This is a genomic window from Streptomyces sp. NPDC051907 (assembly GCF_040681075.1).
Lineage (GTDB): Bacteria > Actinomycetota > Actinomycetes > Streptomycetales > Streptomycetaceae > Streptomyces.
Genome location: NZ_JBFAYB010000002.1, coordinates 224,490 through 281,273 on the forward strand (window position 1 = coordinate 224,490; position 56,784 = coordinate 281,273).

Genomic DNA, 56,784 nt, shown 5'->3' on the forward strand with positions numbered 1-56,784 from the left:
GCTTGCCGAAGCGCGCGCTGAGCGCGGCCTTCATCCGGTCCGCGCCCTGGGCGATCTGGGCGGGGTCGACGGCCCCGGCGAGAGCGCCGACGCCGGGCACCATGCCCAGCCCGATCAGCCCGGCCTGAGCGGCGGCCATACCCCCCGCGGAGGGCGCCTGCGGCTGCCCGTCCGGCGCGGCGGCCAGCGCCTCGGCCTCATGCCTGCGCTGCCGGTAGACGGCCAGCAGCCGGTCCAGGGCCTTGAGCGGGTGCCCCTGCTGCGCGAACTGCGCGCTGAGCGCCTCCATAGCGTCGGGCACGCAGTTCACGGACTCGTCGACGACGGCGGTGAGGGCCCCTCGCTCGCTCGCGGTCTGCGTGAACTCGCGCACGAGCGAGGACTTGCCGACGCCGGCGTTCCCGTGGACGTGGAAGACGAAGGAGTGCCGCGGGTCTTCGGGCGGCAGGTCGAAGTTGTCCCGGAACAGCGCGAGTTCGGCGCGCCGCCCGACGAATCCGGCGCGCCGGCGGCGCTGGATCAGCTCCTGCATCGACAGTCTGGAGGCGCTCACCCGCCCAGTCTGTCAGGCGGGAGGGGGGCTGTACGGGGAGCTTGCGCGGGCGCGCAGGCTGTCCGATGCCCGTTGCCCGTACGGGCAACGGGTACCGTCCGCCCGGGTCGGTTCAGTCGGTGACCAGCGGCAGCAGCTCCGGCAGGCGCCCGTCCGACTCCGTCGCCGACCGCTGACGCTCCTGCGGGACCTCGCCGTACAGCGTCGTACGCGGCTTCGCCGGACGGCCCGCAGTCTCCGCGATGGCCGTCAGATCCTTGATCGAGCGGTACGAGCCGTAACTGGAGCCCGCCATACGGGAGATGGTCTCCTCCATCAGTGTGCCGCCGAGGTCGTTCGCGCCCGAGCGGAGCATCTCGGCCGCGCCCTCCTGGCCCAGCTTCACCCAGCTCGTCTGGATGTTGGGGATGTAGGGGTGCAGGAGCAGGCGCGCCATAGCCGTCACCGCGCGGTTGTCGCGGGCCGTGGGGCCGGGGCGGGCGATGCCGGCGAGGTAGACGGGTGCGTTCGTATGGATGAAGGGGAGCGTCACGAACTCCGTGAACCCTCCCGTCTCCTGCTGGATCCCGGCCAGCGTGCGGAGGTGGCCGAGCCAGTGGCGGGGCTGGTCCACATGGCCGTACATCATCGTCGAGCTGGAGCGGATGCCCAGTTCGTGGGCCGTCTTGACGACCTCGATCCAGGTCGCCGTCGGCAGCTTGCCCTTGGTGAGGATCCAGCGGACCTCGTCGTCCAGGATCTCCGCTGCCGTCCCCGGGATCGAGTCGAGGCCGGCCTCCTTGGCGGCGGTCAGCCACTCCCGGATCGACATCCCGGTGCGGGTGGCGCCGTTGACGACCTCCATAGGGGAGAAGGCGTGCACATGCATGCCCGGGACGCGCTCCTTCACCGCGCGCGCGATGTCGAAGTACGCGGTGCCCGGCAGGTCCGGGTGGATGCCGCCCTGCATGCACACCTCGACCGCGCCCACCCCCCACGCCTGCTCGGCCCGGTCGGCGACCTGCGAGAGGGACAGGGTGTAGGCGTCCGCGTCGGTGCGGCGCTGCGCGAAGGCGCAGAAACGGCAGCCGGTGTAGCAGACGTTGGTGAAGTTGATGTTGCGCGTGACGATGTACGTGACGTCGTCGCCGACCGCCGCCTTGCGGACGTCGTCCGCGATACGGGTGAGCGCGTCCAGCGCCGGGCCGTCCGCGTGCAGCAGGGCGAGCGCCTCGTCGTCGGTGAGCCGGGTCGGGTCGTCGGCGGCCGTCGCCAGCGCCTGCCGTACGTCCGCGTCGATCCGGGACGGGACCATGCCGGGCGCCGCGGCCTCGCGCAGCGCCTCCCAGTCGCCGTACACCTCGTCGTAGTCCTCGCGCCGGTCGGAGGTGCGGCCGGTCGTGTCGATGGTGCGGTGCAGGTCGGTGCGGCCCGACGCGGTGAAGCCCTCGTCGGGCTCCTGCCAGGGACGGCCCTCCACCACGGCGTCCGGGCGGGCCAGGCCCGTCTGCGGGTCGGCCAGCGCCCGCAGGTGCGGCAGCAGCCGCGGGTCCAGCCACGGCTCGCCGCGCTGGACGAACTCCGGGTACACGCAGAGCCTCTCGCGCAGCTCGAAGCCGGCGGCCGCGGACTGCTCGGCCAGCTCGTCGATCTGCGGCCACGGCCGCTCCGGGTTGACGTGGTCGATGGTGACCGGGGAGACGCCGCCCCAGTCGTCGATCCCGGCGCCGATCAGCCGCGCGTACTCGCCGGCGACGAGATTCGGCGGGGCCTGCAGATTTCCGGCCGGGCCCATGATGTGCCGGGCGACGGCGACGGTGGCGACGAGGTCGTCCAGCTCGGCGTCCGGCATGCCGCGCATCGCCGTGTCCGGCTTGGCGCGGAAGTTCTGGATGATGAGCTCCTGGACGCCGTGGTAGGCGCGGGCGATCCGGCGCAGCGCGAACAGCGAGTCCGCGCGCTCCTCATAGTTCTCGCCGATGCCGATCAGCAGCCCGCTGGTGAAGGGGACGGAGGACCGCCCGGCGTCCTCCAGCACGCGCAGCCGCACCGCCGGCTCCTTGTCCGGGGAGCCATAGTGCGGGCCGCCCGGCTCGCTCCATAGGCGTGTCGCCGTGGTCTCCAGCATCATGCCCATGGACGGCGCGACGGGCTTGAGCCGCTGGAAGTCGGTCCACGTCATGACGCCGGGGTTGAGGTGGGGCAGCAGCCCGGTCTCCTCCAGGATGCGGATCGCCATAGCGCGCACGTACGCGATGGTGTCGTCGTACCCCTCGGCCTCCAGCCACTCCCGCGCCTCGGGCCAGCGGTCCTCGGGCTTGTCGCCGAGGGTGATGAGGGCTTCCTTGCAGCCCATCTCGGCCCCGCGGCGGGCGATGTCGAGGACCTCGTCGGGCGACATGTACATCCCGTGCCCGGCGCGGCGGAGCTTGCCGGGGACGGTGGCGAAGGTGCAGTAGTGGCACTTGTCGCGGCAGAGCTTGGTGAGCGGGATGAAGACGCTCTTGGAGTACGTGATGACCCCGGCCCGCCCGACGGCCTCGAGCCCGGCGTCCCGCACGCGCGCGGCGGACGCGGTGAGATCCTCCAGGTCCTCCCCGCGGGCCTGCAACAACACGGCGGCCTCGCCGACGTCCAGCGCGACCCCGTCCCTGGCTCGCTTGAGGGCGCGGCGCATGGCATTGGCGGTGGGGGGCGGCCCGGGCTGGTGCCGCGCGGGCTGGTGATCCGTCATGAATCGAGCATACGAGCGCGTGCCGACAGCCGTGGGTCCCACCTGGCGACGCCCTGGCCGGGGGCCGACGAGATCCGGCCGATCCAAGGAGGCGTGCTCAGGTGCGGTGCGGGGGCGCCGCCTAGGCTTGCGTCCGCAATTCGATCTGGGCGACGGGGGAACGCGGGTGGCGCGACGGCAGGTTGACGACGACGACGGGCTGTCCGAAATACCCCGACACTCCTCTTCTAATCCGTTGCTTTCGAAAAATGACCACGTCAACATTCCGTGCATGACCAGTGACGGGGACGGTATGTCGAGGCCTGCCCGGCCTCCGCGCCTGACCGATCTCATCCCTTCCGAGGCGGATTGTTCTACTGCCGAGGCATCCGAGGATGAGCGAGCCGCTGCCGCCCGGCGGCAGTTTGCCGTGTTGCTGGGGGAATTTCGGCGTACGGCGGTCCTCGTGCCGATCGATCCCTACGGCAGCCTCTGGACGGCGGACCACGGCGGTGTGCGATGGATCTGCGCGTTCTCGGACGAGGAGGCGCTGGGCCGGTTCGCGCGGGCGCAGGGCGGCGCCGGCCGGGAGTGGACGTACCAGGCGATCCTCGGCGCGCGGCTGCTGGACGTGATGGTCCCGGCGCTCAGGATGCCCGCCGGGGTGGCGCTGGACGCGGGGAGTGCCGACGGGATGCTGTTCCCGCCGGTCGAGGGGATCGTGCCGGACGGGGCGATTGTGGACATCGAGGGGACGGCATGAGCGGGGCGAGCGGCATAGGCGGGGCAGGCGGCGGGGCGGGCGCGGACAAGCCCGACCTGGCCGCGCCGACGGGCGCGCTGGAGCAGATCGCGCAGGGCATCGACCTCGCGCACTCCGAGCTGCAGGATCTCGGCATGCTCGGCTGGGCGGTCATGGGCCGGGGCTTCTCCGATCTGGCCTTGTCGAGCATGGAGCTGGGCCACGGCGGGCTGACCGAGGAGTTCGAGACGTTCTGCGAGCGCTGGGAGTGGGGCGTACGCGGTCTGACGCAGCGGGGCAACGGCTTCGCGAAGGCCCTGGGGCTGTCGGCCGGCGCGTACGCCCAGGAAGAGAAGTACCGCGAGAACACCCTCAAGATCGGCCTCAACTCCCTCAACGGCAACCCGCGCTTGACGGAGGAAGAGGTCAAGGCGAAGAAGTGGGACGACGTGAAGTCCCAGTCGCCCTGGGACGGCGCCGACTACAGCGCGGAGTCCTTCGACAAGGCCAACTCCAACGCCGAGCAGGCGTGGCGGGACACCACGTACGACGCCCAGCACGAATTCATGGACACAGCGGAGAGGGTCGGTGCGATCGACCCGAAGGTGCGCGAGGCGACGGACGAGAAGCTGCGCGAGATGATCGACCCGACCGACGAGGCGGTCCAGCGGGCTGAACAGCCGACCTGGGGCAACGGCTGGGGCCAGGACTGATGGGCGACTGGGGAGTAGCCGGCGATCTCGTCGGCAAGGGCTACGACAAGCTCCGTGACGGCGTCGACCAAGGCAAGGAGATGGTCGGCGAGGGCGTCGACTGGGCCACGGACAAGGTCGGCGACGGTCTTGACCACCTGGGCCACAAGGCTCTTGCGGACGTGGTCGAGGACTGGGGCGACCGCACGGCTGCCTCGCTGGGCGCGGAGGTGGGTGAGCGGCAGCTCGGCGAGAGCGAGGACGCCAATGAGCTGATCCACGGCAACACCGGCAAGATCGAGTCGGCGGTCAAGAACCTGCGGGACTTCCACAAGGCGTTCGACACGGTCGGCCAGGGGCTGAAGGGCCTGGACTCGGACCACTGGCGGGGCGAGGCGGCCGAAGCGTTCCGCGAGAAGTTCACGACGCTTCCGACCGACTGGCTGCACGCGGCGGACGCGTTCGAGGACGCGGCCCAGGCCCTGGAGACGTACGCCTCGACGGTCACCTGGGCGCAGGGCAAGGCCAAGGAAGCCATCGCCCTGTTCAAGAAGGGCGCCGAGGACTCCAAGACGGCGGTCGCCGCTCACAACAAGAAGGTCGACGCCTACAACGACGCGCGAGGCGGCGAGGACCCGCTGCCCAAGCCGGGCGAGTTCGTCGACCCCGGCACGGCACAGTGCGAGCGCGCCCAGGAAATCCTGGCCGAGGCCCGCCGCCAGCGCAACGAAGCCGCGATCACGGCGAAGGCCGCGGTCAGCGCAGCGCTGGCCCACGCTCCGAAGGAGCCCACCGGGCTGGAGCGGGCGAAGCTCGACCTGACCGACTACAACTTCGCGAAGAGCATCGACTTGTCGCATGTCGGCTCCGGAGTGGTCAAGGCCGGAGCCGGGACGCTGAACCTCGTACGGACCGTCAACCCGATCGACCCGTACAACCTCACCCATCCGGCCAAGTACTGGGAGGGACTCAACCTGACGCTGGCCGGCCTGGTCTCCTCGGCGGCTCACCCGGACCGCGCCGCCAAAAGCGCGTGGGAGGCCATGAAGGCGGACCACGGCGAGTTCCTGGGCCGTCTGATCGTCGAGGCCGGCGGCGCCAAGGGCGCGGGCGGCGCGGCCAAGTCGATCGCAGGGAGGGCGAAGGACGCGGCGGACGGGGCGAAGGGGAAGGGCCGTGCGGGCCACGACAAGGACCCTGACGGCGCCAGCCGCAAGTGCACCGACAAGACGTGCGAGAAGGACCCGGTCGACGTGGCCACCGGCCGCATGGTCCTGCCGCAGACGGACATCGCGCTGCCCGGCTCGCTGCCGCTCGTGTTCCAGCGCACCTTCGAGTCGTCCTACCGCGCGGGCGGCTGGTTCGGCCCGACCTGGGCGAGCACCGTGGACCAGCGTCTGGAGATCGACTCCGAGGGCGTGGTCTTCGTCTGCGACGACGGCAGCCTGCTGGCGTACCCGCACCCCGCACCGGGTGTCCCGGTCATGCCCACCCACGGCCGCCGCCGCTGGCCCCTCGACCGCGACTCCGACGGCGACTACACGGTCGCCGACCCCGACGCCGGCCAGGTCTGGCACTTCTCCGCGCACAGCGCCGAACTCGCCCTGCTCGCCCAGATCGACGACCGAAACGGCCGCTGGATCACCTTCGAGTACGACGAGGGCGGCGCGCCGACCTCGATCGTCCACCACGGCGGATACCACCTGAAGCTGACGACCGCCGACGGCCGGATCACGGCCCTGCACCTGGCGTCCGCCGCCGACGACGGCTCCGACCAGGAGATCCTGCGGTACGGCTACACGGACGGCCACCTCGCCGAGGTCACGGGCTCCTCCGGTCGCCCGCTGCGTTTCGGCTGCGACGAGCACGGCCGCATCACGTCCTGGACCGACACCAACGGCAGCCGCTTCGACTACGTCTACGACGACCGCGACCGCTGCATCGCCCAGTCGGGCGGGAACGGCCACCTCGCGTCACGCTTCGCCTGGGACGACGTCGACCCGGAGAGCGGCCTGCGCATCGCCTCGATCACCGACGGGCTCGGCCACACCAACCGCTACCTCGTCGACGAACGAGCCCAGGTCGTCGCAGAGATCGACGCAACGGGCGCGGCCACCCGATTCGAGCGCGACCGCCGAGGCCGCCTGCTGTCCGTGACCGATCCGCTGGGCCAGGTGAGCCAGTCCGTCTACGACGAGCACGGGCGCCCGACCACCGTGGTGCGCCCGGACGGTCGGGAGCTGTCCGCGGAGTACAACGAGCTCGGGCTGCCGGTACGCGTGACGGGCGCGGACATGACGGTGACGCGCCAGACGTACGACGAGCGGGGCAATCGCACCTCGGTGACGGACGCCTCAGGGGCGACGACCCGGTTCTCGTACGACGAGGCGGGACACCTGACGTCGGTGACGGACGCCCTCGGCCATACGAGCGTCGTGCGCTGCGACAGGGCGGGCCTGCCGCTTGAGATCACCGACCCGCTGGGCGCGACGACCCGGTACGAACGGGACGCTTTCGGCCGCCCGGTCGCCGTCGTCGACGCGCTCGGCGCGGTGACCCGACTCGAGTGGACGGTCGAGGGCAAGCTCGCCCGGCGTATCGAGGCGGACGGCAGCGAGGAGTCCTGGGTCTACGACGGCGAGGGCAACCGTCTCTCCCACACTGACGCGATCGGCGGAGTCTCCACCTTCGAGTACACGGACTTCGACCTGCTGGCGGCCCGGACCGGGCCGGACGGCGTGCGCTACGAGTTCCGTCACGACAGCAACCTCCGGCTGACCCAGGTCGTCAACCCGCAGGGGCTGACCTGGAACTACGCGTACGACCCGGCAGGCCGTCTCATATCCGAGACCGACTTCGACGACCGCACGCTCCTGTACGCGTACGACGCGGCGAGCCGCCTGTCCTCGCGGACGAACGGCCTCGGGCAGACAGTCCGGTTCCGGTACAACGCGCTCGGACAGATCCTCCGCAAGGACGCAGAGGGCTCGGTCACGACGTTCGAGTACGACATCTTCGACGAACTGGCAGGGGCTCACGGCCCGGATGCGACGCTGACCCGCCTGCGCGACCGCTATGGACGACTGCAGTCCGAGACGGTCGACGGCCGCACGCTGCGGTACGACCACGACGCTGCGGGCCGCCGAATCGGCCGGACGACGCCGAGCGGGGCTGTCAGCACATGGGCGTACGACGCGGCCGGCCGCCGCTCCGAGCTCACTACCTCCGGCCGCACCCTCGCCTTCGAGCGCGACGCGGCAGGCCAGGAGCTGGCCCGCCGCATCGGCGAGACGATCACGCTCAGGCACGCATTCGACGAGATGGGCCGTCTCACCGACCAGCACGTCGTGGGAGCGGACCGCAGCCTCCAGCGCCGCGGGTACACCTACCGAGCGGACGGCAACCTCGTCGGCATCGACGACCAGCTCTCCGGTGCCAGGAGCTTCGACCTGGACGCGGCCGGCCGGGTCACGGCGGTCCACGCGGCGAACTGGACCGAGCAGTACGCGTACGACGCGGCGGGCAACCAGACCGAGGCGTCCTGGCCAGCGTCCCACCCCGGCCAGGAGGCCACGGGTGCGCGCGCCTACGCGGGCACCCACATCACCCGCGCCGGAAACGTCCGCTACGAGCACGACGCGCAGGGCCGCATCGTCCTGCGCCAGAAGAAGCGCCTCTCACAGAAGCCCGACACGTGGCGCTACGCATGGGACGCGGAAGACCGCCTCGTCTCTGTCGTCACCCCCGACGGGACGGTGTGGCGGTACACGTACGACGCACTGGGCCGCCGCACGACCAAACAACGCCTCGCAGCCGACGGCCGGACGGTTCTGGAACAGGTCACCTTCACCTGGGACGGCACGACTCTCTGCGAACAGATCACGGAAGGCACGACCGGACCCGGCCCGATAGCCCTCACGTGGGACCACAAGGGCCTGCACCCCCTCGCCCAGACGGAGCGCATCCTCGCGCCGGACGCCTCGCAGGAGGCGATCGACGAACGCTTCTTCGCGATCGTCACGGACCTGGTCGGCACCCCGACGGAACTGATCGACGAATCGGGCGACCTGGCGTGGCACACGCGCAGCACACTGTGGGGCACGACGACATGGGCGACGACGAGCACGGCGTACACGCCACTGCGCTTTCCGGGGCAGTACTTCGACCCGGAGACGGGGCTGCACTACAACTACTTCCGGTACTACGATCCCGAATCAGCTCGCTATCTTTCCATCGATCCACTTGGCCTCGCCCCTGCATCAAACCCTGCCGCCTACGTATCGAACCCCCATTCCCACATAGACCCGTTCGGCCTGTTCAATTGCACAGAAGAACATCTATTCCGCGGAACCACTCGCGGCTACGACGCCAGCAGCGGAACGCGGGCTTCAGGGTTCACCCCCACATCAACAGATCCCGGTGTAGCCGCAACATTCGCCAGGCATGCAGAGCAGTACGGGGAAGCCGTGGTTCAACTCATTCCGCGAAGCGCTATCGACGGAGTAGCCACGGAGCGGGGCGTCATTCGAGCTGAGGCCGAGGTCGGCGTAGGGCTTCACCCATCCGAGCTCGCCAGACGGGCAAGCGCCGAAATACCCGTCAACGCCGCGAAGGAAGTCCTTGCAGAGATGGGCATCCATATACCTAAAATAAACCGGTACGAGGGAATTACGGACGCTCTGGAGTGGGATATCCAAAAGCTCACACCAGAACAGATATCACATTTCATAGCGGAGGCTTATAAGCATGTCCGAGGCTAGCCGGATCCAGATCTACTCCGTTGAAGAGTCGACCGCGCACGGGGGGATTTGCATCGCTAGATGCGTCGGCGGAGTCGCGCACGTCGGGCAAGTCTTCACAAACGAGACCGCACTAAATTCCGCGCACCCCGCCCTGACGGTCAAATTGGACAAGATCGAGCGGTACCCTGGAAAATTTGTGAGTTTCTTCGACCCTCCCCACGCTGCAAGAATTCACCTCTCGGGAGAATCTGTCGCAGCATTGGAAAGAGGCTCCATTATTGCCTCGAGGCCGCCGGAGGGTTCGTCGCCGGTCACGGTGACTCCTCGCAGGTCATAGAGGTCCAGGAGAGCGGCGAAGCAGGTGATCTCGTTCGTCTTCTAGGGGACTCTGAGCTGAGTGACGGTCATGCCGGTGTCGGTGCCGGTCGTCGCGGCCAGCAGATGGGCGGCCGGGGTGCTGCCCAGGCGCGAGCCGCGGGCACTCTTGCCGTCGATCGCGAGGGTGTCGGCGCCGGCCGGGTCGTGACCGATGAGGTCGGCCAGGCCGCCGGGGCAGGTGTCGTTGACGAGCCAGCGGATGGTCGCGCCGCTGGGCGGGATGCGCACGGCCAGGGCGGTCGCGGTACGGGCACCGAGCCGGGCCAGAACGTCCTGCGGCGCATCAGCCGCCCACTCGTCGATCGCCAAGAAGCTCCTCGCCCCGGTCACCACGGCGGAGCAGGCGATCAGCAGCACTGTCACGAAGGGGTGACGCTACCGACCTGAAGATTTCAGGGTGGAGCAGCACCTCGGTTAGACCGGTGAACATCGGCCGCTCCGACGACGGTGATCTCGAAGTATCCATCGACACCCCGGAGGGAGCGATTTCATTTCAAGCAAGCACTGCAGCTCTATCCCGATCCCGAGTTTACCTAGCCTCGCCCTCCGAGTAATAGACAAGGAAGCCTGCGCTCCTTCAATTTCGTTCTTCCCTCAACGCGAGCGCCGAGTGGAACTCGAACTCGTCGAGACCCGCCACCTTCAGCTCGAAATTCGTTTACCTCCGCTACCGCGTGACGCGTTAGCCGGCCCGTCCGCCCCCGCCGAGGCGGTCCGAGACAACTGGTGAAGATCGCGGTGCCGTAGGAGGCGTCTTGGCGATACCGGGCAGGAAATGTGGTTATCAGCTACAGGCCTTCCGGACCCAAGAATGAAAGTGGTGCCGAGGCGTGGGGCGGGTCTCCCGAGGACCCAGGTACACCGGTTACACGAGATCAGATCCTCAACGGGGGAATTTCGAACACCAAGGGCGGTACACTTCCACCTGCAACGCCTCTCCGATAAGGTTCCTCAATGCCTCTCCAGCTTTCGGACGGATTCCGAGTCGCGACGACATCCGCACCTCTACCGCATCGCTCGAGATACTCCGTATCCGGGGCTTATGTCGCCGTGTCTCCACACGTGGACCAGCCGAGCCACGAGCGTCTGCGTTCAGAAACTTTCGGCAGCATCGACTGGCTATGGTCCGGGGACGACGAATTCCGATTCGCCAAGTCGGACAGAGCGCTCGCTGGATTGGTCCTCAAAGTACCCGAGACAGAATCTGTATTGAGTTTCGACCCATGGCTGAATGCCCACGAACAGCCTGGCATCATCTATGCACTCAAACCGGAGAATTTTTCCGCCGCATCGACAGATATTCGCCAGGTAAGCGATGATGGAACTCGCCTGATTTGCGCCCATCAAGCACTTGCCACCCAAGCGGGAGAAGTGAGGCGACTACGGATCAATTCTTCACTGGCCTTCGTGTTCGTCGATCAAATCTACTCTGGCTGGATTCTGCAAGATCCTGTCGAATATCTGGTTCAGGAATGGGAGTACTCTCCCATCGATGTTGCCCCAGATTCCCTGCGCGGCCTACTGAAGGACTATCTCACTCTTATCGTAGAACCCAAGATTGACCGAATGCAGGACGGCGATCCTGAGCTTCTTACGGAACTAGAGAATCTCATCGAGCGTTGTTCAGCTCACCCCTACGATCCCAGAAGAGACGTTCTGCTGGACCAAGCTATCGATCTCCGCGAAAATTGGTATGAGGGCGTAATATAGCGGCTTCCCAATTCAACGTCCCTCGGTCCGGATGCCGCGCTGACCCGCCTGCGCGACCACTATGGACGACTGCAGTCGGAGACGGTCGACGGCCGCACGCTGCGGTACGACCACGACGCTGGGGGCCGCCGAATCGGCCGGACGACGCCGAGCGGGGCTGTCAGCACGTGGGCGTACGACCGGGCCGGCCGCCGCTCCGATCTCACAAGCGGAAATTGCCGGTGCGAATGGATTCTACTTTGGGGCGGAAATTACCAGGGAAAGCGGGCACCACAATCCGTCACCCGAAAGTCTCGCGATAGGCAGGGAAGCCTTTGAACGCGCAGGAATCTCATTCCTCTGACAAACCTCTTGGAACGGGCGGTTGGTGGCTAGATGAATCCCCAAACCGCTCGCTGGAAGAGTTGGAGCACCAGGTTGCCTCAAGTTCAGCCATATCGGTCCGCTCAGAGGAGTGGGAGCAGTTGCGTGACCTGAGCGTTGGAGAAATGCAGTCCAATAGCCACTCAGATGACATCCGGATTCGATGGGCCAACCTCGCGCTTGCGGCGATTTCAAAATATTACGATCACCTCACCGACGACCCGAAGAAAAAGGTTGCCGAATCGGCGCGAGTACGCTCGTACCTGATCCAAGAGTTCGGGGCGAGTCAGCTCGATGAGGTCCGGCAGCCTGCCGCTCTATGCGCGTATGTGGTCGAGAATATTGACATGACACGCGACGAATCCGGGCGGGATTCAGCGCAGTGGCGGACTGCCTCGCGGCCACAGGTGCTGCAATTGCGACGCATCAAGAATATGTTTACACCTTTGACGCCGATTTCCGAACAATTGAGTGCGGACGACCCAGTTCGGCAAGACATCGAAGCGTGGCTGACGTTGCTTCCCCGACTCCCTTGAACTCGGCGAGGGATATGGATGCGCTGGCGTGTCGCAGCGGTTGGTTACTGACGAACTCTGGTCGCTCGATCCGGAAGCATCCGCAGGGATTGGGGCAAGTGCACGAAAGTACAAGTCCGGGGCAGCGTCTTCCAGAGGCCTAGCGCACCGATGCGATGTGGGCCTCCCTGACGCAGTCGACTCTCGCAAACATCGCACAGTACGACGCAAAGCGATTTACTTGAGATGATCCTAAATAGCTCATTCGACCGACAGCGTTCGCTGGAAGAACTCGAGGGGCAGCAATGGCCGAAGCCGTCGCCTGATGCCACGAACCTCGTCAAGGCAGTCCACGCCCTGCGAGTCCGCCCCATCGGGGGCCTCACCATCGAGGAGCTAAGGCGGCTGATTGGACAGAACGTCGGAGTTTCCTTTCTGCTTCCACTGGCGCTGGAGATCCTCCGCGCCGGCACAAGAGGAGGGCGGATTCTATGATGACGACTTGCTGTCCGCGGTCTTGACTGTCGATCCAGCCACCTGGACTCGTTCGCCGCAGTTCGCGCAGGAGCTGAAGAGCATTATCGCGACGCTCAGAGACGTATCACCGTATATCGAATCCGGCATCCAGGCGTTCCAACGAGCACTCCCGGATGACCTGCGATAGGCCAGAGCCGAGGGAGGACGCATACCAGCGATGCGGTTACGCACCCCGAGCAGCAGCGAGGTCCGTGCCTGTGTCCAGGCCGCCCTCGCATCGCCACCATTTCATGTCCACTTCGCCGTCGAAAGAGTTGCACTCCGTGATCAATCTGGAATTCTCGGTACGGCCAGACCAAGGAGATCCCAGCGGGTTCGACCTGGGAGACATGACGATCACGGGCGACCTCGGGGCAGCGGACTCCCGAGGCCACTACCCCGACCAGGGAATGATGATCTATCTCACCGTGCCCCTGCTTCTCTACGGCTTGGGAAGAATCCTCAGAGGCGAAGAAAGGCGTTTGAGGTTCATCGGGATCGACACCTCATTCAGAGTCGACTTCCACCGGAACAAGAAAGGGGTTTCCCTCTCCGCCAATCGCAATAAAATCACCAATATCGAAGTAGCCGAACTCGCCAGCGCAGTGCTGCTAGCAGCAGAGGCGTTGGCCGATTCAAGCCTTCCAACCCTTCCCGAAAAGGACGTTGCCAAATCAGACTACTTGAACACGCTGAATGATTTCAAGGCACTGACTGCGAGCATCTCAAAGTGATTGAGCAAGCGTCGCGAATCGACAAGAACTGCACTCAGTGCGGAAACCCTTGCGAGGGGTGGGTCGTACAGTTGATAAAAAATAAGAGGCTTCGCTGGGAAAGCGAATGGGCCTGCAGCCGCTGCGGAAACTCACATGACGGCGACTGGGGTGCGGCACCGGCCATTATCCGCGATCGCCTGCTGGCGGAGCACGGCCACTACCGGCTACTGGTGACCAACGAGACCGCCTCGAACGGAAGGATCCTCAAAGCCTTTCGAGATGGATTCAACGTCTCCCTCCAAGAAGCCAAGCAGGCATCCGAGAAAGCAAGAACCGACGGGTACGAAGGGACCTATGTAGAGGTTGCCCTGGTAAAGCAGCTTCTTAGCCTCGCCGGTGTGGCCACCGATATGGAGTTCAGCGACAGAGAACTGATCTCGCGGATGCGAGAGCACGGTCTCGTGGCGCTTGAGTGCGAACTGCCCTCAACCATTCCCGCCCCGCTAGACGCGATTCTTTCCGTAACGGGCGGTTATGTAACACCAACAGTTGCCGTGCCGCACTCCGCCCCGAATCTCGCCGCCGAGATGGATCGGCACTGGCTCGAGCAGGCAACCCGATTGGGATTGGTCTCCGCCGACTGCAGGTTTCTCCTGCGGCTATCAGATCCCGGCAGTGAATCACGAGGGTGGATCTACGTTCGGGACGAAGTCATCGCGAACCTCCCCTCGCGGATTGCCGCCGCCACAGGACGCCGAGAATTCATTGCCCTATCTCAAGATGGAAGACACCTGTGTGCCGTCTCGATCGAGGACGATGAAGACTGGATCGTGACTCACGAATTCAGCTAGCATTCGAGGCCACTCAGTGAGGTTTCTCAACGAAACGATCTCGTGAGGTGACTCGGCCCAGGAGTCCCGCGAGTCGTGATGGGTCATGCGGCGGCCGGCGGTCGTACTGTCGAACCCCGTTACCGAGGAGGACTTCTGATGCGCAGCGTGACTTATGCGATGGGCGTCTCGCTTGACGGCTACATCGTCGGGCCGGACGGCAGCTTCGACTGGACGGCGCCCGACGAGGAGGTCTTTCGGTTCTGGATCGACGAGATCCGAGAGGTCGGCGTCCATCTGATGGGACGGCGGCTGTACGAGACAATGCTGTACTGGGAGACCGCCGACCAGGACCCATCGCTCGGCGCCCCCGAGCTCGAATGGACCGCGCTGTGGAATCCGCTCCCCAAGGTGGTGTTCTCCACCACGCTGTCGGCGGTGCAGGGCCATGCCCGTCTCGCCTCCGGCAGCGTGGCAGAGGAGATCGAGCAGTTGCGGGCCGAGCCGGGGGAGGGCGACATCGCGATCGGCGGCGCGACTCTCGCCGCCGAGGCGGCCGCGTCGGGTCTGATCGACGAGTACCGGGCCATGGTCCACCCGGTGCTGGTCGGCGGCGGCACTCCGTTCTTTCCCCAACACGAGCGCCGAGTGGATCTCGAACTCGTCGAGACCCGCACCTTCAGCTCGAAATTCGTCTACCTCCGCTACCGCGTGACGCGTTAGCCGGCCCTCCGCCGAGCCGTGCCGGCACGCCCGCTCTCGCCGAGGCGGTCCAAGACAACTGCTGAAGATCGCGGCGCCGTAGGAGGCGTCTCGGCGATATCGGGTGGTCCCCAGGGGTCGCCCGACGTTACCGTCCGGCGCATGACTGGATCTCCCGAGCCCGCGGTGGAGCCGCCGGACAACATGACCGACCCCCGCGCGCTGGTGCTCGCCTACCTCGACTACTACCGTGCCGTGCTGTTGCGCAAGCTCGACGGCATGTCCGAGGAGGACCTGCGCAGCAGCAGACTCCCGTCCGGATGGGCCCCGCTCGCCCTGCTCAAGCACCTCGCGTTCGTGGAACGGCGATGGCTCCGCTGGGGGTTCGCCGCCGAACAGGTGGATCCCATCTGGGGCGACGAAGACCCTGACACACGAAAATGGCAGGTCGGAGCCGAGGAGTCGACAGAAGAGATCCGAGCCCTCTTCCTGGACGAGTGCGCACGATCCCGCGAGATCGTGGCGGGCGCGGAACTGCAGCAACCGGCGCGCAGCGGTGGCGGCTTCAATCCGCCTGACCACCACCCGGCCCTGATCTGGATCCTGTTCCACATGCTGCAGGAGTACGCCCGACACGTCGGCCAGCTGGACGTGGTCCGCGAACTCGCGGACGGTGTCACCGGCGAGTAGCGCAGCACCGGCCGGAACAGACCACATTCTCCCCCTGGATGGGTCCGCATCGCCCCGAGCGCCCACGCCCCAACCCGGTGAACGTTCACGCTCTCACCCGGATTTCATCCAGTTCGCTCGCGTCGTACGAATAGGGGCCTGGCCATTTCGCGTGTCCTCTCTTTGTTGCGTGACCACTCGCGCGGAAAAATCGACCACTGACCGACGTACGCACAGGAGAATTCTTGGAGGTTGAGCGATAAATGTACCGAGAGTTTGCCGTCCCAGATGATCTGACGATCTTCGAAGCGCTCGGCGAGTGGCCCGAAGAAATCGACGAGGACATCCGTCAACTCACGCTGCGCGAAAATGAGGGCGGAAGCCTGGTGCTCTCTTACGCTCCCCTCGGCAGGTCCGTCCGAATAATCTGGAAGAATAGCGACGGCAGGACCACCCTGGATCTCTTCCGGGAAGGAGCCACCCGTTTGAATGTGACCATCGAGCCACCGGCCAGTGGGCTCACGATCGATTTCCACATGGGCGGGTGCGCAGGCGAATTGAGCATTCAAATCCTTCCGGCTCTCTGCGTGACAGAGCGTCTTCTCTTCGTCTGACACCGCAGTCGGCAACTCACCCCGATGGTCCGAGCAGGAGATGGAATCGATGGGCGACAGTCCCCTTTGGAATGAAGTCGACCTCGATCGACGACCAGCCTGGCGGCATATCTTCAACGACGATTGGCAGGATTCTGAACTCGCGGGCGCATGCCCTGTGTGCTCCGAGCATTCATTGCATCGCTGGTACCTGGTAGAGGACGAGAAATCGATATCACTGCGCGGGCAACATTTCATTGGCCACGGGAGACTGTGGGAATGGTGCAGCACATGCCGCACATTCGAATACTATCCGGACGGCTACGTACCGGACTGGTGGAGGTCGCCCTATGCCGTGGATCCCGCACTGCTGAGATACAATCCGGAGCCCATCGAAAATGCACACGTTGGCGCGTGAAATATTTGGTCCGCTCGGGGGGATTGTAGAGATGGGCGCGGTATCCGCGGCCGGCCCAGAACAGCTCAAGGACGTATCCGTCGGGGACTTCGTCGCAAACCACCGCAGCGAACTGGATCGCATCCTCCTGGCGATTCGCGAAATCGGCGATTTCCACCCCACGACCATGGCCATCGTCGATGAGCTGGGATGGCACAGGGACCACGAGGTCACAGCCCCGTCCTTGCTGCTCTGGTCGGGCTGCATCGAGACTTTTTCGCCGAATCTGGAGAACCCTGCCGCCGTGCATCGGATGGTCCGCATGGGCACGGACCTTCAGTTGACCAACCTCATGCATGCGCTGATCGGCACCGCATCGTCCATGAAGCGGCCTGTGCCTGATTCGTCAGAGCTCATCATTGAAGCCGTTGACGCGTCTGCCGCCTTGTTGGGACTCCATAGCAAGAGGGCTACGTGGGATGTTTTTCGCATGTGGCGCGTGGCGTTCCTTCCCAGCGTTCTATCGCCTTCATCGAAGTCACCAGACCTCGTCAAGGCATACTTCAGGGAATGCGCCCACACTCTTGAAAGCCTCCTCGCTGAGCGGTAGCCGCGCGAACTGCTCTTGACGCGCGATAAACGGGTCGGCCGGACGTGGAAAGACAGGACGCATGGAAAGCAAGGATTTTGTGGACTTCCTCCGAGACCTTCTGAGTCTCGACGAAGCGGTGCGTACGGAGGCGAGCAACCGCGTTCAGGACTTCGTGAACCTGCTTTCCGGCGCCCAGGCCAGAGTGGTAGGGGACCTGATCGCCATGCTGGCCCTGCACGAGGAGTCCAGGGTGGCCCTGGAGGCGCACCTGCATGCGCTGACCGATCTCGACGGATGCGGGAAGCTCGACGGTGTCGATCTCTCACCCCTGGGGGACATCCCGGAATCCGCGATCCACGTGGAACACCGCGAGTACATGGAGGAGTTCGCCCCGGGGTATCGGGGGGCGATCTCCGTTGCCGACCCGGGTGCTCAATAGAACCACTACAGCCCTCGGCAACGTCGTCTCGGCCTGCTTCCGGCACTTCTCTGTGCTGGGATCCCCCGGGGACGCCGTCGGCCCGTGCCTGGTGTCCAGGCACGGGCCGACGGCGGCTGCGCGACAGGGCGTCAGGCCAGCAGGCCCGCCATCCATGCCTCCACCGCGTCCGCCTCGCGCGGCAGCGCAGAGGAGAGGATCTCGTTGCCGTCTTCCGTGACCAGGATGTCGTCCTCGATGCGGACGCCGATGCCCCGGTACTCCTCCGGCACCGTCAGGTCGTCCGGCTGGAAGTACAGGCCCGGCTCCACCGTCAGGCACATGCCAGGCTCCAGCGTGCCCTCCACGTAGAGCTCGGTGCGGGCCGCCGCGCAGTCGTGGACGTCCATGCCGAGCATGTGGCCCGTGCCGTGCATCGTCCAGCGGCGCTGCATGCCCAGCTCCAGGACCTTCTCCACGTCCATGTCGCCCAACAGGCCCCACTCCAGGAGCCGTTCGGCGAGCACGCGCTGGGCCGCGTGGTGGAAGTCGCGGTAGTCGGCGCCCGGCTTCACCGTCGCGATGCCCGCCTCCTGGGCCTCGAGCACCGCGTTGTAGATCTTGCGCTGGAGCGGCGTGAACGTGCCGTTGATCGGCAGCGTGCGGGTCACGTCGGCCGTGTAGAGGTTGCGCGTCTCCACGCCCGCGTCGAGCAGCAGCAGCTCGCCGGAGCGGACCGCGCCGTCGTTGCGGACCCAGTGGATGGTCGTCGCGTGGGGGCCGGCCGCCGCGATCGTGCTGTAGCCGACCGAGTTGCCCTCGACGCGGGCGCGCAGGAAGAACGTTCCCTCGATGTAGCGCTCGCTGGTCGCCTCGGCCTTGTCCAGCGTTCTGACGACGTCCTCGAAGCCGCGGGCCGTCGCCTCGCAGGCGTACCGCAGCTCCGCGATCTCGAAGTCGTCCTTGATCCGGCGCATCTCGGAGAGGAAGACGCGGAACTCCTCGTCCCGCTCGGCGGTCACCTTGTCGGTCAGGGCGGCCTCGATGCCGGCGTCGTAGCCGCGCAGCACGCGGACCGGGCCGGTCGTCTCCTTGAGCGCCTCGGCCAGCTGGCGGACGTCCTTGCAGGGCAGCCCGAGGAGCTTCTCGTTCTCGGTGAGGCTGTTGCGCCGGCCGTCCCACAGCTCGCCCTGGCCGGAGAGCCAGAACTCGCCGTTGTCGCGGTCGGATCGGGGCAGCAGGTACGCGGTGGCCTCGTGGCCGCCGTTCTCCTTGGGCTCCAGGACGAGAACGCCGTTCTCGGTCTGGTCGCCGGTCAGATAGGCGTAGTCGGAGGAGGCGCGGAAGGGGTAGTCCGTGTCGTTGGCGCGGACCTTCAGGTTGCCGGCGGGGACCACCAGACGCTCGCCGGGGAAGCGGGCGGACAGATCGGCGCGGCGGCGGGCGGTGTTCGGGGCCTGCGGGATGGGCTCGAGATCATGGCGCTCGGTGTCGGCCCAGCCCTGCTTCATGTTCTCGGCGAGCTCGTCGCTCACGCCCCGCTCCAGGCCGTTCTTCCGGGGCTTTACCGTCTCGGCCTGCTCGCCCTCGGTGCTCTCCGGGGCCTGGAGTTCCTGGCTCTCGGACGTCCGCTCGGTCACACTGCCTCCTGAATCGAATCGGTGACGCCTGCCCCATGGATCGCATGCGGCCGACAGTCATCGTATGGGTGGGCGAGCCCGCGGCAGGTCTCAGCCCGTGAGATGCGCCACCAGCAGATCGACGCCCTCGTAGACGCTCCGACAGAGGCCCTAGACGCCCTCGCAGACGCCCTCGCCGCCGTGTCCGTCGCCGTTTTCGTCGCTGTGCTCGCTGCCGCGCTCGCTGCTGTGCTCCTTGAGGAGAACCGTAGGCCGCAAGAGCCGTCCGCCCGTGGGCGGGAGAGGTGGGGGTTCGGCCAATGTGCTGTGGTACTCGGCCAGTTCGGCATACGACGTGTTCGCCTTCGGGTTGTTCGCCTTCGAGTCGCGCAGGTCGGCAGAGGGTCGGACGAGGATCGGAAGAGGACGGGAGAGAGGACGCGGGGTGAGGTCGGAAGAGGTCGGGCACGTCGAGGAGGTCGGGGGGCCTGGTCGGCCCCCCGCTCCGCTCGGCCGAGCATGTACCGCGCGGCCGCCAGCACCCTAACGAACGACGGGATCCGGCGGGGGCCGGCCGTACGCGAGCTGGCTCGTTCGTGCAGGTCCCGCCGGTATCAGGAATCTCGTCGATATCGGCGATATCGACTCTGACCAGTGCTCTTCTCGCCAACGGCTGTCCAGCCGGCGGATCACCGGCGCCGGACGGCCGGCGGCGCGGCGATCGCGGCCTACGGTTCCGAACGGTGCCGCATCCGCATCCGTACCCGCATCCAATGAGGCGAATTCAAGACGCGGAAATACGTACCGCTCAAGCCGTTCAAACCGCACCGGGCAGGGGAGGATTCGACCATTGGAATTGACTGTCGGAGTCGAGTTGCAGCCGCACATTCAAGAATCCACGCAGGCCATGATCACATCACGAACACGCTGGTCAGCTGCGTGTCGGCTCGCATTCAGGGTATTGACACCGGATGGTGGCAGCCCTAGTATGGCCGCGCTGTATTGGGCAGGGGGGCCGCAGAGGATCGACACAGTCGGCGGGAAACAATTGATTGCCTGACATGTGGCGTGACGGGGTTTCCCGGCCCGAGATGATCGGGACTTTTCGGGATATCCATTTTGCGCTGACGGGGGCATTGTGTCCGAGGGTACATCGGGGTCGAATTCCGGACTCGGGTCCTATTTTCGACTACTGCGGCAGCCCGGCGCGGCGATGCTCGGCTTCTGGGGGATGGTCGGCCGATTACCGATCGCCATGCGCGCCATCAGCTGTCTGCTGCTGGTCTCCGCGTTCACCGGGTCGATGGCCCAGGCGGGGACGGTGGCCGCTGCCATGCTCGTCTCGCAGGGCGTGGCCAGCCCCGTGCTCGGACGGCTGGCCGACCGGCTCAGCCAGCGGCGGGTGCTGCTCACCGCCTGCCTCGGGCACGCGGCGGGGATGACGCTCTTACTGGTGTCGATCGGGCTCAGAGCCCCGCTGTGGGTGCTCATCGTCGCTGCCGTGGCCACCGGGTGCAGCTCGGTGTCGTTCACGTCGTTCATGCGGGCGCGCTGGGCGACGATGGTCGACAAGGGGCTTCTGCGCACGGCCTACGCCCTGGAGTCCATGCTCGACGACACCATCTTCCTCCTCGGCCCCCTGCTGGTAACGGTGTTGGCGTCGGCCGTGCACCCGGCCGCCGGGCTGGCCGTCTGCGCCCTGCTGACCACCGTCGGCTCGATCTTCGTCGCACTGCACAGCCAGTCCGAGCCGACGTCCCAACAAGCCCCCGAGCCCACGCCCGATCCGGAATCCGAGCCGGCCTCCGGGCCCGCCACGGCGCCGGCGCCGACCCGTCGCCCGGAGCGAGCGCTCGGAGTGCCCGGAGTCTGGGTGCTGATGATCGCGTACGCCGGTATGGGCTTCCAGTTCGGCGCGGTCGACGTCACGATGATCGCCTTCGCCGAGGAGCAGCACGCGTCGGGGCTCAGCGGAGTGTTCCTGTCGTTGATCGCGGTGGGCAGCCTGATCGCGGGCGTCGTCTACGGAGCGGTGAACTGGCGGCTTCCGCAAGCCCAGTTGCTCTCGATCACCACTGGTCTGCTGACCCTCGGCGTGATCCCCCTGGCCTTCGTGGAGTCCTCCCTGCTGATGGCGTTCCTCGCCGTCGTCGCGGGCATCGCGATCTCCCCCGCGCTGATCGCGGGCAGCACGCTGCTGGAGTCGCTCGCGCCGAAGGGCTCCCTGTCGGAGGCGTTCTCGTGGCTCACCAGCGCCGGGGCGCTCGGCATCGCCTCCGGCACGGCCGCGGGCGGGCAGCTGGCCGAGGCGAGCAGTTCGGCGCACGCAGCCTGGGCGGGCGTCGCCGGCGGGGTCGTCGCCCTGGCACTGAGCGTCGCAGGTCAGCCGGCCCTGCGCAGAAGCAGGCCGGCTTCGGAACCGGCCTCCAAAAAAATGGCGGTACAAAAATAATGAACGATGAGGACAGAGTTGTGAGTACAGCACACCCTGTGTCCGAGCGAGTCGCCCTCGGGGGCCTACCGGTCCCCCGCATCTCGTTCGACGAGTTCATGGCCTTCGGACGGAAGGCGCTCATCCGGGCCGACGTCCCCGTAGTGATCACCCTGCCGAAGGGCTCGCAGGGCCTCGGCAGGGACGGAGTCGCCGAGCGGCTCGGAGACCTGATGGTCACCCTGTTCACCGAGCCGAGCAACAAGCAGAACGCGGAGCGCTGGACCACCAGGGAGATCCGGCTCCGCGAGTTCTTCGAGGACGAGCGGTATCTGAAGGACCCCGGCGCCTGGAACCGCATCGTGTCGAACTTCCGCAACGCCCCCGCCGACGTCAACGCGATCCTCGGCTTCGACGCCGAGCGGCTCTTCGACTACCGCCGCCCGATGAACGCGGCCAACCTCTGGATCAGCCACCAGGGCGTCTTCACCCAGAGCCATTTCGACGAGCTCGAGAACTTCAACATCGCCCTGGAGGGGCGCAAGCGGTTCGTGCTCGCGCCTCCGGGGTTCTGGGAGTACTACCCGAGGTCGCTCAAGCAGGGCTTCGGCGACAAGTCCCGGGTCTTCGACTTCGACGACGTGGACTGGGCGCGCTACCCCAGGCTCGCGTCCAAGCTGGCCCAGCGCAGGGAGCTGATCCTGGAGCCGGGGCAGATGCTCTATCTGCCGCTCGGCTGGTGGCACCAGGCCGAGTCGCTGGACGAGATGAACATCAACGTGAACTTCTGGCTGCGCGACCCGAAGATCCTGCGCAGGCCGTACGTCCTCGGCGTGGCCCTCTACACCGCCGCCTACCGCAAGCTCAAGGGCGTCTACAACTACCAGCCCGCCGAGGGGACGTCATGACCGAGCGCGAGATCATCACTCCCACCAACCGGTTCCGCAACAACGACAAGCTGATCGGGATCGGCAACGCGTTCTGGGACATGTCCGAGCGCAGCGGGCTGGCCGGCATCGTGGCCGACTACGAGGCGGGCGAGGGCTTCCTGCGCGCCGACGCGAGTCATGAGTACATCGACGCGGGCCATGAGTTCGTCAACTTCAGCTGCTGCTCCTATCTGGACCTCGACTCCCATCCCAAGGTCGTCGAGGGCGGCATCGAGGCGCTCCGCCGGTATGGCGTGCTGGACCACTGCATCGCCCGCAGCCGTGTGCAGATTCCCGCCATGCTGGAGCTGGAGAACTCGCTGGGCGAGCTGTTCGGCGCGCACGTCGTCTGCTCCATCGCCGCCAGCACCGCGACCTTCGGACTGCTGCCGCTGATCGCCTCCGGCCATCTGGGCAACGGCGAGCGGCCGTTGATGATCTTCGACAAGAACGCCCATGTGTCGATGGCCAACGTCAAGCCGGTCTGCGCCGACGAGACCGAGGTGGTCACCTGTCGCCACCACGACCTCGACTTCATCGAGGACGCCTGCAAGAAGTACGCCCGGGTCGCCTACGTCTGCGACGGCAGCGACAGCCTCGGCGGATACGCGCCGGTCGAGGAGCTGGCCGAGCTCCAGGACAGGTACGGCCTGCTCGTCTACTACGACGACTCCCACTCGATGTCGGCGTACGGGGAGAGGGGCGTCGGCTACGTCCGTACGCACAGCCCCGTCCTCGACGAGCGCACCATCGTGGTGGTGACGCTGAACAAGGCGTTCGGCACCAGCGGCGCGGCGATCGTGCTCGACGGGTACTCCAAGGAGACGCTGCGGGTCATCGAGCGCTTCGGCGGGGCCCTGAACTACTCGCAGCTGCTGAACACCCCGGCGGTCGGGGCCGGGCTCGCGTCCGCCGAGATCCACCGGACCGATGAGCTGGTCACTCTGCAGAAACGTCTCTACAGCAATATCGCGCTCTTCGACTCGCTGGTCCACACCGAGCAGGCGGGCAGCACGTTCCCGATCCGGCTCGTGCCGATGAGCGACTCGACGGTGATCGAGGCGGGCCGACGGGTGTTCGAGGCCGGGTTCTACGTCTCGCCCGTGTTCTTCCCGATCGTGGCCCGCGGCACGGCGGGGCTCCGCGTCATGATGCGCGCCGGCCAGAGCGAGGAGCAGATCCGCGGTCTGGGCAAGATCCTCGTCGAGGTGGGCGCGGAGCAGGCCGCGCCGCTGCCAGGGGAGGCGGCTCTATGACGCGCGGGGCACGGGGAACGGCCGCCGGGCGAGGGACGGTCGCCGCACAGGGAACGGTTGCCGCACGGGGGACGGTCGCCGCACGGGCGATCCCGCGCAGCATCCTGTACACGCCCGCGCTGTCGCTGGACCGGCTGGTGAAGGCCTGGACCTACGACGCGGACGTGCACTTGATCGACCTGGAGGACTCCGTCCCGCCGCAGGAGAAGGCCGCGGCGCGGAAGGTGTGCCGGTCCGCGCTGGAGAAGGCGCCGGAGCCCGCGAACATCGCCGTACGCGTCAACGAGCTGGGCGCGATGGACGCGGTGCACGATCTGGCGATGCTCGCCGAGGCGCCGGTCAGGCCGGGCTTCGTCGTGATGACGATGGTGGACTCCGCGGTCGAGGTGACGCTGCTGCGCGACACCCTCGCCTCGGCGGGGGCGCATCCGCAGATCTACGTGACCCTGGAGACCCCGGCCGCCGTCGCCGACGTCGACGCGATAGCGGCGGCCGCCGACGGGCTGGTCCTCGGCTCGGCGGACCTGGCCGCCACCCTGGGCGTCGAGATCACCTGGGCGGGCCTGCTCGCGGCCCGGCAGGCGATGGCGATGGCCTGCGCCCGGCACGGCACGGCCTGCATCGACACGGCCAACTTCCGGCTCGCCGAGCCGGGCGTGCTGGCACAGGAGATAGAGCGCGTAAGGGAGTTGGGCTTCCACGGCAAGGCGACCGTGCACCCGGGCGAGCTCGGCGCGATCAACGGGGCCCTGCGGCCCGACCCGGACGGTCTGCGGCACGCGCGGCGGGTCGCCGAGGCCGTGCGGTCGGCGGACGGCGGGATCGCGGTCCTGGACGGGAACATGGTGGGGCCGCCGTTCGCGCGGATGGCCCGTACGACGGTGGCGCTCGGGGACGCCTGGGCCCAGCGGTTCGGCCCCAGCGGACCCAGCGGCCCCATCAGCCCCAGTGACTCCGGGGGCGCCGGCGCCTCTACCGGCCTGAGCGGACTCGGCGACGGCACCAGAGCCGGCGGCGGCGAGGAGGCCGGCCATGACCGTCGCTGAGGACGTCGCCGTACCCGAGAACGACACCCCCGAGAACGTCGGCGGCGCGGCGCCGGGCGCCGCGCCGACCGCGTCCGCCCTGTCCGTCGCCGTCATCGGCACCGGCGCCATCGGCCAGGACCTGGTCAGCAAGATCCACCGCTCCCCCGTGCTGGAGTGCGCGCTGGTGGCAGGCCGCAACCCGCAGTCCGCGGGCCTGCGGCACGCCGCCGGGCTCGGCTACCCGACCACGGCGGACGGGATCGACGCGATCCTCGCCGCCCCGCGCCCCTTCGACGTCGTCTTCGACGCCACCAACGCGATGTCGCACGCCGAGCACTGGCGGCTGCTCCAGCCGCTGGACACCCTGCTCGTCGACCTGACCCCCAGCAAGGTCGGGCAGATGGTGGTGCCGACCGTGACGGGCGCCCGGCCGCCGACCGAGCGCAACGTCAACCTGGTCAGCTGCGGCGGGCAGGCGTCGGTCCCGATCGCGCACGCGCTCGCCGGGCGGTTCGAGGTGGAGTACATCGAGGTCGTCTCCACCGTCGCCAGCAGCATCGCGGGCCGGGCGACCCGGCTCAACCTCGACGAGTACGTCGCGACGACCCAGCACGCCGTCACCGTGTTCTCCGGTGTGCGCGACACCAAGGCGATCCTCAACATCAGCCCGGCCGTGCCCCCGGCTACGTTCCGCACGGCCGTCCACGCGGTCGTCCCCGGGGCGAGCGTCGAGGCGGTGCGCGCCGTGGTCGACGAGAGCGCCGAGCGGGTACGGGCGTTCGCGCCCGGGTACGAGGTCGTCGCCTGCACGGTCGACGGCGACCGGGTCGTCGTCTCCCTGGAGGTCGCCGCGGACAGCGACGTGCTGCCCCGGTACGCCGGGAACCTGGACATCATCAACTCGGCCGCCGTCCTGGTCGCCGAGCAGCACGCGGCCCGGCTCGGCCTGGCCGCGCGGACGGGGGTGGGCCGATGAGCGCCGTGGTGATCCACGACCCGACGCTGCGCGACGGCCAGCACGCGGTGCGGCACCAACTCGGCGCGGCCGCGCTGAAGGGGTACGCCCAGGCCGCCGACGCGGCGGGGATTCCCGTGGTGGAGGTCGGGCACGGCAACGGCCTGGGCGCCTCGTCGCTCCAGGTGGGACGTGCCGCCGTCAGCGACGACGTGATGCTGTCGACCGTGCGGGAGGCCCTGCGCACCAGCCGGATGGGCGTGTTCATGCTGCCCGGCTGGGGCACCTCCGACGATCTGCGCAAGGCCGTCGCGCACGGCGCCGACCTGGTCCGTATCGGCGTGCACTGCACCGAGGCCTCGCTGGCCGAGCGCCATCTCGGGTTCCTGCGGGAGGAGGGCGCGGAGGCGCACTGCGTCCTGATGATGAGCCACATGGCGACCCCCGCCGAGCTGGCCGAGCAGGCTGTCCGCGTCGTCGGGTATGGAGCGCGGGCGGTGGGCATCATGGACTCCGCCGGGCACTTCCTGCCCGGGGACGTCGCCGCGCGGATCGGCGCGATCGCCGAGGCCGTGGGCGTGGACGTGCCGGTGATCTTCCATGGGCACAACAACCTCGGCATGGCCGTCGCGAACTCCGTGGCCGCGGCCGAGGCGGGGGCCGGGATCATCGACGGCTGCGCGCGCGGCTTCGGGGCCGGGGCGGGCAACACCCAGCTCGAGGTGCTGGTTCCGGTGCTGGAGCGCACCGGGTTCGAGACCGGGATCGACCTGTACGCGCTGCTGGACGCCGCCGAGTTCGCCGAGCGCGAGCTGATGCCCGCGCCGCCGGTCACCGGCTCGCTCAGCATCGTCAGCGGGCTGGCCGGGGTGTTCTCCGGGTTCAAGCACCAGGTGCTCGATCTGTCCGCGCGTGCCGGGGTCGACCCGCGCGATGTGTTCTTCGAGCTCGGCAGGCGGCAGGCCATCGCCGGCCAGGAGGACTTGATCGTCGACGTCGTGGCCGAGCTGAGCGGTCGGAGGGCCGTCGCATGAGCATGCCGTTGACGATCCGGGCCGAGGAGATGGCGGGCGCGGACCGGCTGACGAGGGTGATCGACGCGCTGGCGGAGGTGTTCGCCGACCTGTCGGCGGGCCGGACGTCGTCGCCGCCCCGGACGATCGTGCAGCACGGCCCGCAGCGGGAGCTGCTGGCCGGCACGGCGGTCTGGGAGCGGCGGGGGGTGGGCAGCGTCAAGATCACCACGCTCACCCCGGACAATCCGGACCGCGGGCTGCCGCTGATCCACGGCGTGGTCGTGCTGACCGACTTGGCGACCGGACGGGTCACCGCGCTGCTGGAGGGCGCCGAGCTGACGGCCGTGCGCACGGGGGCGGTCGCCGGTCTGGCGACCCGCCTGTGCGCGCCCGCGGACGCGGAGGACCTGGCCGTCGTCGGCGCGGGGGTGCAGGCGCGGGCGCTGGTGCGGGCGGTGTCGGCGGTGCGCCCGATCCGGTCGGTACGGGTGTACTCCCGTACCCCGGGCCGTACGGAGCGGTTCGCCCAGTGGGTCCGCGACACCGCGGGGACCCCGGTGCGGGTCACGGTGTGCGACACGGCCAAGGAGGCCGTCGCCGACGCGGCGGTCGTCTGCACGACGACCTCGACCGACGACAGCGAGCCGCTGGTGGCGGCCGACTGGGTGGCCCCCGGCGCGCACGTCAACGTGATCGGCGGAACCCACGAGAACGCGATCGAGGTGGACCCGGCGCTGCTGGGCGACGCGTTCGTGGTCGTGGAGGAGCGGTCCGCCGCGCGGGAGGAGGCGGGCGAGGTACGGGCGGCGCTGGCCGCCGGCCTGATCGACGTGACCGACCTCCACGAACTGGGCACGCTGACGAGCGGGCCGGCGCTACGGGACGACGCCCGCACGTCGGTCTTCCGCAGCGTGGGCCTGGCCATCGAGGACACGGCCACGGCATCGGCGCTCTACGAGGTGGTGACGGCTGGGGGGTGAGTCTGGGGGGGGCGGGTCAGTCAGGCGGGGCGCCCGGCGGGGTGGCGGGGCTGGGTGGCCCGGGGGGGGGGAGGGGGGAGGCAGCTTGCCCGACGGGTCGACCTGGCTCGCCCCGCCGACGGCCGGACGGGGGCGGGGCGAGCCAGGCGGGGTGGCCAGGCGGGGACCCCGGTCGCGGTGACCCGGCGGGAGGCAGCTTGCCCGACAGGGCAACCGGCTCGACTCGCCCACCGCCGACCCCACCCCCCTCGTCAGGTCGACTCACGGCAGCGGACCATGAAAGACCGCTCGAAGACGATCACCGTCTCCCCCGTCCCCTTCGTGCCGGTCGTCTCCACCGTGATGATCCCTTGGCCGGGACGGGACTTGGACAGCCGTTTGTCGAGGATCCGGCTCGTCGCGTAGAGCGTGTCGCCGACGAACACCGGGTCCTTCAGGCGGACCTTGTCCCAGCCGAGGTTGGCCACCGCGCGTGCGGACAGCGCCTGTACGGTCATGCCGCCGACCAGGCAGAGGGTGATACCGCTGTTGACCAGCACCCTCCCGTACTCCGCGCCCTCCCCGTAGTGCCGGTCGAAGTGCAGCGGGTGCTGGTTCATCGTCAGCAGGGTCAGCCAGGTGTTGTCGGTCTCCGTGAGCGTCCGGCCCGGCCAGTGGCGGATCACCATGCCCGGCTCGAAGTCCTCGTAGTCCCCGCCGTGCTCTTCGACGTACTCGTTGTCCTGGACGCGGCGCAGCGTCATGCGGCGTACTCCCCTGCGAGGTCGTTGAGTTGAGCGGCGCGGTCCCCCCTGGGCGGCGACGCCGACGAGGCGGCCGGCGCCTCGTCGGCCCAGGGTAGGGGCGGGCCTGGACGACCTTGGCGGCCGGTACGCCGGTTTATATGCTGATCACGCGATGGCGGAGCAACGCAGCCTTGGGGGAGTCGGATGAGCGCGCTCGAGGACATCGGCGTCCAAGGGGCCACGGGCCACCCGTGGTTCGGCAGCCGTCGGCTGGCGCCCGCCGCGCCCGCGCGCACGATCCGGGAGATGCTGCGCACCGAGATCCGGGACACCGGCTGGCCCTACCAGTCGCTGCTGCCCGCCGCGCCGATCGCGCTGCCGCGCGCCTCCTACGCCGAGCTGTTCCGCGCGACCGCCGCGCTGCTCGACCTGGTGCGCCGCACCGCCCTGGAGACCGCGCCGACCACGCAGGGCAGGCTCGCGGCGTACCGCATGCCCGAGAGCGAGCATCAGCTTTTCGTGGACGACCAGTTCGTCGAGGAGCGGTACGCGGACTGCGTGACCCGGCCGGACATCGTGATCGGCCCGAACGGTCCGCAGTTCCTGGAGTTCAACGTCAGCGGCGCCCTCGGCGGGCCGGTGGAGACGCACTGCCGCCTCGAGGTGTGGCGCAAGCTGTACGCCGACGACCAGGGGCGGACGCCGTTCGGCTACGAGGACCCGTTCGCCGTCCGCACGGAGATGTTCCGCGCCCTGTGCGCGGAGCTGGCGGCGCCGCCCCGGGTGGCCCTGCTGGGCAGCGCCCGCGACCAGGGGGACCTCACCCGGTACTTCGACGTGCAGACCGACTACTTCAACAGCCACGGGCTGACCGCGCGGTTCTTCGAGCCCGAGGAACTGCACGAGGCGTGGGACTGCCCGCCGCGGCTGCGCTACGCGGTGGGGCTGCGGGACTTCACCATCCCGGACTGGATCGAGCTCGGCATCGACACCGCGCCCGTGCAGACGGCGCTGGACAACGGGTGTCTGCTGGTGGGCACCCAGACCTCCACGTTCCTGACCAGCAAGCTGACCATGGGCCTGCTGTCGGAGGGGCGGCCGTGGATGAGCGCGGCGGAGAAGGCGCTGGTCGACCGGTATCTGCCGTGGACGCGGGTCCTGTCCCACCGGTGGACGAGCCGGGGCGGCGAGAAGGTCGACCTGGTCCGGTTCGCCGTGGACCACCGGGAGCTGCTGGTGCTCAAGGCGAGCATCGGGATGAGCGGCAAGCAGGTCGTCATCGGCCGGGAGGCGGGCCAGGCGGAGTGGGAGGCGGCGGTGACCGCGGCGGCCGAGACGGGCACGAGCGTGGTGCAGGACTTCGTGGCGCCGCGCACGTGCAGGCTGGCGATGGTCGCCGACGACGCGGACGAGACGCACGACGTGGACGTGGCCCCGGTGTTCGGCCCGCTGCTGTTCGGCGGCCGTCCGGCGGGCGTGTTCTCGCGGTTCTTCGGCGACGGCGCCGCGGGGATCGTCAGCGTCCTGGGCGCCCACAGCTCCGACGACTGCGTGGTCGCGGTCTAGCGGGGAGGGTCCCGGGCGGGGCGGGCGTGTCCCGGGCGGGCGGGTCCCGGGCGGGGCGGCTGCTCTGCCGGGTGATCGCCGACGCGCCGCCCGCGGCTGGGGCCCGGCCGCCCCGCGGCGGCGGGCGGGTCCGAGCCGTCGCGACCGCCGGCGTCGTCGGGCTGATCGGGGCGGGGCAGGCTCGGCGACCCCACGCGTACGCGCGAGACCGTGAAGTCGAACAGCCGCCCAGACCCTCGGGCTGGGCGGGCGGTCCGGGCGGGGCGGGTCCCGGGCGGGCGATCCGCGCGGGGCAGCCTCGGCGACCCCGCGCCTACACACGAGAACGGAAGCCGAGCCGCCGCCCGGACCCCCGGACCGGGCGCGGACGCCCGCCACCCGGACCGACCGTGGCGGCCACCCTCGTCACCATCGCCACGCCCCCTCCCTGCGCAGGCGAATACCCGCTCTTCTGGGGTAACGCCCCCGCCCGCCCGCGCGTGTCTGCCCAGCCCCGCCCACCGCAGTCGGCAGGCTCAGCGCGTATGAAGACCTCCCGACTGATCGCCGCCGCCGTCGCGACCGTCGCCGCTCTTCCGGCCGCCGCGCTGTACGCCACCAGCAGCGCCCTCGCCTCCGACGGGCCGCGCAGCGGGGCGCCCACCGTGCAGGCGCCCGGCTCGACCACGAGCTACAGATACTGTCCGAACTCGTCCAGCACCCGCAGCACCTCCGACTCGCCCTCCGGCGGCAGTTGCAGCACGACCTCCTCGACGCCCAGCTCGGCGTAGTGCGCCAGCTTCCCGGGCGTCGGCAGGACCGCGTACGGGACCACTTGGAGCGCGCCCGGGTCCCGGCCCGCCTTCTCCCAGACCTCGCGCAGCGCGGGGACCGCCTCCGACAGGCCCCGGCCGCCGATCGGGAGCCAGCCGTCCGCGTACCGCGCGATCTGTGAGAACAGCTTCGGTCCCGCCGCTCCCCCGACCAGCGTGCGCGGCGCGCCGCCCGCGGGCTTGGGGAAGGCGTGCGAGGCGCGGACCGAGCCGAACTCCCCCTTGTACGCGGTGGGCTCCGCCGCCCACAGCGCCCGCATCAGCGCCATCCGGTCCTGGGCCAGCTCGCGGCGCGTGGACCACTCCACGCCGTGGTCCGCCGCCTCCTCCCGGTTCCAGCCGAAGCCGACGCCGAGCGTGAACCGGCCGCCCGACAGATGGTCGAGGGTCGCGATCTGCTTGGCCAGGTCGATCGGGTCGTGCTGGGCGACCAGCGTGATGCCCGTGCCGAGACCCAGCCGGGTCGTCACCGCCGCGGCCTGGCCGAGGGCGACGAACGGGTCGAGGGTGCGGCCGTACTCCGCCGGCAGCTCGCCGCCCGCCGGGTACGGCGTGCTGCGCTCCACCGGGATGTGGGTGTGCTCGGGCAGATAGAGCCCGGCGAAGCCGCGCTCCTCCAGCTCCCGCGCCAGCCGCACCGGTGTGATCGTCTCGTCCGTCAGGAAGATCGTGGTCGAGATCCGCATCGGGCTCCTCCTCGTACGTCGTCTCTGGTGGCGGGGCCAAGGTATGCCGTACGGCGTCGAATGCCGAGGGGGCCGTGCGCCGGACGGGGGCGGCGAGGACCGCCCGGCCATCCCCGTGCCATCCCCGTGCCATCCGTCGACTCCCTTCCCTTGCACGGCAGTTCACGGCTCAATACCAGGGTTTGAGTGCGTCACCTCTGTCCTCTCACCACCCTGGGGAGCCGACGGCATGTGCAACGACGAACACGCACCGCACGCCCACCGCGCGGAACACGAGGTACGACGGCGCGGACTGCTCGTGACCGGAGCTGCCGCCGCGCTTACGTTGGGCAGCGTGAGCTTCGCGAACGCGACACCACACGGCAACGGCAACGGCAACAGCGGCGGCAGCGGCAGCGGCAGCGGCGAGCAGACCCGGGTCGTCCGCGGCACGCTGCCGCCCGGCGCGCCCGACTTCGTCTATCTGCCCGTCGAGATCCCGCGCGGGGTACGCGAGATCCATGTCTCGTACGCCTACGAACGGCCCGCCATGCCGCCCGGCACGGTCGGCAACGCCCTGGACATCGGCGTCTTCGACGAGCGCGGGACCGAGCTCGGCGGAGAGGGCTTCCGAGGGTGGTCGGGCGGGGCGCGCACGGAGTTCTTCATCCGGGCCGACGAGGCGACGCCGGGCTACATCCCGGGGCCGATCCGCGCGGGCGTCTGGCATATCGCCCTCGGCCCGTACACCGTCGCCCCGCAGGGCCTGCCGTACACGGTCACCGTCACGATCCGGCACGGCGCGCCCGGCACGGCGCCGAAGCCGGTCTACCCGCCCGAGCGGGCCAAGGGGCGCGGCCGCGCCTGGTACCGGGGCGACTGCCATATCCACTCCTGGCACTCGGACGGCAGGCGCACCCCCGCCGAGATCGCCCGGCTCGCCCGGGCCGCGGGGCTCGACTTCATCAACTCCTCCGAGCACAACACCCACTCCGCGCACGCGCACTGGGCGGACCAGGCGGGCGACGACCTGCTGATCCTCACCGGCGAGGAGGTCACCACCCGCAACGGGCACGTCGTCGCGCTGGGCACCGACCCGGGCACGTTCGTCGACTGGCGCTACCGGGCCAGGGACAACCGCTTCGGCCGCTACGCCCGCGAGATCAGACGGGCCGGCGGCCTGGTCGTCCCCGCCCACCCGCACGCGACCTGCATCGGCTGCAGCTGGAAGTTCGGCTTCGGCGAGGCGGACGCGGTGGAGGTGTGGAACGGCGCGTACACCCCCGACGACGAGATGTCCCTCCTCGCCTGGGACAGCGCGCTCGTGGCGGCCGCCCACTCCGGCAGGCGCTGGATCCCGGCCATGGGCAGCAGCGACGCCCACCGCGACCCCGACCCGATCGGCACTCCGCAGACGGTCGTCCTCGCCGACGACCTGACGCGCGAGGCGATCCTGGCGGGGATCCGGGCGGGACGCTCGTACGTCGCCGAGTCCCGGGCCGTCGCGCTGGCCTTCTCGGCGGCGGGCGGACGCGGCCGGCACGCGGGCATCGGCGAGCGGCTGCGCGTCGACGCCGACGACCCGGTGACGGTCCGTCTGGAGGTGACGGGCGCGCCGGACTGCACGGCCCGCATCGTCACGGACCAGGGCGTCCTGCACTCGGCGACGCTGCCCGCGTCGGGGACGGGGACGGTGGAGTGGCGCACGACGGCCCAGTACGCGGCCTACGTACGGGCGGAGGTCCGCCGCGCGCCGGTCGTCCCGGGGCTGCCGGGCCCGCTCGTGGCCTTCACCAACCCGGTGTTCCTGGGCGCCTGACGCCGAGCACGAGCGACCGGGCCGGCCCCCGCGGAAGGGGGCCGGCCCGGCCTTCTGGAGCTGCGTGCGGAGGGTCGCGGGGTCAGTCGGCGACGACCAGCGCGGGCGTCTCCTTGGTGAGCACCTCGCCCTTGAAGAACGCCGGGCTGCGCCGCTCGGTGATCAGCATGAGCACCAGGCCGAGCGCCAGCAGGCCCACGCCGATCACGAAGACCGAGCCGACGCCGAAGACCGCCGAGCCGCTGCCGTACGCCGGGTCCCACATGTCGTACAGCGTCTTGCCGAAGACGGCCGTCAGCAGGACGCCGCCGAGGACCGGGCAGAAGCCCTTGAAGAGGAAGTCCCGGCCGGAGCGGAAGAGCTCGCGGCGGAAGTACCAGGCGCAGGCGAAGGCCGTGATCGAGTAGTAGAAGCAGATCATGAGGCCGAGCGCGTAGATCGTGTCGACCAGGACGTGCTCGCTGACCAGGGTCATCACCGTGTAGAAGACGCCTGTCGCGATGCCCGCCATGACGGTGGCGCGGCCGGGGGTCTTGAAGCGCGGGTGGACCTTCGCGTACGACGGCGGGAGCGCCTCGTACGTCGACATCGCCAGGACCGTGCGGGCCACCGGGATGAACGTCGTCTGGAGGCTGGCCGCCGCCGAGGCGAGGACGGCGACGAAGAGCAGGATGCCGAGCGTGGGGCCCATCACCGGGCCCGCGAGGGCGGCGAAGACGTTGTCGGAGGTCTCCGGGTTGGCGAGGCCGAGGCCCTCGTCGCCGGCGCCGACGGCCATCTGGGCGGCGATGCCGGTGGCCAGGTAGGAGCCGACCAGGACGACCATCGCGATCAGGGCGGCGCGGCCGGGGGTCTTCGCGCTGCCGGTGGTCTCCTCGTTCGCGGTCAGACAGGCGTCCCAGCCCCAGTAGATGAAGATCGCCAGGGAGAGGCCCGCGGTGAAGGCGGAGAAGGACTCGACCGCGAAGGGGTTCATCCAGGACCAGGAGAAGTCGACGCCGGTGTCGAACGCGCCGCTGCCCGCCTTCTGGAAGGCCATCGCCACGAACACGGCCAGCACGAGGAGTTGGAGGCCCACCAGCGCGTACTGCACGCCCTTCGTCGCGGTCATGCCGCGGTAGCTGATCGCCGTCGCCACGGCGACCAGGGCGAGACAGGTGACGATATGGACGGCCTTGTCGTCGTCCAGCGCCGCTATGGACTCGTTGCCGGTGATCTCGCCGGCCAGGAGCCAGAAGTAGGAGGTGGCCACGCCGGCCAGGTTCGAGAGCACGATGATCGTCGCGATCACCAGGCCCCAGCCGCACATCCAGCCGATGCGCGGGCCGAACGCCTTCACCGTCCAGGTGAAGGAGGTGCCGCAGTCCGGCATCACGCGGTTGAGCTCGCGGTAGGCGAAGGCGACCAGCAGCATCGGCAGGAAGCCCGCCAGGAACACCGCCGGCATCTGCAGTCCGACCTCGCCGGCGGTGGAGCCGAGCGTCGAGGTCAGACAGTAGACCGGGGCGACGGTCGAGATGCCGATGACGGCGCTGCCCATCAGTCCGACGGAGTTCCCGCCGAGTCCCTTGCCGCGTACGCCGCCGTCGGTGGCGGCGACGCCCCGTACCGTGTCTCCGGCCTGGGGCCGCGTGTCCAGCTGAGTCATGTGGAGGACGGTAAAGGCTGCGGTTTCCACATACGGAGCGCCGGAGTCGACCCCCTTGATCCTTGAATTTCATGCCCGGATTAATGAACGGCACATGAATGAAAGATCAAAAGGGGCAGTCGTCAGGGAATCGACAGGCGTGAGGGCAGTGCTTCCGGAATGCGAAAACCGTAGGGCTGTCCGTTTTGGGGCATTTCAAAATTTCCCGCGGCCTTTTCCGGACCCCCCGCCCGTCTGTCTCGGCCGCCCTTCAGCCCGGCCACACCACCGCCTGCGTCTCGCTGTACGCGTGCAGGGCGTACGACCCCACATCGCGCCCCACCCCGCTCTGCTTGAACCCCCCGAACGGCGCCTCCATGTTCCTGCCGATCGTGTTGATGCCGACGCCGCCCGCCCGCAGCCGCCCCGCCACCCGGAACGCCCGCGCCACATCGCCCGACCAGACGTAGTCCAGCAGCCCGTAGTCGCTGTCGTTGGCCAGCGCGACGCCCTCCTCCTCCGTGTCGAAGGGGACGACCACGACGACCGGGCCGAAGATCTCCTCCCGGACGACCCGCATGTCGTTGGTGCAGTCGGCGAAGAGCGTCGGCGCGACGTAGAAGCCGCGGTCCATGGCGGGACGCTCGCCGCCCGCGACCACGCGCGCGCCCTCCTTCCGCCCCAGCTCTATGTACGACTCGACCCGGTCCCGGTGGGCCGCCGAGATCACCGGGCCGACCACCGTGCCCCGGTCCGCCGGATCGCCGACCTTCAGCCGGCCCGCGTACTGCCGCAGCATCTCCACCAGCCGGTCGTGGACGCCGCGCTGCGCGATCACCCGCGTGGGCGCCGTGCAGATCTGCCCGCTGTAGAAGGAGAACGTGGTGCCGACGCCCATCACCGCGGACTTGAGGTCCGCGTCGTCGAAGACCAGCGCCGCGCCCTTGCCGCCCAGCTCCATCAGCTGCCGCTTCATCCCGCGGCCGCAGACCTCCGCGATGCGCCGGCCGACCGCGGTCGAGCCGGTGAAGCTGACCATGTCGACGTCCGGGGAGTCGACGGCGGCCTCGCCGACGGCGGGCGCGGCGCCCGTCACCACGTTCACCACACCGGGCGGGACGCCCGCCTCCGCCAGCGCCTCGGCCATCCGGTAGACGGAGAGCGGGTCCTGCGGGGCGGGCTTCACGACGACCGTGTTGCCCATGGCGAGCGCGGGGGCGACCTTGCCTGCCGCGTTCGCCCAGGGGTTGTTGTACGAGGTGACGCAGGTGACCACGCCCACCGGGCGGCGTACCGCCACCGCCCCGAAGACGCCCGCCCCGCCCATCGGGCCCGCCGCGTTGATCTGCGGGGGCAGCGGCTGCTCGACCGGCTCCAGCGCGCCCCTGGCGTAGCGCCGGAAGCGGGCCGCGCCCACCGCGACCTGCATTCCGCGCGCGGTGGCGGTCGTCGCGCCGGTCTCGGCGCGGGCGAGCTCGGCGTACGGCTCCGCCTCCCGCTCGATCACGTCGGCCGCGGCGTCGAGGATGCGGGCGCGCTCCTCGGGCCGGGTGCGCGACCAGGCGGCGAAGGCGTCCCGGGCGGCCGCGGCCGCCTGGTGGACCTGGTCGCGGCTCGCCTCGGGGGCGAGGCCGACCGTCTCCTCCGTCGCCGGGTCGACGACCTCGTAGTGCCCATGGGCCGGCTCGACCCACTCCCCGCCGATGAACAGCTGCTGGCTCACTTCGTCGACACCGTCCTGGTGTCGCGTCCGGAGCGCAGGACCGTGCCCGGCACGGCGCCGGTGACCTGGTCGTCCCGGATCGTCTCGACGCCGTTGACCCGCACCGAGACGATGCCGACGGCCTTCGCGTCCAGGCGCGGGCTGCCGCCGGGCAGATCGTGCACCAGGGTCGCCGGGCCCGCCTCGATCCGCTCCGGGTCGAACAGCACCAGGTCCGCGTGCCAGCCCTCCTGGACGCGGCCGCGCTCGCGCAGGCCGAAGAGCCGGGCCGGGTCGTCGGTCAGCATCTTCACGGCCTCCTCCAGGCCGACGAGCCTGCGGCCGCGCAGACAGTCGCCGAGGAAGCGGGTCGTGTACGGCGCCCCGCACATGCGGTCCAGGTGCGCGCCCGCGTCGGAGCCGCCGAGCAGGACGTCCTCGTGCTGCCAGGTCTGCTGGCGCAGCTCCCAGGAGGCGGGGTCGTTGTCGGTGGGCATGGGCCATAGGACCGTGCGCAGCTCGTCGGCGGCGCAGATCTCCACGAGGCAGTGGAAGGCGTCCTGGCCGCGCTCGGCGGCGATGTCCCTCACCACGCGCCCGCTCAGGCCCTTGTTCGCCTCGGAGTAGGTGTCGCCGATGACGTACCGGCCGAAGTCGGCCAGCCGGCGGAAGACCCCGGCCTCCTTGGAGCCGGCGCGGCGGAGCATCTCGGCGCGGACGTCCGCGTCGCGGAGCCTGTCGATCCGCTGCGGGACGGGCAGCCCGAGTATCTCGCCCCAGCCGGGGATGAGGTTGAGGGCGCAGAACGTGCCGAGGGACATGTTCATGGGCGTGAGGATCGGCATGGTGAGCGCGACGATCCGGCCGCCCGCCTTGCGGGCGCGCTCGCTGGGCTCCAGCTGGCGCGGCACGCGCTCGGGGACGGCGGCGTCGATGGTCAGCACGTTCCAGTTCAGCGGCCGTCCGGCGGCCGCGCTCATCTCGACGAAGAGGTCGATCTCGTCGTCCGAGAACTGGTCGAGGCAGCCGGCGACGATCGCCTCCAGCTGGGTCCCCTCGTGCTCGGCGACGGCCCGGCTGAGGGCGAGGAGCTCCTCGGGCCGCGCGTGCCGGGACGCGACGGGCTCGCCGTCTCCGTCGGAGTGGGTCGAGGACTGCGTGGTGGACAGGCCCCACGCGCCGGCGTCCATCGCGTCGTGGAAGAGCTGGAGCATCGCGTCCAGCTGCTCGGGCGTGGGCTGGCCGCCGACGGCGTCGGGGCCCATGACATAACGGCGCAGCGCGCAGTGCCCCACCATGAAGCCCGCGTTGACGGCGATCCTGCCTTCGAGGGCGTCCAGGTACTCCCCGAAGGTGTGCCAGCTCCACGGCGCGCCCTCCTCCAGGGCGACCAGGGACATGCCCTCGACCTTGCTCATCATCCGGCGCGTGTAGTCGGCGTCCTCGGGGCGGTCGGGGTTGAGCGGCGCGAGGGTGAAGCCGCAGTTGCCGCCGGCGACGGTGGTCACGCCGTGGTTCAGGGAGGGGGTGGCGTACGGATCCCAGAACAGCTGGGCGTCGTAGTGCGTGTGCGGGTCGACGAACCCGGGGGCGAGCACGAGCCCGGACGCGTCCTCGCTGGTCCTGGCCTCCTCGGCGACGGCCCCGGGCGCGGCGATGACGGCGATGCGGCCGTCCCTGACGCCGACGTCGGCGACGTAGGCGGGCGCGCCGGTCCCGTCCACGACGGTCGCGGAGCGAATGAGGTGGTCGAGCATGGCGTGAAGCCCCTTCCGTACGCGGTGAGTTCATGGCTCCGGCCGGGCGCGCGCGGCAGGCCGCTGCCGAGAGCGCTCCGGCCGGAGCGAGGGGCGACGGTCCGGGAGACGTCGCCGTCCATGGGGTGCGAGTCCCGCCCCGCCGGCGAGGGAGACCGGGCAGGGAGACCGGGCAGGGGCGGATCCCCGACGGGCTGGGCCGTCAGGACCCGATGAGCTGGACCTCAGGACCCCGCGGGCTGGACTGTCAGGACCCCGACGCTGCGCGGAAGCGGCTCGTCCGGTGGACCGGGTCCGTGTCGATCTTCGGGATCACGTGCTCCCCGATCAGCCGGATCGACTGCAGCGTGTCCTCACGCGAGATCCCGATCGGCATCCCGAACGACAGCTGGTCCGCCCCCGCCTGCTCCCACCTCTTACACTGCGTCAGCACCTCGTCCGGGTCGCCGCAGATCAGCAGCTCCTCGGCGATGAGCAGTTCGACGATCTCCTCGTTGAACTCCGGCAGCGTCTCCGGCCAGACCGGGAAGCCCTCGGGCCGCGGGAAGGTGTCGTGGTAGCGGAAGACCAGCGACTGCAGATAGTTCAGCCCGCCGCCCGCCGCGATCCGTACCGCCTCCTGGTGGGTGGGCGCGCAGATCGCCGTCGAGGTGACCATCACGTTGTCGTTGACGAAGTCGCCGACGGGCTCCGCCTCGAGGATCGCCGTCTTGTACTGCTCCAGCACCCACTCCATGTCGGAGACCTTCTGCACGCTGAAGCCCAGCACCCCCAGCCCCTTCTTGGCCGCCATGGCGTACGACGGCGGCGACCCGGCCGCGTACCACATGGCCGGATGGGACTTTCCGTACGGCTTGGGCAGGACCTTGCGGGGCGGCAGCGACCAGTGCTTGCCCTGGAAGCCGACGTACTCGTCCTGGAGCCACATCTTGGGGAACTCGGCGATCGTCTCCTCCCAGAGCTCCTTGGTGTAGTTCATATCGGTGACGCCCGGTATGAACCCCAGGATCTCGTGCGAGCCGGCCCCGCGCCCCGACCCGAACTCGAAGCGGCCCTCGGAGAGGTGGTCGAGCATCGCGACCTTCTCGGCGACCTTCACGGGGTGGTTGACGGGCGCCAGCGGGTTGAAGATGCCCGACCCCAGGTGGATCCGGTCCGTGGCGTGCGCGAGGTAGCCGAGGAACACGTCGTTGGCGGACAGGTGCGAGTACTCCTCCAGGAAGTGGTGCTCGGAGGCCCAGGCGTACTTGAACCCGGACTTGTCCGCCTGGATGACGTACTCGGTCTCCTCCATCAGCGCCTTGTGCTCGGCGAGCGGGTCGGTCTCGGCGCGCTTTCCGACGTATCCCTGTACAAAGAGCCCGAATTCCACGTTCTTCTCCTTCGGGGGTCTGGGGGTTCGCCCCCAGAAGGCCGCAGTGCCGTCCGTCAGGATTCCCAGCTACCTGACGAACCGTCAGATCTCTCGATGCCGTCGACTGTTCCACCGCGTGCGCGAGGCGTCAATACCAATAACTGACGATGCGTCAGAACAGGCTGACGCCGGCCAGCCAGCCCCCGTCGATGACGAACGGCTGGCCGGTGATGTACGAGGAGTCGTCGCAGCTCAGGAAGAGCGCGAGCCGCGCGACCTCCTCCGGCCGCCCGATCCGCCCGAGCGGCACGAGCTTCTGGTAGAGCCCGGCGACCGCCTGGGGGTCCACGCCGTCCGGGTTGCTCATCGCGGTGTCCACCGCGCCGGGGCAGACCGCGTTGACCCGGATCCCCCGCGCGGCCAGCTCCACGGCCGCGACCCTGGTCAGACCGAGGATCGCGTGCTTGGTCGCCGCGTACGCGCCCACGCCCGCCATGCCCGTCAGGGCCGTGTACGAGGCCGTGTTGACGATGGTGCCGCCGCCCGCCGCCTCGATCTCGGGCGCGACGGCGCGTATCCCGAGGAACGCCCCGACCTGGTTGACCTGCGTGATCAGCTGGAACTCCTCGAGCGGGGTGGAGACCAGCTCGTTGAAGCGCAGGATGCCCGCGTTGTTGACGAGCCCGTCGATCTTCCCGAAGGCGTCCTTCGCGGCGGCGACGGCGGCGGTCCACTCCGCCTCCTGGCTCACGTCGAGATGCACGTACACGGCGTTCGACTCGCCGAGCTCCTTGGCGAGGGCCTCGCCCTGGTCGTCCAGCACGTCGGCGAGCACCACCCGCGCGCCCTCCGCCGCGAAGAGCCGCGCCTCCTGCTCGCCCTGCCCGCGCGCCGCACCCGTGATCAGGACGACCCGGCCGTCGAGCTTTCCCATGCTGCTCTCCTCAGTTCAAGTGGGCTCAGTTCAGGTGCGGGGCGGTTCAGGTGCGGGTCAGTTCAAGTGGGGGTCAGTTCAGGTGGGGTGCGACCTCGGCGGCGAAGGCCGCCATCTGGTCGGTGAGCTCGCCGCGGCTCCGGCTGCGGAACCGGACCTGGATCTGGTGCACGCCCATCGCGGCGTAGGCGCGCAGCGACTCGGCGAGGGCGTCGGGCTTGCCGGTCAGGGTGCGCCGGCCGGTGTGCCACGTCGGCTCGCCCACGTACAGCGGCTCGGCGATGGCCCCGATCTCGATGGGCTCCTCGATCCCGGCCACTTCGCGCAGCGCCTTCAGCCGGGCGATCTGGGCGGGGAGCCGGTCGCGCGGGTCGCCCTGGGGCAGCCAGCCGTCGCCGCGCACGGCCGCCCTGCGCACGGCGGCGGGCGAGGAGCCGCCGACCCAGAGGGGGACGCGGCGCTGGGCGGGCCGCGGCCGCTGCCCCAGCCCGCTGAAGGCGAACCGCTCTCCGCTGAACTCGGGGTACTCCTCCGCGCCGAGCGCCGCCCTGAGCGCGTCCATCGTCTCGTCGAGCACCGGCCCGCGCTGCTCGAAGTCGACGCCGAGCGCCTCGAACTCCTCCTTGACGTGCCCTGCCCCGACCCCGAGGACCAGCCGCCCGCCGGAGAGGCAGTCCACGGTCGCGTACTGCTTGGCGGTCGCGAGGGGGTGCCGCAGCCCGACGACGGCGACATGGCTCAGCAGCCGTACGCGCTCGGTGACGCCCGCGAGGAAGGAGAGCGTGGCGACGGGGTCGTACCAGACGGTGGACATGGCGTCGGCGAGGCGGCGCGGGATCGCCACGTGCTCGCAGCTCGCGAGGTACGCGAAGCCGCACCGGTCGGCGGTTCTGGCGATCTCGACGAGGTCCTCGGGGCCGGCCTCGGTCTCCCAGGACTCGGCGTAGAGGGTGCTCTGCGACTGAATGGGGAGCTGCATGCCGTACGACAGCTGTCCTTGGGGCAGTATTCGCACCGTTCGCCGCCTCCTCGCAGTGAAGCTGACATGTCGTCACCTGATCGGACGAGGTCATCGTCGTACCTGACGGTTCATCAGACAAGAGGCGTGCGGCGGCGCGCTCCAGGGCGAGGTCAGCTCATGTGGAACCCCAGCGTCAGCTCACATCGAACCCCAGCGCCGAGGCGATGACCGCGGCCTGCTCCAGGTCGATCTTCGCGCCCGCGATGTCGACGGCGAGCGGGTCGAGGGAGCTCAGGTCGCTGCCGCGCAGATCGGCCCCGGCCAGCTTCGCGCCGCGCAGCATCGCCCCGGACAGGTCCGTGCCCGTCACGGTCGCGGCCTCCAGCCGGGCCGCGGTCAGGTCCGCCTCCCGCATCCGGACGCCGTCGAAGACGGCCTTGCGCAGATCGGCGCCCGGCAGGCCGACGAAGGACCAGTCTCCGCCGGTCACCGAGAAGACGTTGAAAGTGCACTGCTGGAAGAGGCTGCCGACGGCCTTGCACTGCTCGAAGCGGGTGTCGAAGAAGACGCACCGCTTGAACGTGCAGTTGGTGAAGGCGGCGGCGGTGTGCACGGAGGCGTTGAAGCGCACGCCGGAGAAGGTGCACGCGTCGAACACGCCGCCTTCGTTGCGCACCTCGGTCCAGTCGGTGTCGAGGAAGGTGTGGCGGGCGAGCCGGAGTCCGGACAGATCGCGGCCGTACCAGTCCTCGCCCCTGACCACGACGGCCTCGTCGGGCACGGGGGCCTGGCGCGAGACGGGGTCGACGTCGGGGCGTTCGCGTCTGCTGGGCATGCTCCCGATTGAACACCTCGCCACTGACAACGGCGCTCCGAGCGCTGAGCGCTGCCCTCCCGGCCCTCAGCGCTCAGCCGCCGGCTCCCGGCCTCCGGCTTCCGGACCTCCCCCGCTCTCAGCCGAGCAGGGCGTAGACCGTGCTGGCCCGGGCGGCGGGCTCGTCCGTGCCCTCGGCGGTCATGACGACGTCCGCGAAGGCCATACGGCGGCCGAGCTTGGTGACGCGGGCCTCGACCAGCACGTCGGCGCCGAGGACGGCGCGCTGGAACGAGGTGGACTGCTGGACGGTGGTCATCGGCCCATAGGCGCCGCGGGCGGACGCGACGGCGATGACGGTCGCGGTGTCCGCGGCGGCCATCAGCGCCTGCCCGGACATGCCCCCGCCCTCCCGCGCGAGCCGGTCGGTCCAGGGCAGCCGCAGCACGGCGTGCCGCTCGCCGGCTTCGACGACGCGGAGCCCGAGGTCGAGCACCCAGGGGGCGAAGTTGTCGGCGAGGATCTTCTCGGCTTCGGCGAGGGGGAGCGTCATGGGTCGATGGTGGCGGCTGCGGGCGAGCGCCACAACACCCCGCGCGACGCCTCGCGTCACGACACGGAGCTGGTCTCTCGCGGTCCTTCTGATGCCGAGGCCGCGCGCTGCGGCTGCGGCTGGGGCTGCGGGAGACCTGAGCGCTCCCCCACCCCCGGGAAGCGGCTCGACCCCCGCCCGAACCGCGTCGCGGCGGTTCGGGCGGAGGCCGGTGGGGCTCAGAGCGCGCGCAGCGCGCCCCATGTCTGCGGGCCGACGACGCCGTCCACCTGGAGCCCGTTCACATCCTGGAAGTGCACGACCCAGCTCTCCGTACGGGGCCCGAAGGCGCCGTCCACGGCGATCGCGTTGCCGCCTGCCCAGTAGTTGATGAGGCACTGGATCTCTCGGACCCGGTCGCCGGTGTCGCCGCGCCGTGTCGTCGCGCTGCCGTCGTAGTAGCCGCAGTAGGCCGGCGCCGCCGGCATCACCGCCACGGCCGGAGCCGCCGCCGAAGTCGCGGAGTACGCGACCCCGGGGGTCATGGCCAGCATCAGCCCGGCCAGCATGGTCACTGCCGCGACCGCTGTGCGTTGACGCATGAGCATCGAAGAAATTCCCTCCCTTGGGCGGCGCGTCTCGCCGCAGGGGGAGGCTGGCGTTCTCAGGGCGCCGTCATGCGCGGGCGGTCCCTCTTTAACCCGCCCGAGTGATCATGGTCGGCACACCACGCCCATCGGGCACATCGACCACGAACAGGGTCACTTGGGCACGAGGGCGGTGCGCCCCTCGCGCCCCTCACGCGACGGCGCCGTCACTCACGTCGCACCCGTCACGCAGCCCCGTCGCTCACATCGCACCCGTCACTCACATCGCACCCGTCACGCGCCCGGTCCCGCACCGGGCCCGCACCCGTCACGCGCCCGGCCCCGCCCACAGCCCCTCGGGCGTCAGGCCCAGCAGGTCGATCGCGTTCCCTCGTACGATCCGGTCCACCACGTCCGGCGCGAGGTGGCCCATCTGGCTCTCGCCCACCTCCTTGGACTTCGGCCAGGTCGAGTCCGAGTGCGGGTAGTCCGTCTCGTACAGCACGTTCCCGACCCCGATCGCGTCCAGGTTCTTCAAGCCGAACGCGTCGTCGAAGAAGCAGCCGTACACATGCTCCGCGAACAGCTCCGACGGCGGGCGCGTCACCTTGTCGGCGACCCCGCCCCAGCCGCGGTTCTCCTCCCAGACCACGTCCGCGCGCTCCAGGATGTACGGGATCCAGCCGATCTGGCCCTCCGCGTACATGATCTTCAGGCCGGGGAAGCGCTCGAACTTGCCGCTCATCAGCCAGTCGACCATCGAGAAGCAGCAGTTGGCGAAGGTGATCGTCGAGCCGACCGCCGGAGGGGCGTCCGCCGAGGTCGAGGGCATCTTGCTGGACGAGCCGATGTGCATGGCGACCACGGTGCCCGTCTCCGCGCAGGCCTCGAGGAAGGGGTCCCACGCGTCGGTGTGGATCGACGGCAGTCCCAGATGGGGCGGTATCTCCGAGAAGCAGACCGCCCGCACGCCCCGCGCCGCGTTCCTGCGGACCTCCGCCGCCGCCAGCTCCGCGTCCCACAGCGGGATCAGCGTGAGCGGGATGAGCCGGCCCCGAGCGTCCGGGCCGCACCACTCCTCGACCATCCAGTCGTTGTACGCCCGCACCGCCAGCAGGCCCAGCTCGCGGTCCGGGGCCTCGGTGAAGGTCTGGCCGCAGAAGCGCGGGAAGGTCGGGAAGCAGAGCGCCGACTGGACGTGGTTGACGTCCATGTCCGCCAGCCGGTCCGGGACGCTGTACGAGCCCGGGCGCATCTGCTCGTAGGTGATGACCTCGAGCTTGATCTCGTCGCGGTCGTAGCCGACGGCCGTGTCGAGCCGGGTCAGCGGCCGGTGCAGATCCTCGTAGATCCACCAGTCGCCTATCGGGCCGTCGTCGCCCTTCTCGCCCATCACGGGGGCGAACTTGCCGCCCAGGAAGGACATCGACTTCAGCGGCGCCCTGACGATGCGCGGACCGATGTCCCGGTACTTCGAGGGGAGCCGGTCCCGCCAGACGTTGGGGGGCTCAACCGTGTGATCGTCCACCGAGATGATCTTCGGGAAGGTCTCCATGCGTTCCACGGTAGCGCCAATCTGACGATCCGTCAGCTAGCCGGACGAGCGGAGGCGGACCGGGGGCGGACCGGGACCGGCGGGGGTCCACGGGGGGCCTGCGGAGGCTTGCGGCCGGGCTCGGTGATCACTATGAACTCGGTCTATACACGCCGTGTATATTGCCTCGAACGCAGAAGCGGGGTCGTACCCCCAGGGGGGAATTCAGCATGTCCACAAAAAGCATGACATCGAAAGCCGGCATCGCCGTCGCAGCCGCTATAGCCGCTCTCACGCTCAGCAGCTGCTCTATGGAGACCACGTCTCCCGGCGCCGCACGCGACCAGGCCGGCTCCGACGCCAAGCCGCTGTCCGCGCAGGACGTGGACTGCGACAAGGCGAAGTGCATAGCGCTGACCTTCGACGCGGGCCCGGGCAAGGACACGCCTGAACTGCTGGACACCCTCAAGGCGAAGAAGGTCCCCGCGACCTTCTTCCTGCTGGGCAAGAACCATGTGCTCAAGCACCCCGACGTCGTACGCCGCATCGCCGACGAAGGCCACGAAGTCGCCAACCACACCTGGTCCCACCGGCGTCTCGACGAGCTGGAGACCGACGAGATTCGCGAGGAGCTGTCCCTCACCCAGGACGCCATAGCGAAGATCACCGGCAGCAGGCCGACGCTGATGCGACCGCCCCAGGGACGGATCAACGACGACGTCACCGAGGTCAGCAAGGAGCTCGGCCTGGCGCAGATCCTGTGGAGCGCCACCGCCAAGGACTACTCGACCACCGACTCCGAGCTCATCAAGACCCGGATCCTCGACCAGGCCGACCGCGACGGCATCATCCTGCTGCACGACATCTACGACGGCACCGTCCCGGCCGTCCCCGGGATCATCGACGAGCTGAAGAGCCGCGGCTACACGTTCGTCACCGTGCCGCAGCTGCTCGCCCCCGGGAAGGCCAACCCGGGCGAGGTGTACCGCCCGTAGAACCACCCGTAGAGCCACCGGTAGAACCGCCCGTAGACCACCAGTAGTCACCAGGAGAACCGCCCGCCGGGCCGTCCGCAGATCCTGCGGCGCCGTCCGAAGACCCGCCGGACGCCCTGCCCGGCGCCCCGCCCGTCGCCCCCGCCTGTGGAACCGAGATCGTCGAAGCGTGTTAGCGCAACGCCGCACGCGGGCAGGTGCGTGGAGGACCCGAGGAGGAGGTGCCCCGCTGCTGACGGGGCCACCATGCACAGGGCAGACTGTCGAGGGCGATTCCGGCAGCAGCGGGGGCAGGGGGCAGCTATGGACCGTGACAGCGGGCCACGCGTACCGGAGCAGCGCGCTCCGGTGCAGAGCGGCGGCGTTGACCTGCGCTTCAGCGTTCTCGGGCCCGTGCGGGCCTGGCGCGGCGGGGAGCCTCTGCCATCCGGTTCGCCGCAGCAGCGCGCCCTGTTGGCCGCGCTCTTGCTGCGCGACGGGCGCACCGCGACGGCATCCGAGCTGATCGACGCGATCTGGGGCGAGGACCCCCCTTCTCAGGCGCTGGCCGCCGTCCGTACGTACGCCTCCCGGCTGCGCAAGGTGCTGACGCTCCAGGCGCTGGTCAGCGAGTCGGGCGGCTATGCGATCCGGGTCAGGCGCGACGCTCTGGACCTCTCGGTCGCCCAGGAGTTGGCCGCGGAGGCGGAGAAGTCCCGTGCCGCCGGCGACCGCTGCCAGGCCAGAGCGCTGGTCGACAAGTCGCTGGGCCTGTGGGACGGCGAGCCCCTCGCCAATGTGCCGGGGCCGTACGCCGAGAACCAGCGGGCCCGTCTGGAGGAGTGGCGGCTCCAGCTCCTGGAGACCCGGCTCGACCTCGACCTGGAGGTCGGCTGCCACGCGGGCGCCGTCTCGGAGCTGACCGCGCTCACCGCCGCGCACCCGCTGCGGGAGCGGCTGCGCGAGCTGCTGATGCTGGCGCTGTACCGCAGCGGACGGCAGGCCGAGGCGCTGGCCGTGTACGCGGACACCCGTCGGCTGCTCGCCGAGGAGCTCGGCGTCGACCCGCGCCCCGAGCTCTCCCGGCTCCAGCAGCGCATCCTCCAGGCGGACGAGGAGCTGGCCAGGCCCAGCGAGGAGCCCGCCCCGGCCCCACAGCTGACCAGGCCCGCGCAACTGCCCGCAACGGTTCCCGACTTCACGGGCCGCGCGGCCTTCGTACGGGAGCTGAGCGCCCAGCTGGCCACCTCCGAGGGCTCCGTGATGGCGGTCTCGGCGCTCGCGGGCATCGGCGGCGTCGGCAAGACGACCCTCGCGGTCCATGTCGCGCACGAGGCCCGCCCGCAGTTCCCGGACGGCCAGCTCTATGTCGACCTCCAGGGCGCGGGCAACCGCTCCGCCGACCCGGAGACCGTCCTGGGCGCCTTCCTGCGCGCCCTGGGCACCGCGGACTCCGCGATCCCGGACACCCTTGACGAACGGGCCGCGCTCTACCGCTCGACCCTCGACGGCCGCCGGATACTGCTCGTGCTCGACAACGCCCGCGACGCCGCCCAGGTCCGCCCGCTGCTGCCCGGCACAGCCGGCTGCGCGGCGCTGATCACCAGCCGGGTGCGGATGGTCGACCTGGCCGGGGCCCACCTCGTCGACCTGGACGTGATGTCGCCGGACGAGGCCCTCCAGCTCTTCACCAAGATCGTGGGCGAGGAGCGGGTCACCTCCGAGCGGGAGGCCGCCCTCGACGTCGTCGCCGCCTGCGGCTTCCTGCCGCTGGCGATCCGCATCGCGGCCTCCCGGCTGGCGGCCCGCCGCACCTGGACGGTCTCGGTGCTCGCCGCGAAGCTCGCGGACGAGCGCCGCCGGCTCGACGAGCTCCAGGCGGGCGACCTCGCGGTGAAGGCCACCTTCGAACTCGGCTACGGCCAGCTGGAGCCGGCCCAGGCCCGCGCCTTCCGGCTCCTCGGCCTCGCCGACGGCCCGGACATCTCGCTCGCGGCGGCGGCCGCGGTGCTCGACCTCCCGCCCCAGGAGACCGAGGACCTGCTGGAGGCGCTGGTCGACACCTCTCTGGTGGAGTCGGCCGCGCCGGGCCGCTACCGCTACCACGACCTCGTCAGGCTCTACGCGCGTTCGTGCGTGGAGCGGGACGAGGAGCCGCCCGCGGAGCGGGAGTCGGCGCTCGCACGGCTGCTGGACTTCTATCTGGCGACGGCGACGCGGGTGTACGCGATAGAGCGGCCGGGCGACCGACTGGTGGACCACGTCGGGCCCGCCTCCTCCGAGGGGCTCGCCTTCGCCGACCGGCACGAGGCACAGGACTGGCTGTACGCCGAGGCGCACTGCCTGCTGGCGAGCGCGCGGCAGGCGTCGAGCGGCTCGCGGCTGCGGCTCGCCGTCGACCTGCTGTGGGCGGCACAGGACCTCGCGGAGTCCGGCGCCAACTGCAAGCTGTACGAGACCGTGGCCCGCACCGTGCGCGACGCGGCCGCCGCGGCGGGCGACGAGCGTACGGAGGCCCGCGCGCGGACCTCGATGACCAACGTCCACCTGGTGGCGGGCCGTTACGAGGAGGCCGACGAGGAGGCCAAGCAGGCGGCGGCGCTCGCCCAGTCCGCCGACGACCCCGCGCCGGTCTACTGGTCGGACAACGACCGCGGGATCATCGCCTTCAACCAGCGGTGGTACGCCGAGGCCGAGGAGCATCTGCGCCGTGCGAGCGCGGGCTCCCGACTCGACGGGAACCTGCCGGGCGAGGCCAGCGCGCTGTGCAACCTCTCGCGCATCCATCTGTCCATGGGGCGCACCCAGCAGGCCATAGCGCTCGCCGAGCAGGGCGTGGAGATCTACGTCCGCATCGGGCACACCCTGCGGCTCGCCAACGCGCGCTACGCCCTGGGCGTCGCGCTCACCCACGCGGGACGCCACACCGAGGCGCTGGAGCAGCTCATCGAGGCGCTGGAGCGGTTCGAGACGAACCGGCAGCGACTATGGGAGGGGACCACCCACTTCCGTATCGCACAGGCCCACTTCTCGGCCCGCAGGCCGGCCCGGGCGGCGCAGCACGCCGAGCAGGCCCTCGCGATCGGCTGCATCGGCGGCGACCGGACCCGGGCCCATGTGCTGATCACGCTCGGCCGGGCGCTGGAGGGCCTCGGCCAGGCGGACCGGGCGCGGGCCTGCTGGCGTGAGGCGCTGTCGCTGCACGAGCAGTCGGGGGCGGCGGACTCCACGGAGGCGGAAGAGGTACGGGGGCTCCTCAGTCCGCTGAGCGCGGCATAGGGGGCCCGTCGGGCGATGCGTGAGGAACTGTAGGCGAGGTGAGGCGCCGTCGGGCGCTGGGCGAGCAGCCGTCGGGCGGTGCATGAGGATCCGTAGACGATGGGCGAGGAGCCGTCAGGCAACGTGCGAGGAACGGTCAGGCGACGCGTGAGCAGCCGTCAGGCGACGGATGAGGGCGCGGAATCGGCGTCGCCCGCGTAGCGTGGCCGGACAGGCGGCCGGACAGGCGGCCGGACAGGCCGCACAGCCGGCCTCCGCGGAGGCCCTCGCACCCGTCCGAGGGTCCGGCCGCGCGGCAGCGCAGCCTTCCGTTTCTCGGTCCGGTTCAATCCGGTGCAGGCCCGCCGCCAGGGCGTTCATCGAATGTTTATGCTCGTCCGACATCCTCAAGTGCATTCGATCCGTCGCGTCGGGGGGCACACGGATCAACGGGACCGAAAGGTCCACTGGCCTTCTGTCCGGCGACCCTCGGGGGAGTCTCCGGGCAGAAGGCCACCTTCGGTCATGTCGGGCAATCCCATGGGGGACAGAAACATGAGCAACGCCGAGCAGAACAAGGAAGAGATCACCACGATGGGCGACCACCACACGCCGGCCCCGCCCAAGGACGGCATCACCACGATGGGCGACCACCACACTCCCGCGCCGCCGAAGGACGGGATCACGACCATGGGCGACCACCACACGCCGGCCCCGCCCAAGGACGGCATCACGACCATGGGCGACCACCACACTCCCGCGCCGCCGAAGGACGGGATCACCACGATGGGCGACCACCACACGCCGCTTCCGCCCAAGGGCTGAGCGCGGGGCTGAGAGCCAAGGGCCGAGAGCCGGGCCTGCACCCGGCTCCGCCACCACGGGGTGCGGCCGCGGCGGCGCGGAGGGGGAGCCGCCGCGGACGTAGGGAGTGAGCCCTCCCCGTCCCCGAGGCCACTTGCAGCTGGTTCCGGTTCAGGTCCGGAGCCAGCCGCAAGTGGCCTGATTTTTCCAGCCTGTTAGCCCACAGCCAGACACTTCGGTCAGATTCCGGCACCACAACGACAATTTCAAAAGGATCTTCCGCTAAAACGGCGCGCGATCGGTCGATGGCAGTGTGTACTGGGCGGGCCGCCCCCTCGGGGCGGCCCACACCCCTGCCTTCCCCGAGGTCTATTCGATGATCGAGATACCCGACCTGGCCGCCGGCGGCCTGGCGGCCGGGACCCTGTCGGCGTTCGTTCTGGGAGGCGGGCTACTGCGGTCCCGTCGTCAGCGGGCCCGACAGAGCGACGAGATCGCGGCCCTGCGGTCCCATCTGGACATGGCGCGGCAGGAGGTCGACCGCGCGACCCAGGCGTCGCGTCAGGAACTCGACCGCGCCGCGCAGGCGTCCCGTCAGGAACTCGAGCGGGCCACGCAGGCATCCCGCCAGGAACTCGACCACGCCGCCCAGGCGTTCACCGCCGAGATCGTCCACCTGGCCGAGCAGCGCATTCCGGCCGAGGCCACCCGCGCCGCCCACCCGCACATCCAGGTTCCGGGCCATCTGCACCCCGAGCTCGAGGGCACCGAGATCGGCGCCGGGCTCGACGACGTGCTGACCGGGCTGCTGACCGCCCTGGCCCAGGAGCGCAAGCGCGTCGACGCCGCCGCCCGCGCGGGCATGCGCGGCGCGACCCGCGAGATCCAGGCCGGGCTCTACCGCCTCCAGGACGTTCTGCGCGGGCTGCAACAGCGGTACGACGACCCGGAGCTGGCCCAGACCCTCTTCGCCCTCGACCACGAGAACGAGCAGTCCCTGCGGCGCGCCCAGGTCGCCGCCGTGGTCTGCGGCGCGTGGGTGGGCCTGGCCCGTGAGGAGTCGCACCTCGTCGAGGCGGTCACCGGCGGCCAGTCCCGGCTCGTCGGCTACCACCGGGTGCAGATCCACAACCACCTGGAGGAGGGCACCGCCCTCGTCTCGCACGCCGTCGAGCCGGTCGCCATCATCGTCGCCGAGCTGCTGGACAACGCCCTGCGGCACTCCTCGCCGGACACCTCGGTCGTCGTCAACCTCGAACGCGCCCACCACGGCGTCTCCGTCACCATCGACGACGCCGGAGTCGGCATGGCCGCGGACGAGCGCGCCTACGCCCAGCGGATGGTGGCGGGACGCGAGCCGATCCTGCTCTCCGAGCTCGGCGACCCACCCCGGATGGGGCTGGCCGCGATCGGCCAGCTGACCCGGCAGTTCGACCTCTCCGTCGATCTGTCGTCCCCCTCGCCCTATGGCGGGGTCCGCGCGGTGCTGCTGGTCAAGAACCATCTCCTCAGCCATATCGACGCCGTGCTGCGGCCGCCCGCGGCCAGCGCCCCGCGCTCCACCCGTCAGGCCGAGACTGCCTCCTCGGGGCCGCAGGCGGAGGCGGCCGTCGACGAGGACGCCGCCACGACGCATCTGGCCGTCGAAGCGCCCTACGCCGATGTGCGGATCCCCGCGCAGAGCTCTGGCCACAGCTCTGGCCACAACCCTGCCCACCGGCCCGCGCACGCTCTCGCCCCGCCCGCTTCCGCCGCCTCCGCTTCCGCAGAGCCCGCGGAAGACGGCGAGGTGCTCCCGCAGCGCCGCCGCCGGGTGCGCGCCGACCAACTGCCCGGGCAGGCCCCGCCGGTGCAGCCCAAGTCGCCCGCCCGCAGCCCCGAGGAGGCCGCCGCGGCCCTGGGAGCGCTGCAGACCGGGACCGCCGCCGCACGGTCCGCCCACGACACCACCGAAGGGAACGACCCCCGATGACCAGCCGCGACGCCGGCGACACGGCCTGGGTGCTCGATCCGATCCTGGAGATCCCCCATGTCAGGGCAGCCGTGCTGCTCACCAGGGACGGTCTCGTCTCCGGGTACTCCGCCGCGCTGTCCCAGGCCTCGGCCGAGCGGACCGCCGCCATCACCAGCACCGTGCAGGGCGCGTGCCGCACCGCGGCGGCCGCCTTCGCGGACCAGGACAACGCGGACGTCCGACAGGTCGTCATCGAGTCCGACCACGGCTACATCCTGGTCGTGCCCACCGCGCACGGCACCTGTGTGGCCGCGTTCGGCGACCCCGAAGTACGCCTCGATCTGCTCGCCCACCGGGTCCACTCGCAGGTGGCCCGGCTCGCCGAGAAGGCGATGGCCGTCGGGGCGCGCGGCGCCGATGGCGGCACTGCGGCATGACCGGCCGCCGGAGCGGCCGCCCCCTGGTCCCCGCCTATCTGTCCACGGGCGGGGTCGCGCGGCCAAGCCGCAACAGCCTTGAGCGTCTGTCGGTGCTGACCGGCGGGGGCGGGCCGATCCCCGCCGAACTCCCGGCGGCCCAGCACAGCCTGCTCCAGACGCTGGACGGCGGCTCGCTGACGGTGGTGGAGACGGCGGCCCTGCTGGAGCTGCCCGTCTCGGCCATCCGCGTGCTCGCCGCCGATCTGATCGACCAGGGGCTGGTGAGCGCGCGCCCACCCGTCCCCTTCGCCGCCCAGCCCGACCGTGACCTGTTGAAGAGAGTCGCCGATGGCCTCCGCGCCCTCAAGCTATAGCGGTCCCTCCAGCTATAGCGGTCCCGCCAGCCCTGGCAGCCCCGCTGGCCCTAGCAGCCCTGCCGGCCACGGCGGTCCCGCCGCCCAGGGCGGCCCTGGCGCCCCCAGCGGTCCCGCCGCCTATAGCGGTCCCGGCGGCCATGGCGGTCCCGGCGCCTATAGCGGAGCCATGGGCCACGCCGACCCCTCGCCCCACGGCGACTCCGGCCGCCAGAGCGACCTGCATCTGCCGGACACCGCCCGTGAACTGGTCAAGATCCTGGTGGCCGGCCCGTTCGGGGTCGGCAAGACCACGCTGATCGACTCGGTCTCCGAGATCCGGCCGCTGCACACCGAGGAGCAGCTGACCGAGGCGTCCGTGGCGGTGGACGACCTCGCCGGCGTACGGGACAAGACGACGACCACCGTCGCCATCGACTTCGGCCGGATCTCCCTGACCGGGGGGATCGTGCTCTATCTGTTCGGCACCCCGGGCCAGGAGCGCTTCCGCTCCCTGTGGGCCGACATCGCCTTCGGCGCGCTCGGCGCGCTCGTGCTGGTCGACACCCGCAGGATCGACGACTCCTTCGACGTGCTGGGACTGGTGGAGGAGTCGGGGCTGCCGTACGCCGTCGCGCTCAACACCTTCCCCGACTCCCGCCACTACACCGAGGAGCAGCTGCGCCGCTCCCTGGACCTGGAGCCCGAGACGCCGATGGTGATCTGCGACGCCCGCGACACCAACGCCTCCGTCGACGCGCTGCTCGCCCTCGTACAGCACCTGATCGACCGCAGCAGCTCCCCCTCGCAGCCCCACCCGCCGACGGAGACCCGGTGAACAGCTACCCCGCCCCCGCAGCCGCCTTCTCCCTGTCCGCGCCGGTGCGGCTGTGGGAGGAGGGCTTCGCCGCGGACCCGCACAGCTACTACGCGACCCTCAAGGCGCAGGGCCCGGTCGGCTGGGCCGAACTCGCGCCCGGCGTGCCGGCGTACGTCGTCACCGACCGCCGCGCCGCCCTCGATCTGCTGCACGACGCCGAGACCTGGTCGCACGACCCGCGGCCCTGGGAGGCCACGGTCTCCGAGGACTCCCCCATCCTCGGCATGATGCGCTGGCGGCCCAACAGCCTCTTCGCGGACGGCGACGCGCACATCCGCTACCGCCGCACCCTGATCGACGCCTTCGACCTCGTCGAGTCGCACGACCTGCGCGAGCGGGTGCACCGCGCCGTGGACATCCTGGTGACCCGGTTCGGCCCGCGCGGCTCGGCCGACCTGGTCGTCGACTTCGCCCGCCCGCTGATGGCGCTGATCTTCAACAACCTCTTCGGCCTGCCCGACAGCGAGAGCGGCCGGCTCAACGACGCGCTCGGCCAGATGATGGAGGGCGGCGAGCAGTCCGCGCAGGGCGAGATGGAGTACGGCCGGTACGTCCTGGAGCTCGTCGGCGCCAAGAGCGCGGAGCGCGGCGACGACCTGACCAGCTGGCTGCTCGACCATCCCCTCGAACTCACCCCCGAGGAGGTGACCTGGCAGGTCTTCCTCACCCTGGGCGCAGGCCACGAGCCGACGGCCAACCTGGTCTCCAACGCCCTGTCCCGCATCCTCGGCAACCCGGCGTACTACTCCACCCTCACCAGCGGCTCCCGCCCGGTGATGGACGCCGTCGTGGAGGTGCTGCGGTACGAGACCCCGCTGTCGAACTACGGCATCCACTTCGCCCGCGAGTCGCTCAGTTTCCACGGCGTGTGGGTCCAGGCAGCGATCCCCGTCGTCATCTCCTACGGCGCGATGGCCCACTTCGCGGAGAAGGACTTCGGCGGCGCCCACCATCCGCACGACGCCTCGCACATGTCGTGGTCGGCCGGCCCGCACTCCTGCCCGGTCAAGCAGCACACCCTGCTGATCGCCACCGAAGCCATCGAACGGCTCACCCAGTGGCTCCCGGACCTGGAGCCGCTCACCCCGCGCGAACGCCTGTCCTGGCGGCCGGGGCCCTTCCACCGTTCGCTGACGGCGCTGCCCGTCCGCTTCACCCCCCGCACCCCCGACCAGCCAGGAGACCGCGCATGACCGCGTCCAGCCGTGTGGCCATCGATCCGTTCGGCGTCGACATCCCCGCGGAGAGCGCGCGGCTGCGCGCGCTCGGCCCGGTCGTGCCCGTCGAGCTGCCGGGCGGGATCCCCGCCTGGGCGCCGACCGGGTACGACGCTCTGCGTTCCCTGATCCTCGACCCGCGGGTCAGCAAGGACCCGCGCCAGCACTGGTCGCTCTGGCCGCAGCTCGGCGAACACCCGGACTGGGGCTGGATCCTGGGCTGGGTCGGCGTGATCAACATGCTCTCGACGTACGGCCCCGACCACACCCGGCTGCGCAAGCTCGTCGCCCCGAGCTTCACCGCCCGGCGCACGGAGGCGATGCGCACACGCGTGGAGGAGATCACCGAGGAGCTGCTCGGCAAGCTGGCCGAGGCGGGATCCTCGGGCGAGACGGTGGACGTGAAGGCCGGGTTCGCGCATCCGCTGCCGATGCAGATGATCTGCGAGCTGTTCGGGGTGCCGGAGCATCTCCACGACGACACCGGGCGGCTGATCGCCGCGATCATGGACACCTCCGACCCCAGCCCCGCGCACGCCGCGTCCGTGCAGCAGCAGATCGGCACGGTGCTGCCCGCGCTCATCGGCTACAAGACCGAGCACCCCGGCGACGACATGACCACCGAGCTGATCAAGGTCCACAGCGAGGACGGCGACCGGCTCAGCGACGAGGAGCTGCTCTACACCCTCCTGCTCGTCATCGGCGCGGGCTTCGAGACCACGGTCAACCTCATCGGCAACGCGGTCGTGGCCCTGCTCGAGCACCCCGACCAGCTCGCCGCGGTCCGCGCCGGCGAGATCGGCTGGGACGCGGTGATCGAAGAGGTCCTGCGGGTCCATCCGTCGATCGCCAGCCTCCCGCTGCGGTTCGCGGTCTCCGACATCACGGTCGAGGGGGTGACGATCCCGGCGGGCGACGCGATCGTGACGACGTACGCGGCGGCGGGCTACGACCCCGAGCACTACGGCCCCGACGCGACCTCCTTCGACGCGAGGCGCGGGGCGGACGACCATCTGGCGTTCGGCATCGGCGTCCACCGCTGCATCGGCGCGCCGCTGGCCCGCATGGAGGCGGCGGTGGCACTCCCGGCCCTCTTCGCCCGCTTCCCCGACCTCGCGCTCACCTGGAAGCGGGACGAACTGCGCCAGGTCCCGTCCTTCATCGCCTACGGCTGGCAAGAGATCCCGGTCCGCGTGACGAGCTGAGCGGAGGGGGAGCCTCGCCCCGTACGCCCTACGGGCGTGTCCTCAATCGCCGGACGGGCTGAGTTTCCCAGGCTTGGACGCGCATATTCAGCCCCGCCGGCGATTGAGGCGCGGGGTCCGGGGCGGAGCCCCGCGGGCAGCCCGCACAGGGCACGTCACCGTCGCCCCGGGGGGCTACGCCCCCGTACGGCCTTCGGCCGTGTCCTCAATCGCCGGACGGGCTGGGTTTCCGGCGACTGAGGCGCGTATTCAGCCCCGCCGGCGTTTGAGGCGCGGGGTCCGGGGCCGCGCCCCGCG

The 56,784-nt window shown here is 70.0% G+C and carries 48 protein-coding genes (1 of these 48 cut by a window edge); 32 read left to right on the plus strand and 16 right to left on the minus strand.

The features are described 5' to 3' along the window. Positions 1 to 553, minus strand: partial view of a tetratricopeptide repeat protein gene (locus AB0M39_RS02340; RefSeq protein ID WP_365359198.1) — the start only. 2,339 nt of this gene lie to the left of the window's left edge; only the first 553 of its 2,892 coding nucleotides appear in the window; its start codon is at positions 551 to 553; its stop codon lies off the left edge, out of view. A gap of 112 nt (positions 554 to 665) precedes the next feature. Beyond that, positions 666 to 3,266 carry a bifunctional FO biosynthesis protein CofGH gene (locus tag AB0M39_RS02345; protein ID WP_365359200.1) on the minus strand — a complete coding sequence of 867 codons (2,601 nt, stop codon included), beginning with the start codon at positions 3,264 to 3,266 and terminating at the stop codon, positions 666 to 668. Positions 3,267 to 3,537: 271 nt separating this feature from the next. Here AB0M39_RS02345 and AB0M39_RS02350 point away from each other — a divergent pair, with 271 nt between their 5' ends. From AB0M39_RS02350 to AB0M39_RS02360, 3 genes are read left to right on the plus strand one after another with little or no spacing between them, the layout of a single operon-like run. After that, positions 3,538 to 4,008 carry an SseB family protein gene (locus tag AB0M39_RS02350; RefSeq protein WP_365359202.1) on the plus strand — a complete coding sequence of 157 codons (471 nt, stop codon included), beginning with the start codon at positions 3,538 to 3,540 and terminating at the stop codon, positions 4,006 to 4,008. Then, a complete protein-coding gene (locus tag AB0M39_RS02355) occupies positions 4,005 to 4,700 on the plus strand; it encodes a hypothetical protein (RefSeq protein ID WP_365359204.1) in 696 nt (231 codons plus the stop codon). Before AB0M39_RS02350 ends, AB0M39_RS02355 begins: the two co-directional genes overlap by 4 nt. Next, entirely contained in the window at positions 4,700 to 9,439 is a 4,740-nt protein-coding gene (locus AB0M39_RS02360; RefSeq protein ID WP_365359206.1) for a putative T7SS-secreted protein, read from the plus strand. The genes AB0M39_RS02355 and AB0M39_RS02360 overlap by 1 nt, the downstream gene beginning before the upstream one ends. A gap of 360 nt (positions 9,440 to 9,799) precedes the next feature. Here the strand turns inward: AB0M39_RS02360 and AB0M39_RS02365 are convergent, their stop codons facing one another. Then, positions 9,800 to 10,162, minus strand: a complete 363-nt coding sequence (locus AB0M39_RS02365) for a hypothetical protein (protein WP_365359208.1) — start codon at positions 10,160 to 10,162, stop codon at positions 9,800 to 9,802. Positions 10,163 to 10,861: 699 nt separating this feature from the next. On the opposite strand from AB0M39_RS02365, the gene AB0M39_RS02370 reads away from it, so the two are divergent. The 11 genes from AB0M39_RS02370 (at position 10,862) to AB0M39_RS02420 (ending at position 17,841) form a co-directional block, all read left to right on the plus strand. Next, positions 10,862 to 11,509 (plus strand): hypothetical protein, encoded by a 648-nt coding sequence (locus tag AB0M39_RS02370; RefSeq protein ID WP_365359210.1) that lies wholly within the window; start codon positions 10,862 to 10,864, stop codon positions 11,507 to 11,509. A gap of 48 nt (positions 11,510 to 11,557) precedes the next feature. Continuing rightward, a complete protein-coding gene (locus tag AB0M39_RS02375; RefSeq protein WP_365359311.1) occupies positions 11,558 to 11,827 on the plus strand; it encodes a hypothetical protein in 270 nt (89 codons plus the stop codon). Further along, positions 11,824 to 12,408, plus strand: a complete 585-nt coding sequence (locus AB0M39_RS02380; RefSeq protein WP_365359212.1) for a hypothetical protein — start codon at positions 11,824 to 11,826, stop codon at positions 12,406 to 12,408. The genes AB0M39_RS02375 and AB0M39_RS02380 overlap by 4 nt, the downstream gene beginning before the upstream one ends. A 225-nt stretch (positions 12,409 to 12,633) precedes the next feature. After that, on the plus strand, positions 12,634 to 12,882 hold the full coding sequence (locus AB0M39_RS02385) for a contact-dependent growth inhibition system immunity protein (RefSeq protein ID WP_365359214.1): 249 nt from the start codon (positions 12,634 to 12,636) through the stop codon (positions 12,880 to 12,882). 305 nt (positions 12,883 to 13,187) lie between these two features. Beyond that, positions 13,188 to 13,637, plus strand: coding sequence for a hypothetical protein (locus AB0M39_RS02390; RefSeq protein ID WP_365359216.1), 450 nt, complete (start codon positions 13,188 to 13,190; stop codon positions 13,635 to 13,637). Then, positions 13,634 to 14,470: a hypothetical protein gene (locus AB0M39_RS02395; RefSeq protein ID WP_365359218.1), complete on the plus strand. Its 837-nt coding sequence runs from the start codon at positions 13,634 to 13,636 to the stop codon at positions 14,468 to 14,470. The genes AB0M39_RS02390 and AB0M39_RS02395 overlap by 4 nt, the downstream gene beginning before the upstream one ends. A gap of 138 nt (positions 14,471 to 14,608) precedes the next feature. Next, positions 14,609 to 15,172, plus strand: coding sequence for a dihydrofolate reductase family protein (locus tag AB0M39_RS02400; RefSeq protein WP_365359220.1), 564 nt, complete (start codon positions 14,609 to 14,611; stop codon positions 15,170 to 15,172). A 141-nt stretch (positions 15,173 to 15,313) separates the two neighbouring features. Beyond that, on the plus strand, positions 15,314 to 15,841 hold the full coding sequence (locus AB0M39_RS02405; RefSeq protein WP_365359222.1) for a DinB family protein: 528 nt from the start codon (positions 15,314 to 15,316) through the stop codon (positions 15,839 to 15,841). A 242-nt stretch (positions 15,842 to 16,083) separates the two neighbouring features. After that, positions 16,084 to 16,434, plus strand: a complete 351-nt coding sequence (locus AB0M39_RS02410; RefSeq protein ID WP_365359224.1) for a hypothetical protein — start codon at positions 16,084 to 16,086, stop codon at positions 16,432 to 16,434. Between the two features lie 428 nt (positions 16,435 to 16,862). Next, the gene (locus AB0M39_RS02415; protein ID WP_365359226.1) at positions 16,863 to 17,420 is read left to right on the plus strand and encodes a hypothetical protein; all 558 of its coding nucleotides are present in this window, start codon (positions 16,863 to 16,865) and stop codon (positions 17,418 to 17,420) included. A gap of 61 nt (positions 17,421 to 17,481) precedes the next feature. After that, complete coding sequence (locus AB0M39_RS02420) at positions 17,482 to 17,841, plus strand: hypothetical protein (protein WP_365359228.1); 360 nt, start codon at positions 17,482 to 17,484, stop codon at positions 17,839 to 17,841. A 131-nt stretch (positions 17,842 to 17,972) separates the two neighbouring features. On the opposite strand, the gene AB0M39_RS02425 is transcribed toward AB0M39_RS02420, so the two are convergent. After that, entirely contained in the window at positions 17,973 to 19,460 is a 1,488-nt protein-coding gene (locus AB0M39_RS02425) for an aminopeptidase P family protein (RefSeq protein WP_365359230.1), read from the minus strand. Positions 19,461 to 20,694: 1,234 nt separating this feature from the next. Between AB0M39_RS02425 and AB0M39_RS02430 the strand changes: the two genes are divergently transcribed. The 7 genes from AB0M39_RS02430 (at position 20,695) to AB0M39_RS02460 (ending at position 28,034) form a co-directional block, all read left to right on the plus strand. Next, positions 20,695 to 21,891 carry an MFS transporter gene (locus AB0M39_RS02430; RefSeq protein ID WP_365359232.1) on the plus strand — a complete coding sequence of 399 codons (1,197 nt, stop codon included), beginning with the start codon at positions 20,695 to 20,697 and terminating at the stop codon, positions 21,889 to 21,891. 98 nt (positions 21,892 to 21,989) lie between these two features. After that, entirely contained in the window at positions 21,990 to 22,778 is a 789-nt protein-coding gene (locus tag AB0M39_RS02435; RefSeq protein WP_365359313.1) for a cupin-like domain-containing protein, read from the plus strand. Next, positions 22,775 to 24,055, plus strand: coding sequence for an aminotransferase class I/II-fold pyridoxal phosphate-dependent enzyme (locus AB0M39_RS02440; protein WP_365359234.1), 1,281 nt, complete (start codon positions 22,775 to 22,777; stop codon positions 24,053 to 24,055). The genes AB0M39_RS02435 and AB0M39_RS02440 overlap by 4 nt, the downstream gene beginning before the upstream one ends. After that, entirely contained in the window at positions 24,052 to 25,101 is a 1,050-nt protein-coding gene (locus AB0M39_RS02445; protein WP_365359236.1) for an aldolase/citrate lyase family protein, read from the plus strand. Before AB0M39_RS02440 ends, AB0M39_RS02445 begins: the two co-directional genes overlap by 4 nt. Next, entirely contained in the window at positions 25,088 to 26,059 is a 972-nt protein-coding gene (locus AB0M39_RS02450; protein WP_365359238.1) for an acetaldehyde dehydrogenase (acetylating), read from the plus strand. The genes AB0M39_RS02445 and AB0M39_RS02450 overlap by 14 nt, the downstream gene beginning before the upstream one ends. Next, positions 26,056 to 27,072, plus strand: a complete 1,017-nt coding sequence (dmpG, locus tag AB0M39_RS02455; RefSeq protein ID WP_365359240.1) for a 4-hydroxy-2-oxovalerate aldolase — start codon at positions 26,056 to 26,058, stop codon at positions 27,070 to 27,072. Before AB0M39_RS02450 ends, dmpG begins: the two co-directional genes overlap by 4 nt. Beyond that, on the plus strand, positions 27,069 to 28,034 hold the full coding sequence (locus AB0M39_RS02460) for an ornithine cyclodeaminase family protein (protein WP_365359242.1): 966 nt from the start codon (positions 27,069 to 27,071) through the stop codon (positions 28,032 to 28,034). Before dmpG ends, AB0M39_RS02460 begins: the two co-directional genes overlap by 4 nt. Before the next feature lie 251 nt (positions 28,035 to 28,285). Here AB0M39_RS02460 and AB0M39_RS02465 read toward each other — a convergent pair whose 3' ends face one another. Continuing rightward, complete coding sequence (locus AB0M39_RS02465; protein WP_365359244.1) at positions 28,286 to 28,777, minus strand: MaoC family dehydratase; 492 nt, start codon at positions 28,775 to 28,777, stop codon at positions 28,286 to 28,288. A 186-nt stretch (positions 28,778 to 28,963) separates the two neighbouring features. On the opposite strand from AB0M39_RS02465, the gene AB0M39_RS02470 reads away from it, so the two are divergent. Continuing rightward, a complete protein-coding gene (locus AB0M39_RS02470; protein WP_365359246.1) occupies positions 28,964 to 30,325 on the plus strand; it encodes a hypothetical protein in 1,362 nt (453 codons plus the stop codon). 670 nt (positions 30,326 to 30,995) lie between these two features. Here AB0M39_RS02470 and AB0M39_RS02475 read toward each other — a convergent pair. Further along, positions 30,996 to 31,823, minus strand: coding sequence for an LLM class F420-dependent oxidoreductase (locus AB0M39_RS02475; RefSeq protein WP_365359248.1), 828 nt, complete (start codon positions 31,821 to 31,823; stop codon positions 30,996 to 30,998). 229 nt (positions 31,824 to 32,052) lie between these two features. Here AB0M39_RS02475 and AB0M39_RS02480 point away from each other — a divergent pair, with 229 nt between their 5' ends. After that, complete coding sequence (locus AB0M39_RS02480; RefSeq protein ID WP_365359250.1) at positions 32,053 to 33,621, plus strand: CehA/McbA family metallohydrolase; 1,569 nt, start codon at positions 32,053 to 32,055, stop codon at positions 33,619 to 33,621. 82 nt (positions 33,622 to 33,703) lie between these two features. Here the strand turns inward: AB0M39_RS02480 and AB0M39_RS02485 are convergent, their stop codons facing one another. The 10 genes from AB0M39_RS02485 to AB0M39_RS02530 form a co-directional block, all read right to left on the minus strand. Then, on the minus strand, positions 33,704 to 35,269 hold the full coding sequence (locus AB0M39_RS02485) for an APC family permease (RefSeq protein ID WP_365359252.1): 1,566 nt from the start codon (positions 35,267 to 35,269) through the stop codon (positions 33,704 to 33,706). A gap of 250 nt (positions 35,270 to 35,519) precedes the next feature. After that, on the minus strand, positions 35,520 to 36,971 hold the full coding sequence (locus AB0M39_RS02490) for an aldehyde dehydrogenase family protein (RefSeq protein ID WP_365359254.1): 1,452 nt from the start codon (positions 36,969 to 36,971) through the stop codon (positions 35,520 to 35,522). Continuing rightward, positions 36,968 to 38,707 carry a D-aminoacylase gene (locus tag AB0M39_RS02495; protein ID WP_365359256.1) on the minus strand — a complete coding sequence of 580 codons (1,740 nt, stop codon included), beginning with the start codon at positions 38,705 to 38,707 and terminating at the stop codon, positions 36,968 to 36,970. The genes AB0M39_RS02490 and AB0M39_RS02495 overlap by 4 nt, the downstream gene beginning before the upstream one ends. Positions 38,708 to 38,954: 247 nt before the next feature. Then, positions 38,955 to 40,079, minus strand: coding sequence for an LLM class flavin-dependent oxidoreductase (locus AB0M39_RS02500; RefSeq protein ID WP_365359259.1), 1,125 nt, complete (start codon positions 40,077 to 40,079; stop codon positions 38,955 to 38,957). 154 nt (positions 40,080 to 40,233) lie between these two features. Continuing rightward, positions 40,234 to 40,995 carry a glucose 1-dehydrogenase gene (locus AB0M39_RS02505; RefSeq protein ID WP_365359261.1) on the minus strand — a complete coding sequence of 254 codons (762 nt, stop codon included), beginning with the start codon at positions 40,993 to 40,995 and terminating at the stop codon, positions 40,234 to 40,236. A gap of 73 nt (positions 40,996 to 41,068) precedes the next feature. Continuing rightward, complete coding sequence (locus tag AB0M39_RS02510; RefSeq protein WP_365359315.1) at positions 41,069 to 41,974, minus strand: LLM class F420-dependent oxidoreductase; 906 nt, start codon at positions 41,972 to 41,974, stop codon at positions 41,069 to 41,071. 175 nt (positions 41,975 to 42,149) lie between these two features. Next, a complete protein-coding gene (locus AB0M39_RS02515) occupies positions 42,150 to 42,791 on the minus strand; it encodes a pentapeptide repeat-containing protein (RefSeq protein ID WP_365359263.1) in 642 nt (213 codons plus the stop codon). Positions 42,792 to 42,909: 118 nt separating this feature from the next. Then, on the minus strand, positions 42,910 to 43,323 hold the full coding sequence (locus AB0M39_RS02520) for a PaaI family thioesterase (protein WP_365359265.1): 414 nt from the start codon (positions 43,321 to 43,323) through the stop codon (positions 42,910 to 42,912). A gap of 218 nt (positions 43,324 to 43,541) precedes the next feature. Beyond that, on the minus strand, positions 43,542 to 43,910 hold the full coding sequence (locus AB0M39_RS02525) for a peptidoglycan-binding domain-containing protein (protein ID WP_365359267.1): 369 nt from the start codon (positions 43,908 to 43,910) through the stop codon (positions 43,542 to 43,544). Positions 43,911 to 44,217: 307 nt separating this feature from the next. After that, on the minus strand, positions 44,218 to 45,444 hold the full coding sequence (locus AB0M39_RS02530; protein ID WP_365359269.1) for an amidohydrolase family protein: 1,227 nt from the start codon (positions 45,442 to 45,444) through the stop codon (positions 44,218 to 44,220). A 224-nt stretch (positions 45,445 to 45,668) separates the two neighbouring features. Between AB0M39_RS02530 and AB0M39_RS02535 the strand changes: the two genes are divergently transcribed. From AB0M39_RS02535 to AB0M39_RS02575, 9 genes are all read left to right on the plus strand, one after another. Continuing rightward, on the plus strand, positions 45,669 to 46,418 hold the full coding sequence (locus AB0M39_RS02535; protein ID WP_365359271.1) for a polysaccharide deacetylase family protein: 750 nt from the start codon (positions 45,669 to 45,671) through the stop codon (positions 46,416 to 46,418). A gap of 303 nt (positions 46,419 to 46,721) precedes the next feature. Then, positions 46,722 to 49,676, plus strand: coding sequence for a BTAD domain-containing putative transcriptional regulator (locus AB0M39_RS02540; protein ID WP_365359273.1), 2,955 nt, complete (start codon positions 46,722 to 46,724; stop codon positions 49,674 to 49,676). 534 nt (positions 49,677 to 50,210) lie between these two features. After that, positions 50,211 to 50,480 carry a hypothetical protein gene (locus AB0M39_RS02545; RefSeq protein ID WP_365359275.1) on the plus strand — a complete coding sequence of 90 codons (270 nt, stop codon included), beginning with the start codon at positions 50,211 to 50,213 and terminating at the stop codon, positions 50,478 to 50,480. Positions 50,481 to 50,835: 355 nt separating this feature from the next. Beyond that, a complete protein-coding gene (locus AB0M39_RS02550; RefSeq protein WP_365359277.1) occupies positions 50,836 to 52,431 on the plus strand; it encodes an ATP-binding protein in 1,596 nt (531 codons plus the stop codon). Beyond that, complete coding sequence (locus AB0M39_RS02555) at positions 52,428 to 52,850, plus strand: roadblock/LC7 domain-containing protein (protein ID WP_365359279.1); 423 nt, start codon at positions 52,428 to 52,430, stop codon at positions 52,848 to 52,850. Before AB0M39_RS02550 ends, AB0M39_RS02555 begins: the two co-directional genes overlap by 4 nt. Next, the gene (locus AB0M39_RS02560) at positions 52,847 to 53,206 is read left to right on the plus strand and encodes a DUF742 domain-containing protein (protein WP_365359280.1); all 360 of its coding nucleotides are present in this window, start codon (positions 52,847 to 52,849) and stop codon (positions 53,204 to 53,206) included. The genes AB0M39_RS02555 and AB0M39_RS02560 overlap by 4 nt, the downstream gene beginning before the upstream one ends. A 169-nt stretch (positions 53,207 to 53,375) precedes the next feature. Continuing rightward, complete coding sequence (locus AB0M39_RS02565; RefSeq protein ID WP_365359282.1) at positions 53,376 to 54,023, plus strand: ATP/GTP-binding protein; 648 nt, start codon at positions 53,376 to 53,378, stop codon at positions 54,021 to 54,023. Then, entirely contained in the window at positions 54,020 to 55,258 is a 1,239-nt protein-coding gene (locus AB0M39_RS02570; RefSeq protein WP_365359284.1) for a cytochrome P450, read from the plus strand. The genes AB0M39_RS02565 and AB0M39_RS02570 overlap by 4 nt, the downstream gene beginning before the upstream one ends. Beyond that, entirely contained in the window at positions 55,255 to 56,487 is a 1,233-nt protein-coding gene (locus AB0M39_RS02575) for a cytochrome P450 (protein ID WP_365359286.1), read from the plus strand. The genes AB0M39_RS02570 and AB0M39_RS02575 overlap by 4 nt, the downstream gene beginning before the upstream one ends. The last annotated feature ends 297 nt before the right edge of the window (positions 56,488 to 56,784 follow it).

What these genes read in the sequence shown, in the direction of transcription:
- AB0M39_RS02345 (WP_365359200.1), bottom strand. Translation starts at nt 3,266, where the DNA reads ATGACGGATCACCAGCCCGCGCGGCACCAGCCCGGGCCGCCCCCCACC.
- AB0M39_RS02350 (WP_365359202.1), top strand. Translation starts at nt 3,538, where the DNA reads ATGACCAGTGACGGGGACGGTATGTCGAGGCCTGCCCGGCCTCCGCGC.
- AB0M39_RS02355 (WP_365359204.1), top strand. Translation starts at nt 4,005, where the DNA reads ATGAGCGGGGCGAGCGGCATAGGCGGGGCAGGCGGCGGGGCGGGCGCG.
- AB0M39_RS02360 (WP_365359206.1), top strand. Translation starts at nt 4,700, where the DNA reads ATGGGCGACTGGGGAGTAGCCGGCGATCTCGTCGGCAAGGGCTACGAC.
- AB0M39_RS02385 (WP_365359214.1), top strand. Translation starts at nt 12,634, where the DNA reads ATGATCCTAAATAGCTCATTCGACCGACAGCGTTCGCTGGAAGAACTC.
- AB0M39_RS02400 (WP_365359220.1), top strand. Translation starts at nt 14,609, where the DNA reads ATGCGCAGCGTGACTTATGCGATGGGCGTCTCGCTTGACGGCTACATC.
- AB0M39_RS02405 (WP_365359222.1), top strand. Translation starts at nt 15,314, where the DNA reads ATGACTGGATCTCCCGAGCCCGCGGTGGAGCCGCCGGACAACATGACC.
- AB0M39_RS02410 (WP_365359224.1), top strand. Translation starts at nt 16,084, where the DNA reads ATGTACCGAGAGTTTGCCGTCCCAGATGATCTGACGATCTTCGAAGCG.
- AB0M39_RS02415 (WP_365359226.1), top strand. Translation starts at nt 16,863, where the DNA reads ATGGGCGCGGTATCCGCGGCCGGCCCAGAACAGCTCAAGGACGTATCC.
- AB0M39_RS02420 (WP_365359228.1), top strand. Translation starts at nt 17,482, where the DNA reads ATGGAAAGCAAGGATTTTGTGGACTTCCTCCGAGACCTTCTGAGTCTC.
- AB0M39_RS02430 (WP_365359232.1), top strand. Translation starts at nt 20,695, where the DNA reads ATGCGCGCCATCAGCTGTCTGCTGCTGGTCTCCGCGTTCACCGGGTCG.
- AB0M39_RS02435 (WP_365359313.1), top strand. Translation starts at nt 21,990, where the DNA reads ATGGCCTTCGGACGGAAGGCGCTCATCCGGGCCGACGTCCCCGTAGTG.
- AB0M39_RS02440 (WP_365359234.1), top strand. Translation starts at nt 22,775, where the DNA reads ATGACCGAGCGCGAGATCATCACTCCCACCAACCGGTTCCGCAACAAC.
- AB0M39_RS02445 (WP_365359236.1), top strand. Translation starts at nt 24,052, where the DNA reads ATGACGCGCGGGGCACGGGGAACGGCCGCCGGGCGAGGGACGGTCGCC.
- AB0M39_RS02450 (WP_365359238.1), top strand. Translation starts at nt 25,088, where the DNA reads ATGACCGTCGCTGAGGACGTCGCCGTACCCGAGAACGACACCCCCGAG.
- dmpG (WP_365359240.1), top strand. Translation starts at nt 26,056, where the DNA reads ATGAGCGCCGTGGTGATCCACGACCCGACGCTGCGCGACGGCCAGCAC.
- AB0M39_RS02460 (WP_365359242.1), top strand. Translation starts at nt 27,069, where the DNA reads ATGAGCATGCCGTTGACGATCCGGGCCGAGGAGATGGCGGGCGCGGAC.
- AB0M39_RS02465 (WP_365359244.1), bottom strand. Translation starts at nt 28,777, where the DNA reads ATGACGCTGCGCCGCGTCCAGGACAACGAGTACGTCGAAGAGCACGGC.
- AB0M39_RS02470 (WP_365359246.1), top strand. Translation starts at nt 28,964, where the DNA reads ATGAGCGCGCTCGAGGACATCGGCGTCCAAGGGGCCACGGGCCACCCG.
- AB0M39_RS02475 (WP_365359248.1), bottom strand. Translation starts at nt 31,823, where the DNA reads ATGCGGATCTCGACCACGATCTTCCTGACGGACGAGACGATCACACCG.
- AB0M39_RS02480 (WP_365359250.1), top strand. Translation starts at nt 32,053, where the DNA reads ATGTGCAACGACGAACACGCACCGCACGCCCACCGCGCGGAACACGAG.
- AB0M39_RS02485 (WP_365359252.1), bottom strand. Translation starts at nt 35,269, where the DNA reads ATGACTCAGCTGGACACGCGGCCCCAGGCCGGAGACACGGTACGGGGC.
- AB0M39_RS02495 (WP_365359256.1), bottom strand. Translation starts at nt 38,707, where the DNA reads ATGCTCGACCACCTCATTCGCTCCGCGACCGTCGTGGACGGGACCGGC.
- AB0M39_RS02505 (WP_365359261.1), bottom strand. Translation starts at nt 40,995, where the DNA reads ATGGGAAAGCTCGACGGCCGGGTCGTCCTGATCACGGGTGCGGCGCGC.
- AB0M39_RS02510 (WP_365359315.1), bottom strand. Translation starts at nt 41,974, where the DNA reads ATGCAGCTCCCCATTCAGTCGCAGAGCACCCTCTACGCCGAGTCCTGG.
- AB0M39_RS02515 (WP_365359263.1), bottom strand. Translation starts at nt 42,791, where the DNA reads ATGCCCAGCAGACGCGAACGCCCCGACGTCGACCCCGTCTCGCGCCAG.
- AB0M39_RS02520 (WP_365359265.1), bottom strand. Translation starts at nt 43,323, where the DNA reads ATGACGCTCCCCCTCGCCGAAGCCGAGAAGATCCTCGCCGACAACTTC.
- AB0M39_RS02525 (WP_365359267.1), bottom strand. Translation starts at nt 43,910, where the DNA reads ATGCTCATGCGTCAACGCACAGCGGTCGCGGCAGTGACCATGCTGGCC.
- AB0M39_RS02530 (WP_365359269.1), bottom strand. Translation starts at nt 45,444, where the DNA reads ATGGAGACCTTCCCGAAGATCATCTCGGTGGACGATCACACGGTTGAG.
- AB0M39_RS02535 (WP_365359271.1), top strand. Translation starts at nt 45,669, where the DNA reads ATGACATCGAAAGCCGGCATCGCCGTCGCAGCCGCTATAGCCGCTCTC.
- AB0M39_RS02540 (WP_365359273.1), top strand. Translation starts at nt 46,722, where the DNA reads ATGGACCGTGACAGCGGGCCACGCGTACCGGAGCAGCGCGCTCCGGTG.
- AB0M39_RS02545 (WP_365359275.1), top strand. Translation starts at nt 50,211, where the DNA reads ATGAGCAACGCCGAGCAGAACAAGGAAGAGATCACCACGATGGGCGAC.
- AB0M39_RS02550 (WP_365359277.1), top strand. Translation starts at nt 50,836, where the DNA reads ATGATCGAGATACCCGACCTGGCCGCCGGCGGCCTGGCGGCCGGGACC.
- AB0M39_RS02555 (WP_365359279.1), top strand. Translation starts at nt 52,428, where the DNA reads ATGACCAGCCGCGACGCCGGCGACACGGCCTGGGTGCTCGATCCGATC.
- AB0M39_RS02560 (WP_365359280.1), top strand. Translation starts at nt 52,847, where the DNA reads ATGACCGGCCGCCGGAGCGGCCGCCCCCTGGTCCCCGCCTATCTGTCC.
- AB0M39_RS02565 (WP_365359282.1), top strand. Translation starts at nt 53,376, where the DNA reads ATGGGCCACGCCGACCCCTCGCCCCACGGCGACTCCGGCCGCCAGAGC.
- AB0M39_RS02575 (WP_365359286.1), top strand. Translation starts at nt 55,255, where the DNA reads ATGACCGCGTCCAGCCGTGTGGCCATCGATCCGTTCGGCGTCGACATC.